51 protein-coding genes, 2 tRNA genes and 1 pseudogene (1 of these 54 cut by a window edge) are annotated in these 56,188 nt (G+C 62.7%); 30 read left to right on the forward strand and 24 right to left on the reverse strand.

All coding sequences use genetic code 11. The features are described 5' to 3' along the window. Window positions 1-330: 330 nt before the first annotated feature. From PGB28_RS14965 to PGB28_RS14975, 3 genes are all read right to left on the reverse strand, one after another. Window positions 331-669, reverse strand: a complete 339-nt coding sequence (locus PGB28_RS14965; protein WP_271422330.1) for a DUF736 domain-containing protein — start codon at window positions 667-669, stop codon at window positions 331-333. A gap of 405 nt (window positions 670-1,074) precedes the next feature. Continuing rightward, complete coding sequence (locus tag PGB28_RS14970; RefSeq protein WP_271422331.1) at window positions 1,075-1,335, reverse strand: hypothetical protein; 261 nt, start codon at window positions 1,333-1,335, stop codon at window positions 1,075-1,077. Between the two features lie 22 nt (window positions 1,336-1,357). Next, window positions 1,358-1,585 carry a hypothetical protein gene (locus PGB28_RS14975; RefSeq protein ID WP_271422332.1) on the reverse strand — a complete coding sequence of 76 codons (228 nt, stop codon included), beginning with the start codon at window positions 1,583-1,585 and terminating at the stop codon, window positions 1,358-1,360. A 452-nt stretch (window positions 1,586-2,037) separates the two neighbouring features. On the opposite strand from PGB28_RS14975, the gene dusA reads away from it, so the two are divergent. From dusA to PGB28_RS15000, 5 genes are all read left to right on the forward strand, one after another. Next, complete coding sequence (gene dusA / locus PGB28_RS14980; RefSeq protein ID WP_271422333.1) at window positions 2,038-3,033, forward strand: tRNA dihydrouridine(20/20a) synthase DusA; 996 nt, start codon at window positions 2,038-2,040, stop codon at window positions 3,031-3,033. Window positions 3,034-3,066: 33 nt separating this feature from the next. Further along, window positions 3,067-4,500, forward strand: a complete 1,434-nt coding sequence (locus PGB28_RS14985) for an amidase (RefSeq protein WP_271422334.1) — start codon at window positions 3,067-3,069, stop codon at window positions 4,498-4,500. A 142-nt stretch (window positions 4,501-4,642) separates the two neighbouring features. Next, window positions 4,643-5,065, forward strand: coding sequence for a nucleoside-diphosphate kinase (gene ndk / locus PGB28_RS14990; RefSeq protein WP_271422335.1), 423 nt, complete (start codon window positions 4,643-4,645; stop codon window positions 5,063-5,065). 77 nt (window positions 5,066-5,142) lie between these two features. Continuing rightward, entirely contained in the window at window positions 5,143-5,685 is a 543-nt protein-coding gene (locus PGB28_RS14995; protein ID WP_271422336.1) for an NUDIX hydrolase, read from the forward strand. A 106-nt stretch (window positions 5,686-5,791) separates the two neighbouring features. Then, a complete protein-coding gene (locus PGB28_RS15000) occupies window positions 5,792-6,601 on the forward strand; it encodes a DUF2189 domain-containing protein (RefSeq protein WP_271422337.1) in 810 nt (269 codons plus the stop codon). A gap of 36 nt (window positions 6,602-6,637) precedes the next feature. On the opposite strand, the gene PGB28_RS15005 is transcribed toward PGB28_RS15000, so the two are convergent. After that, window positions 6,638-7,450, reverse strand: coding sequence for an SDR family oxidoreductase (locus PGB28_RS15005; RefSeq protein WP_271422338.1), 813 nt, complete (start codon window positions 7,448-7,450; stop codon window positions 6,638-6,640). 164 nt (window positions 7,451-7,614) lie between these two features. On the opposite strand from PGB28_RS15005, the gene PGB28_RS15010 reads away from it, so the two are divergent. After that, on the forward strand, window positions 7,615-8,505 hold the full coding sequence (locus PGB28_RS15010) for an AraC family transcriptional regulator (RefSeq protein ID WP_271422339.1): 891 nt from the start codon (window positions 7,615-7,617) through the stop codon (window positions 8,503-8,505). Between the two features lie 104 nt (window positions 8,506-8,609). Here the strand turns inward: PGB28_RS15010 and trpE are convergent, their stop codons facing one another. From trpE to fabI, 6 genes are all read right to left on the reverse strand, one after another. Further along, on the reverse strand, window positions 8,610-10,121 hold the full coding sequence (gene trpE / locus PGB28_RS15015) for an anthranilate synthase component I (RefSeq protein WP_271422340.1): 1,512 nt from the start codon (window positions 10,119-10,121) through the stop codon (window positions 8,610-8,612). 12 nt (window positions 10,122-10,133) lie between these two features. Next, the gene (locus tag PGB28_RS15020; protein WP_271422341.1) at window positions 10,134-11,978 is read right to left on the reverse strand and encodes a peptidylprolyl isomerase; all 1,845 of its coding nucleotides are present in this window, start codon (window positions 11,976-11,978) and stop codon (window positions 10,134-10,136) included. Window positions 11,979-12,026: 48 nt separating this feature from the next. Continuing rightward, window positions 12,027-13,220 (reverse strand): aminotransferase, encoded by a 1,194-nt coding sequence (locus PGB28_RS15025; protein WP_271422342.1) that lies wholly within the window; start codon window positions 13,218-13,220, stop codon window positions 12,027-12,029. 91 nt (window positions 13,221-13,311) lie between these two features. Continuing rightward, window positions 13,312-13,836, reverse strand: a complete 525-nt coding sequence (gene gpt / locus PGB28_RS15030) for a xanthine phosphoribosyltransferase (protein ID WP_271422343.1) — start codon at window positions 13,834-13,836, stop codon at window positions 13,312-13,314. A gap of 28 nt (window positions 13,837-13,864) precedes the next feature. Continuing rightward, window positions 13,865-14,470, reverse strand: a complete 606-nt coding sequence (locus PGB28_RS15035; RefSeq protein WP_271422344.1) for a LysE family translocator — start codon at window positions 14,468-14,470, stop codon at window positions 13,865-13,867. 4 nt (window positions 14,471-14,474) lie between these two features. Then, the gene (fabI, locus tag PGB28_RS15040) at window positions 14,475-15,281 is read right to left on the reverse strand and encodes an enoyl-ACP reductase FabI (RefSeq protein ID WP_271422345.1); all 807 of its coding nucleotides are present in this window, start codon (window positions 15,279-15,281) and stop codon (window positions 14,475-14,477) included. A gap of 136 nt (window positions 15,282-15,417) precedes the next feature. Between fabI and pdxH the strand changes: the two genes are divergently transcribed. The 6 genes from pdxH (at window position 15,418) to arsB (ending at window position 22,857) form a co-directional block, all read left to right on the forward strand. After that, the gene (pdxH, locus tag PGB28_RS15045; protein WP_271422346.1) at window positions 15,418-16,023 is read left to right on the forward strand and encodes a pyridoxamine 5'-phosphate oxidase; all 606 of its coding nucleotides are present in this window, start codon (window positions 15,418-15,420) and stop codon (window positions 16,021-16,023) included. Between the two features lie 110 nt (window positions 16,024-16,133). After that, complete coding sequence (locus PGB28_RS15050; RefSeq protein WP_271422347.1) at window positions 16,134-16,664, forward strand: cold-shock protein; 531 nt, start codon at window positions 16,134-16,136, stop codon at window positions 16,662-16,664. Beyond that, window positions 16,637-17,131 (forward strand): DUF192 domain-containing protein, encoded by a 495-nt coding sequence (locus PGB28_RS15055; protein ID WP_271422348.1) that lies wholly within the window; start codon window positions 16,637-16,639, stop codon window positions 17,129-17,131. Before PGB28_RS15050 ends, PGB28_RS15055 begins: the two co-directional genes overlap by 28 nt. Window positions 17,132-17,224: 93 nt before the next feature. Further along, window positions 17,225-17,301, forward strand: a tRNA-Pro gene (locus PGB28_RS15060). Window positions 17,302-17,910: 609 nt separating this feature from the next. After that, the gene (locus tag PGB28_RS15065) at window positions 17,911-21,570 is read left to right on the forward strand and encodes a vitamin B12-dependent ribonucleotide reductase (protein ID WP_271422349.1); all 3,660 of its coding nucleotides are present in this window, start codon (window positions 17,911-17,913) and stop codon (window positions 21,568-21,570) included. A gap of 249 nt (window positions 21,571-21,819) precedes the next feature. Beyond that, complete coding sequence (gene arsB, locus PGB28_RS15070; protein ID WP_271422350.1) at window positions 21,820-22,857, forward strand: ACR3 family arsenite efflux transporter; 1,038 nt, start codon at window positions 21,820-21,822, stop codon at window positions 22,855-22,857. Here the strand turns inward: arsB and PGB28_RS15075 are convergent. The 4 genes and pseudogenes from PGB28_RS15075 to PGB28_RS15090 form a co-directional block, all read right to left on the reverse strand. After that, entirely contained in the window at window positions 22,854-24,296 is a 1,443-nt protein-coding gene (locus PGB28_RS15075) for a carnitine 3-dehydrogenase (RefSeq protein ID WP_271422351.1), read from the reverse strand. The two genes, arsB and PGB28_RS15075, sit on opposite strands and share 4 nt — an antisense overlap. A 184-nt stretch (window positions 24,297-24,480) precedes the next feature. After that, a pseudogene (locus tag PGB28_RS15080) lies at window positions 24,481-25,392 on the reverse strand (3-keto-5-aminohexanoate cleavage protein); the annotation flags it as partial. Between the two features lie 81 nt (window positions 25,393-25,473). After that, window positions 25,474-26,421: an HNH endonuclease family protein gene (locus PGB28_RS15085; protein WP_271422352.1), complete on the reverse strand. Its 948-nt coding sequence runs from the start codon at window positions 26,419-26,421 to the stop codon at window positions 25,474-25,476. Next, the gene (locus PGB28_RS15090; protein WP_271422353.1) at window positions 26,418-28,832 is read right to left on the reverse strand and encodes an AAA family ATPase; all 2,415 of its coding nucleotides are present in this window, start codon (window positions 28,830-28,832) and stop codon (window positions 26,418-26,420) included. The genes PGB28_RS15085 and PGB28_RS15090 overlap by 4 nt, the downstream gene beginning before the upstream one ends. Window positions 28,833-28,984: 152 nt before the next feature. On the opposite strand from PGB28_RS15090, the gene guaB reads away from it, so the two are divergent. The 3 genes from guaB to PGB28_RS15105 all read left to right on the forward strand — a co-directional run bounded on the left by guaB (window position 28,985) and on the right by PGB28_RS15105 (window position 34,025). After that, a complete protein-coding gene (gene guaB, locus PGB28_RS15095; protein WP_271422354.1) occupies window positions 28,985-30,433 on the forward strand; it encodes an IMP dehydrogenase in 1,449 nt (482 codons plus the stop codon). Window positions 30,434-30,436: 3 nt separating this feature from the next. Then, window positions 30,437-31,588 (forward strand): RsmB/NOP family class I SAM-dependent RNA methyltransferase, encoded by a 1,152-nt coding sequence (locus tag PGB28_RS15100; protein WP_271422355.1) that lies wholly within the window; start codon window positions 30,437-30,439, stop codon window positions 31,586-31,588. Window positions 31,589-31,826: 238 nt separating this feature from the next. Continuing rightward, a complete protein-coding gene (locus PGB28_RS15105; RefSeq protein ID WP_271422433.1) occupies window positions 31,827-34,025 on the forward strand; it encodes an ATP-binding protein in 2,199 nt (732 codons plus the stop codon). A gap of 57 nt (window positions 34,026-34,082) precedes the next feature. On the opposite strand, the gene PGB28_RS15110 is transcribed toward PGB28_RS15105, so the two are convergent. After that, complete coding sequence (locus PGB28_RS15110; protein ID WP_271422356.1) at window positions 34,083-34,685, reverse strand: gamma-glutamyl kinase; 603 nt, start codon at window positions 34,683-34,685, stop codon at window positions 34,083-34,085. A gap of 212 nt (window positions 34,686-34,897) precedes the next feature. Between PGB28_RS15110 and recA the strand changes: the two genes are divergently transcribed. The 3 genes from recA to PGB28_RS15125 all read left to right on the forward strand — a co-directional run bounded on the left by recA (window position 34,898) and on the right by PGB28_RS15125 (window position 39,116). After that, on the forward strand, window positions 34,898-35,977 hold the full coding sequence (recA, locus tag PGB28_RS15115; protein ID WP_271422357.1) for a recombinase RecA: 1,080 nt from the start codon (window positions 34,898-34,900) through the stop codon (window positions 35,975-35,977). A gap of 190 nt (window positions 35,978-36,167) precedes the next feature. Next, the gene (gene alaS, locus PGB28_RS15120; RefSeq protein WP_271422358.1) at window positions 36,168-38,828 is read left to right on the forward strand and encodes an alanine--tRNA ligase; all 2,661 of its coding nucleotides are present in this window, start codon (window positions 36,168-36,170) and stop codon (window positions 38,826-38,828) included. A 3-nt stretch (window positions 38,829-38,831) separates the two neighbouring features. After that, window positions 38,832-39,116, forward strand: a complete 285-nt coding sequence (locus PGB28_RS15125; protein WP_271422359.1) for a DUF1330 domain-containing protein — start codon at window positions 38,832-38,834, stop codon at window positions 39,114-39,116. Between the two features lie 94 nt (window positions 39,117-39,210). Here the strand turns inward: PGB28_RS15125 and PGB28_RS15130 are convergent, their stop codons facing one another. The 5 genes from PGB28_RS15130 to PGB28_RS15150 all read right to left on the reverse strand — a co-directional run bounded on the left by PGB28_RS15130 (window position 39,211) and on the right by PGB28_RS15150 (window position 44,008). Beyond that, window positions 39,211-39,483: a hypothetical protein gene (locus PGB28_RS15130; protein ID WP_271422360.1), complete on the reverse strand. Its 273-nt coding sequence runs from the start codon at window positions 39,481-39,483 to the stop codon at window positions 39,211-39,213. 301 nt (window positions 39,484-39,784) lie between these two features. After that, the gene (gene typA / locus PGB28_RS15135) at window positions 39,785-41,605 is read right to left on the reverse strand and encodes a translational GTPase TypA (RefSeq protein WP_271422361.1); all 1,821 of its coding nucleotides are present in this window, start codon (window positions 41,603-41,605) and stop codon (window positions 39,785-39,787) included. Window positions 41,606-41,670: 65 nt separating this feature from the next. After that, window positions 41,671-42,003, reverse strand: a complete 333-nt coding sequence (locus tag PGB28_RS15140; protein WP_271422362.1) for a DMT family transporter — start codon at window positions 42,001-42,003, stop codon at window positions 41,671-41,673. Window positions 42,004-42,106: 103 nt separating this feature from the next. Further along, complete coding sequence (locus PGB28_RS15145; RefSeq protein ID WP_271422363.1) at window positions 42,107-43,657, reverse strand: trimethylamine methyltransferase family protein; 1,551 nt, start codon at window positions 43,655-43,657, stop codon at window positions 42,107-42,109. Window positions 43,658-43,918: 261 nt separating this feature from the next. After that, a tRNA-Ser gene (locus PGB28_RS15150) sits at window positions 43,919-44,008 on the reverse strand. A 187-nt stretch (window positions 44,009-44,195) separates the two neighbouring features. On the opposite strand from PGB28_RS15150, the gene PGB28_RS15155 reads away from it, so the two are divergent. From PGB28_RS15155 to PGB28_RS15190, 8 genes are all read left to right on the forward strand, one after another. After that, window positions 44,196-45,035, forward strand: coding sequence for a DUF2059 domain-containing protein (locus PGB28_RS15155; RefSeq protein WP_271422364.1), 840 nt, complete (start codon window positions 44,196-44,198; stop codon window positions 45,033-45,035). Between the two features lie 552 nt (window positions 45,036-45,587). Beyond that, complete coding sequence (locus PGB28_RS15160) at window positions 45,588-46,199, forward strand: 50S ribosomal protein L21 (protein ID WP_271422365.1); 612 nt, start codon at window positions 45,588-45,590, stop codon at window positions 46,197-46,199. A gap of 12 nt (window positions 46,200-46,211) precedes the next feature. Further along, window positions 46,212-46,481 (forward strand): 50S ribosomal protein L27, encoded by a 270-nt coding sequence (gene rpmA, locus PGB28_RS15165; protein ID WP_271422366.1) that lies wholly within the window; start codon window positions 46,212-46,214, stop codon window positions 46,479-46,481. 83 nt (window positions 46,482-46,564) lie between these two features. Next, complete coding sequence (locus tag PGB28_RS15170) at window positions 46,565-47,170, forward strand: LysE family translocator (RefSeq protein ID WP_271422367.1); 606 nt, start codon at window positions 46,565-46,567, stop codon at window positions 47,168-47,170. Next, on the forward strand, window positions 47,167-47,709 hold the full coding sequence (locus PGB28_RS15175) for a GNAT family N-acetyltransferase (RefSeq protein ID WP_271422368.1): 543 nt from the start codon (window positions 47,167-47,169) through the stop codon (window positions 47,707-47,709). Before PGB28_RS15170 ends, PGB28_RS15175 begins: the two co-directional genes overlap by 4 nt. Window positions 47,710-47,844: 135 nt before the next feature. After that, complete coding sequence (gene obgE, locus PGB28_RS15180) at window positions 47,845-48,885, forward strand: GTPase ObgE (RefSeq protein ID WP_271422369.1); 1,041 nt, start codon at window positions 47,845-47,847, stop codon at window positions 48,883-48,885. Next, a complete protein-coding gene (gene proB / locus PGB28_RS15185; RefSeq protein WP_271422370.1) occupies window positions 48,873-49,976 on the forward strand; it encodes a glutamate 5-kinase in 1,104 nt (367 codons plus the stop codon). The genes obgE and proB overlap by 13 nt, the downstream gene beginning before the upstream one ends. Before the next feature lie 79 nt (window positions 49,977-50,055). Next, on the forward strand, window positions 50,056-51,321 hold the full coding sequence (locus tag PGB28_RS15190; protein ID WP_271422371.1) for a glutamate-5-semialdehyde dehydrogenase: 1,266 nt from the start codon (window positions 50,056-50,058) through the stop codon (window positions 51,319-51,321). A gap of 8 nt (window positions 51,322-51,329) precedes the next feature. On the opposite strand, the gene PGB28_RS15195 is transcribed toward PGB28_RS15190, so the two are convergent. Then, the gene (locus tag PGB28_RS15195) at window positions 51,330-51,956 is read right to left on the reverse strand and encodes a histidine phosphotransferase family protein (protein ID WP_271422372.1); all 627 of its coding nucleotides are present in this window, start codon (window positions 51,954-51,956) and stop codon (window positions 51,330-51,332) included. Window positions 51,957-51,980: 24 nt separating this feature from the next. Between PGB28_RS15195 and PGB28_RS15200 the strand changes: the two genes are divergently transcribed. From PGB28_RS15200 to PGB28_RS15210, 3 genes are all read left to right on the forward strand, one after another. Further along, window positions 51,981-52,163 (forward strand): DUF3553 domain-containing protein, encoded by a 183-nt coding sequence (locus PGB28_RS15200; protein ID WP_271422373.1) that lies wholly within the window; start codon window positions 51,981-51,983, stop codon window positions 52,161-52,163. A gap of 132 nt (window positions 52,164-52,295) precedes the next feature. Then, window positions 52,296-53,069 carry a GNAT family N-acetyltransferase gene (locus tag PGB28_RS15205; RefSeq protein WP_271422374.1) on the forward strand — a complete coding sequence of 258 codons (774 nt, stop codon included), beginning with the start codon at window positions 52,296-52,298 and terminating at the stop codon, window positions 53,067-53,069. Further along, entirely contained in the window at window positions 53,066-53,911 is an 846-nt protein-coding gene (locus PGB28_RS15210) for a lysophospholipid acyltransferase family protein (RefSeq protein WP_271422375.1), read from the forward strand. Before PGB28_RS15205 ends, PGB28_RS15210 begins: the two co-directional genes overlap by 4 nt. 108 nt (window positions 53,912-54,019) lie before the next feature. Here the strand turns inward: PGB28_RS15210 and PGB28_RS15215 are convergent, their stop codons facing one another. Next, window positions 54,020-54,646 carry a thiamine phosphate synthase gene (locus PGB28_RS15215; RefSeq protein ID WP_271422376.1) on the reverse strand — a complete coding sequence of 209 codons (627 nt, stop codon included), beginning with the start codon at window positions 54,644-54,646 and terminating at the stop codon, window positions 54,020-54,022. A 56-nt stretch (window positions 54,647-54,702) separates the two neighbouring features. Further along, window positions 54,703-55,047: a TfoX/Sxy family protein gene (locus PGB28_RS15220; RefSeq protein WP_271422377.1), complete on the reverse strand. Its 345-nt coding sequence runs from the start codon at window positions 55,045-55,047 to the stop codon at window positions 54,703-54,705. 71 nt (window positions 55,048-55,118) lie between these two features. Here PGB28_RS15220 and PGB28_RS15225 point away from each other — a divergent pair, with 71 nt between their 5' ends. Beyond that, on the forward strand, window positions 55,119-55,895 hold the full coding sequence (locus PGB28_RS15225; protein WP_271422378.1) for an RNA methyltransferase: 777 nt from the start codon (window positions 55,119-55,121) through the stop codon (window positions 55,893-55,895). A gap of 57 nt (window positions 55,896-55,952) precedes the next feature. On the opposite strand, the gene PGB28_RS15230 is transcribed toward PGB28_RS15225, so the two are convergent. Continuing rightward, a protein-coding gene (locus tag PGB28_RS15230; RefSeq protein WP_271422379.1) for an SH3 domain-containing protein crosses the window boundary here: on the reverse strand, window positions 55,953-56,188 show its 3' portion. Its footprint extends 73 nt past the window's final position; 236 of the gene's 309 nt are visible here — the last part of the coding sequence; the start codon falls outside the window, past its right edge; its stop codon occupies window positions 55,953-55,955.

The following is a 56,188-nucleotide window of genomic DNA, read 5'->3' on the forward strand; positions in this document are numbered from 1 at the left end:
GTATTGCAGCTCTGACGGCGTACGTGGTCGTGGCGCTCCCGTGACGAACTTGTCCCATAATGCTTCCTTCAATTCCTGAGAAAAAATCACACCATCAAACCGTGGGATCAAACACCTAGCTGCGCACTGCCGACCTCGGCCAGTCGATATTGCTGCAGACCTACTCGGACGTCCGGTTCGGCGAAGCTGCGGCGCAGCGATGCGCCACCCCTTGAATGGCAGGACAGGGCCGAACCCGTTGCGGTCAAGTATAACCGCGAGTCGCTCGCGGTCAGCACAAGCTGAGTAAAGGTAACCCGGCCCGGTGACCCCGGGCGGGATCGTCTGCTGTCAGTCGCCGTTGCGGCGGGTGTTGGGGCGCGACCAGATGAGGCTAAAGGTCTCTTCGCCGCCTTCGATCACCGTGTCGTCGAAGAGGTTGGCGTAGATTGGCTGGGTGAAGCTCGGGTCGTCGAGCTTGAGACTCAGGTAGTCGCGGCCCTCGGTCGAGCGCTTGGACCAGGCGGCGCCGATCTCGGCACGGCCGACGAAGACTCGGTGGGAGGGGGCGTTGTAGTTCGGGGTGCTGTCCTCGGGGACGATGCGGACGGCTTTCGCCTGAACGCTGAGGGTGACAATTTCTCCGACGTATTCGCTGCCGGTCTTCTTGAAGGTTCCGATGGTGGCCATGTCATATCTCCTTTTGGCTTGTCCGAGCCCGCGCCCTTCGCGGCCTCGATGGCGATCGTCAGGACCGGGGCGATCCGCCGACGCAGCCCCTGCGGCACGCAGCGCCAGCGGAGGGCGGCAAGGCCGGTCTTTCTTGCAGCGCGAGGAATGGCGGGCATCCGCCAGGGGAAGAAAGTCCGGACCGGCCGTTGCGGCCTAGGCGGTCGAGGCGTCAGCCGATCCCGGTCAGATCAGCCGCAGAGAGGCTCGCAAGGGACGCGTGGTGCCATGCCATGGAAGGGGAGATGACAGGCTACCTTTGGACCGCGCAACATCCCGGCTGCATGCGTCGTGCAAAGACAGGCTATGGCGTGCAGGCGGAAACGGCGCATGTCCTGGACGTGCCTCGCTACTCCGGAATTGCCCTCACTCAACGTGTCCGTGTTTGTTTGCCGTGATCTTCGGTATGCCGGTTTTCCAAGTGCGCGACCGGGGCCAGGCGTCGAAGCCGGTGGCAGCGAAAAGCGGCATCCGCTGGTCGTTGCCGGTCTTGTTGCGTGGGTCTTTTCGGTCGCGGATCATGAGCATCCGGCGATCGACGTCGAGATCGGTCCATTCGACGCGGCAGATTTCGTCGAGCCGCATGGCCGTGGCCGTGGCCACCGCGAACTTCACGATGCGTGTCATCGGCAGGGTCAGGCGTTCGTTGTCATCGAAGCAACGGAAATGGCGGTTCAGCTCGTCCGTGGTAGGGCGACAGATCCCGCTCTGTGCCCTTGCCGATCAGGCCGAGACGTTTGAGCGCCACGCGCGCCAGATCGACGGGTTCCGGAGAGATTTCGAGGCCGTGCACAGCCGCCGCATGTGTGATGATCATCTTGATCACGCCGATGTCGATCCCGAGAGTGACCGGGCCCGCACCTTGCTCCGCGCGCATTTTCCCGTAGTCGATAAGCTTCTGCCGATCGAGGTGCCCGATCTTCTCCTTGCCGAGATCGCGCTTGAGCGTCGTGAGCGTGGCGGCCTTGGCTCGCGACGCGGCGGTTTCCCTACCTCGTACATATCGGTTATATGAAGATCGATGAGGTCGCCAAAGGTCTGGAGGCGGGCAACGGACGACTTGTTCGGCGCCAGCCCCTGATCCACCCGGGTCTCCGCCTGGCGGGCCCAACGATGGGCGTCGTCGCGGCAGGGGAACGTCTCGCTCGCGTGAGCCACCCTTTCGTCTGATCTGGACCCGGTAGGCTCCGGAGGGGAGCTAGGTGATGGATACCATTTTCGTGTGCGCTGTGTGTGCAATGAGTCGTCGTAGAGGGGCAAATTCGGGGATATTGGGGCGTATTCCAGCGTAGCAGAGCCCAAAGCTAACAGTTTGAAGATACACAAAAAATGCAAATAAATCAACATGCTAGATTGTCTACAGCCCCAATGATGGACTGGACCGACCGGCATTGCCGGTATCTGCACCGGCTCATCAGTCGTGAGACATTGCTTTATACCGAGATGGTGACCGCGCCCGCGCTGGTGCGAGGCGGGGCGCTGCATTTGCTGGATTACTCGCCCGAGGAACATCCCGTTGCCTTGCAGCTTGGTGGCTCGGACCCGGCAGAGCTGGCCGAGGCGGCGCGGATCGGGGCGGAGGCGGGCTATGACGAGATCAACCTCAATGTCGGCTGTCCCAGCGACCGGGTGCAATCGGGCACCTTTGGCGCGGTGCTGATGAAGGACCCGGGTCTTGTGGCGCGCTGCTGCCGGGCGATGCAGGATGCGGTCAAGACCGAGGTGACCGTGAAGTGCCGCATCGGCGTGGACGATCAGGACCCGGCAGAGGTGCTGCCCGATTTCATTGCGCAGATGCGCGATGCGGGGGTCACACGGATTGCGATCCATGCGCGAAAGGCGTGGCTTCAGGGGCTGTCGCCCAAGGAAAACCGCGATATCCCGCCGCTGGATTATCCGCTGGTGTTGGAGATGAAGGCGCGCTTTCCCGATCTGCATCTGTCGGTCAATGGCGGCATCACCTCGCTGGATCAGGCGCGGGCCTTCCTTGAGGGCGGGCTGGACGGGGTGATGATCGGGCGGGCGGCCTATCACCAGCCCTGGGATATTCTGGGCGCGGCGGATGCGCGGATTTTCGGCAGCGACAACCCGGCGGAACATCCCGGCGACGTGGTGCGCGCCATGCGGCCCTATATCGAGACGCATCTGGACGCGGGCGGCAAGCTGCACCAGATCACGCGGCACATGCTGGGTCTCTTTGCCGGGCGTCCCGGCGCGCGGCACTGGCGGCGTATCCTGTCCGAGGGGGCCACGCGCGCCGGCGCCGATTGGGCGCTGGTGGAAGAGGCGCTTGACGCGGTGACGGCGCTGGCCGAGGCTTCCTGACAGGTCGGGCCTGAAACATGTGGGAGGGCCGGTTTGGACATCCTGAACACCAATGCGCTGGACCTGAGCCGTGCCATTGCAACGCGTGAGTTGAGCGCAGAAGAGCTGATGCGCGCCACGCTGGCCCGGATCGGGTCGGTTAACCCTTCCGTCAATGCCATCGTGTCGCTGCGGGACGAAGAGACACTTCTGGCCGAGGCACGTGCCGCCGATGCCGCGGAACCGCGCGGCTGGATGCACGGGCTGCCGCTGGCGGTCAAGGATCTGGCCAATGCCGCCGGATTGCCCACGTCGATGGGATCGCCCGCGCTGGCGGGGACCGTGGCCAAACGCGATGACATCATGGTGGCCCGGATGCGCGCGGCAGGTGCGATTGTCATCGGCAAGACCAACACGCCGGAATTCGGCCTTGGCTCGCACAGCTATAACCCGGTCTTTGGCGTGACCCGCAACCCCTGGGACCTGACGCGCTCTGCGGGGGGATCGTCGGGCGGGGCAGGGGCGGCGCTGGCGGCGCGCATGGTCTCCATCGCCGACGGGTCCGACATGATGGGTTCGCTGCGCAACCCGGCGGCGTGGAACAATGTCTATGGGTTCCGCCCCACATGGGGCCGCATCCCGTCCGAGCCGGAGGGCGATGCCTTTCTGCACAGCCTGTCCACACTGGGCCCGATGGCGCGCTGTCCGCGCGATCTGGCGGCATTGCTGGATACGCAGTCGGGCCCGGATCCGAACCAGCCCTTTGCGTGCAGCGCGCCGCCAACCTTGCCGGGGCTGGAGGACGCACCAGGTCCCATGCGTATCGGTTGGCTGGGCGATTGGGGCGGGGCCTATGCCATGGAGCCGTGTTTGCGCACCGCAAGCGCGACGGCGGTGCACCATTTCGAAGCGCTGGGATGCGATGCCGAGACTTTGGACCCGCCGTTTTCCGCCGCCGCCCTCTGGAACAGCTGGATCACCCTGCGGTCCTGGGCCGTGGCGGCCAAGCTCGAGCCGCTCTATCGCACCCGGCCCGAGATGCTCAAACCCGAGGCGATCTGGGAAATCGAACGTGGGCTGGGCCTCAGCGCCATGGAGGTCCATCGGGCAAGCGCGATCCGCTCGGACTGGTTCCGCAAGACCGTGGCGCTGTTTGAGCGGTTCGACGCGTTGGTTCTGCCCGCGACCCAGCTCTGGCCGTTCCCGGCCGAGTGGGACTGGCCGAAAGAGATCGACGGGACCACGATGGACAGCTATCACCGCTGGATGGAGGTGGTGATCCCGGTGAGCCTGATCGGGTTGCCCTGTCTCGCGCTGCCCGCCGGGTTTGGTGATGCGGGCCTGCCGCACGGGTTGCAGGTTTTCGGGCCAAAGGGCAGCGACGGGCGGCTGTTGCAGATCGGGCAGCTCTGGCACGGCGCGCAGGACTGGACGGCGCGGGTTCCGGCTGTGCCAAGAGAGGGGCCGGGCAAGGGGCCACAGGGCTGAACAGGCCCGGATGCATGCCCCGCCACACAAGGTCCACAGCACGGCACAGAGCCTCTTTCCAAGGGGGATGGCCCGTGTTATCGGGGCGCGGATCAAACATGCAGACCGGGGCGGCCCCGGTTCTTTTAAAGGAGTGACGGCAATGGCCACCGAACGCACGCTTTCCATCATCAAACCCGACGCAACCAACCGCAACCTGACCGGCAAGATCAACGCCAAGTTCGAAGATGCGGGCCTGCGCATCGTCGCACAAAAGCGCATCCAACTGACCAAGGCGCAAGCGGGCAAGTTCTACGAAGTGCATGCCGGTCGTCCGTTCTATGACGAGCTGTGTGAATTCATGGCCTCCGCCCCGGTTGTGGTGCAGGTGCTTGAAGGTGAAGGCGCAATTGCAAAGAACCGCGAAGTGATGGGTGCCACCAACCCCGCCGATGCGGCCCCCGGCACGATCCGCGCCGAGTTCGCTGAATCCGTTGGCGAAAACTCGGTCCACGGCTCCGACGCACCGGACACCGCGGCGGTCGAGATCGCCTATTTCTTCTCCGGTCTGGAACTGGTCGGCTAAACACCGCCGGACGGGACGAAAACATCAAAGCCGCTCCGCGATCCGGGGCGGCTTTTTGTCAGCAGATGCGAGGCCCCATGACACGCCGCCACTGGAAAACGATTGAGGAAACCACTGTTTTCGAGGCCGCGCCTTATCTGCGGATCGCGCGCGAAGTGGTGGAACTGCCCGGTGGCCAGGTGGTGGATGATTTCTATCAGGTGCATTTGCGTCCCTTCGTGGCCGTGGTGCCGATGACGCCCGACGGGCGTGTGCTGATCCTTGAGCAGTACAAGCACGGCCCGCGCAAGGTCTCCATCACCTTTCCCGGTGGCTTTGTCGATCCCGACGAAGAGGCCGAGACCGCCGGTCGGCGCGAGTTGATGGAAGAAACGGGCTACCGCGCGGGGGCCATGATCCCGCTGGGGTCCTATGTCGACAACGGCAATCAGCGCGGCTGCTCGGGCAGCTATTTCCTTGCGCTGGAGTGCGAGAAAGTGGCCGAGGCCGATCCCGGCGATCTTGAAGACATGGAAGTGAGCTTTGCCAGCCCCGAGACGCTGGATGGTGCGCTGGGAACCGAGCGCTTTGCCATCACCCATATGGCGGCGGCCTGGGCCTTTGCCCGCATGAAGTTGTAACGCGCGTTGCGCGGGCGCGAAGATCTAAACATACCTCTTTGATACGCTTTTTATTCTCCTTGATTTGTGCCGCTGCGGTCGGTTCCATACATGCAAGGAGATCAATATGAATACCCCATCCGAGATCGGCGCACCGCCGCTGGTGCCTGCGCGCTTTGACATGCTGACAACAGCGCTGGCCCGTGGCTGGGCCGATTTTCGCAAGGCCATGGCGCTGGATCTGGTCTTTGCCGGGTTTTACGTGGCGCTGGGCTGGATCATGGCATGGATCACCGTCGCCACGGGCCAGACCTATTGGCTGGTCTTCGCGGCGGTGGGCTTTCCGCTGCTCGGGCCGTTTGCGGCGGTGGGGTTCTACGACATTTCCCGGCGGCTGCAGCAAGGGCGACCTGTTGATGCCGGTGCGGTGATGAATGTGATCTTCAACCAGCGTTCGCGGCAATTGCCGTCGATCTGCGCGGTGATCGTGATCATCTTTCTGTTCTGGTTCTTCATCGCGCATATGATCTTTGCGCTGTTTCTGGGCCATGCCACGATGACCAATATCTCAAGCTCGTTCGACGTCTACCTGACCGCGAATGGCCTGACGATGCTGGCGGTGGGCACGGCAATCGGCGCGGGTTTCGCGCTGCTCATTTTCAACATCACGGTGATCGGCCTGCCGATGCTGCTGGACCGCGAGGTGGATTTCGTCACCTCGATGATCGTGAGCTTTCAGGCGGTGACAGGATCACCTGTGCCAATGCTGGCCTGGGCGGTGCTGGTGGCTGGGTTGACATTTGTGGCAATGGTGCCCGCGTTTCTGGGGCTGTTCATTGTACTGCCCTGGCTGGGGCATGCGACCTGGCATCTTTATGATCAGATGAAGGAGGGCGGTATGAAGGGCGATCCGGTCGCGGTTGCACAGCAGCTGTGACGGCCCGTCGACCGGTTTCCCGACGCCAAGTCAGCCTCAGCCACGCATCAGGTCCTTGATCCCGTTGATAAAGGTTGCATCATCCTGACGTTTCCGGTCGTCCAGAAGGCGCACCGCGTCCGCTCCGGCCCGAAATCGCAGGCGATCACCGGTTTCATGTGCGGCCTCCCAGATGACTTCGGCCACCGCTTCAGGCGCCGAAGGGTCTGATGCCAGCTTGCCAAACACACGGCCCATGCCGTCTGCGGTGGGCGCATAATCTGCAAGGCTTTCGTCCATCGCGAAATCAAACGAGCTTCCACCAAAATTGGTTTTGATCATGCCGGGTTGGACGATCCGGACCCGGATGCCAAGCGGCTCAAGCTCGTAATGCAACGCCTCTGACAGCCCTTCGACGGCGAACTTCGTGCCGTGATACAGCGTACCGAGGGGAAAGGTGATCTGGCCGCCGATGGACGAGATGTTGATGATCGTGCCAGAACGGGCCGCGCGCATATGCGGCAGTACCGCCTTGGTCACCTCCAGAAGTCCGATGACATTTGTGTCGAACTGGCGCCGGATGCGCTCCATGGAAAATGCTTCGAGCGCCCCATATGCACCGTAACCCGCGTTGTTCATCAGCACATCGATCTGTCCGAACCGTTCCATGCCATTTTCAACGGCTGCCGGAATTGTCGCGGGATCGGTCACATCAAGCGCAACAACCGCCAGATTATCCAGCGCGGCAAGCGCGTTGCCCTTGGAAGGGTCGCGCATCGTGGCTATCACGTTCCAACCGTTTTCCTGAAAATGCCGTGCTGTTGCTGCGCCGATGCCGGAAGACGCCCCCGTGATCATTATGGTCTTCATAGGTTGCTCCCTGATCTCAGTTTCTGGCACAATATTCCGGATAATCTTGGAAATCTTATCGAATTGTCCAGTTTACTTGTATATTCCTCCTGAATTTGCGTATTTTGATAAATTTTGGCTCACCGGAGTGGTAGAGCTGCCTGCGATGCGCAAGGGAACAGGGCATGACAACACAAACACTGCGGGACCGGGTGTCGTCGATCCTTGATCATTCGGGGGTGCGGGAGGGCGCGCTGCATCATGAGACAAGCGGAGTTCATCTTCTGCGCCACATGTCCCCGACGGGACAGGGCGCAACCGTCTATCGCCCGTTGCTGTGTCTCATACTGCAAGGGGCCAAAGAGGTCGGGACGAGCGCCAAGACCTTGCCCGTGCGGGCAGGGCAATCGCTGATTGTCAGCCACACCTTGCCGGTGCTCTCACGGATTACCGAAGCGGCCCCTGAGGCTCCATATGTCGCTCTGGTTTTCCCGCTCGATCTGGATCTGGTTCGCTCGCTGGCACCCAAAGCGGTGCCGCCAACGGATACCCGGGCGTCGGATGCCTTCTCGATTCATTGTGCAGAGACGGATGACGGGATCACCGATGCTTTGGACCGCTATTTAGAGCAATGCGAAACAGACGCGGCGCTTCGTCTGCTGGCTCCGATCACCGCCAGAGAAATCCACGCCCGGTTGCTGTTGGGTCCCCATGGCGACACGCTTTGCAGACTGCTGTGGCATGAAAGCACCGCAAGCCGCATTTCACAGGCCACGCAAGACATCAAAGCCCATCTTTCGAGAACGATCATTGTCAAGGAGCTTGCGCGCAGCGTCGGCATGAGCAGTTCAGCCTTTTTCGAGCAATTCAAAGCGGTGACCGGGACATCGCCGCTGCAATACCAGAAAGACCTGCGGCTCCTGCATGCGCGCGATGCGCTTCGGACGTCCGGTGCAAAAGTGTCCGAGATCGCCTTTGCCGTCGGCTACGAAAGCCCGGCCCAGTTTTCCCGGGAGTATTCCCGGAAATTCGGGCACTCGCCCCGACATGAGCGCAAGGCACTGGCGGTTGGGTAATCCGTTAGGGCGTCCCGACCGGGCAGAGCTTGCCGCCAACCGAGAGCCAAGCAGATCTGCGCCACGACCCTGTCACTGAGACTGACAGCAACAAGGTTCGGCAATCAGCCGTTCCGGCCCCCGGCAAAACGCCCTGCTTCCTCAGCCGCGGCGCGGATGGCGCGGGATTTGCTGACGGTTTCCTGATACTCGGATTCCGGGTCACTGTCATAGACGATGCCCGCGCCCGCCTGAATATAGAGCTTCTCGTCCTTGACCACCGCCGTGCGCAGCGCGATGCACATGTCCATATCGCCGCCGGCGCTGAAATAGCCGACGCCGCCCGCGTAAAGCCCGCGTTTCTCCGGTTCCAGCTCGTCGATGATCTCCATGGCACGCACCTTGGGCGCGCCGGACACGGTGCCCGCGGGCATCCCGGCAAGGAAGGCGGACAGCGCGTCGTGATCCTCGCTCAGCTCGCCCACCACGTTGGACACGATATGCATGACATGAGAATAGCGCTCGACAATGAATTCCTCGGTCGGGCGCACGGTGCCGATCTTGGACACGCGGCCCGTATCGTTGCGCCCCAGATCGAGCAGCATCAGATGTTCCGCCAGTTCCTTCTTATCGGCCAGCAGGTCTGCCTCATAGGCGTCATCCTGTTCCGGCGTGGCGCCGCGCGGGCGGGTACCCGCGACCGGGCGGATTGTCACCTCGCGGCCAAAGACGCGAACGAGGATCTCGGGCGAGGCGCCCACAACCTGAAAGCCGCCGAAATTGAAATAGAACATGAAAGGCGACGGGTTGGTGCGCCGCAGTGAGCGATAGAGCGCAAAGGGCGGCAGCGGGAAATCCTGTGTCCAGCGCTGCGAGGGCACCACCTGAAAGATGTCGCCCGCGCGGATGTAATCCTTGGCCTTTTCCACCGCGTCCATGAATCCGGTCTTGGTAAAGTTCGACACCGGCGCGCCGATCTGCGCCACATCGCCCAGATCGCGGCTTTCCGTGGGCAGCGCGCGTTCCAGATCGCGCACCGCGTCCATCACGCGCTCGGCGGCCTGGGCATAGGCGGCCTTGGCCGATTGCCCGTCGCTCACCCAGGCGGGGGAGACCACGGTCACCTCGCCCTTGACCCCGTCCAGAACCGCCACCACCGAAGGCCGCAACATCACCGCATCGGGCAGGCCCAGCGGATCGGGGTTCACATCGGGCAGATGCTCGACCAGCCGGATCATGTCATAGCCCAGATAGCCGAACAGCCCCGCCGCCGCCTGCGGCAGATCAGCGGGCAGGTCGATATGGCTTTCCTCGATCACCGCGCGGAGCGAGCTCAGCGGATCGGCGTCCTGCAGCTCAAACGCCTCGCCATCAAATCGCGCCTCGCGGTTCAGCCGCGCCTCGGTGCCGTGGCATTTCCAGATCAGATCGGGCTTCATGCCGACGATGGAGTAGCGCCCGCGCACCTCGCCGCCGGTGACCGATTCAAGCATGAAGGCATCGCGCGCCGCGCCGGTCAGCTTGAGCATGAGCGACACAGGCGTGTCCAGATCGGCGGCCAGCCGCATATACACGACCTGGTTCTTGCCTTCGGCATAGCCCTTGGCAAAATCCTCAAAACCGGGGGTCAGGGCCATCTTGCGCTGTCCTTACTGAAAATTCGCGTGCACGGCGTTGAGCGCCTGCTGGTCGATGCCGATGCCGACGCGGGACTGGATATCGCGCGCCAGCGCCTGGAACATGTCGGTGGACAAGCCGCCCGACACCTGTTGCTCCACGGCGGTCAGGACCGCCTTGCTTTCCTCGCTGTCGAAATCGGGCTCTTCGATCTGCTCCAGCCGGATCACCACCGCCGCGCCGTCATGGGGCAGGGTGATGACGCCGGGGGCGTCCATCGCAAAGATGCGTCGCAGCGCATCGGCGGGCAGGCCGGGCAGAAAGCCGTTGCGGGTCTGGCCGCGCTGCACGTTCGGGCGCAGGCCCAGACCCTCGAAGGTCTTGCCTTCGCCCAGCTCTGCGGCGATCTCTTCAGCCTTGGCGACCAGCCGGGTTTCGGTCTTGGCCCGAAGCCAGTCGGCCTCGACCTGCACGCGTACCTCGTCCAGTGTTTGAGGGCGCGGGGCGTTCACTCCGTTCAGGCGGATGGCAAAGATGCCGCCATCGCCCAGTTCCTCGACCTCGGGGTAGTCGTCTTCGCTGACCGCTGCCGCCGCATCGCGGAACGCGTCATAGCCCGCGATGCCATCGTCATTGTCACGGGACCAGTTGATCTGACCAAGTTCCATTTCCGTTTCGGCGGCCAGTTCCTCCAGCGTCGCGCCCCCGGCCAGAAGGTCATCCACATCGCCCAGCATCGCGTCGATCACGCGGCGCGCACGGTCCTGTGCCAGTTGCTCGCGCAGCACCGGCTCGGCCTCTTCAAAGGGTGTTTCCAACGCGGGCAGGATGCCGTTCACACGGAACAGCGCCGGGCCCAGATCGGTGGGGAAGGGGCCAACTACCTGGTTGACCTCTGCGGCAAAGACCGCATCGGCGGCTTCACCCAAATCGGCGCGGGACACATCGCCCATGTCGATGTCGGCCAGCTCCAGCCCACGCTCGGCGACCACCTCCTCAAAGCTGCGGGTGCCGGTTTCGATATCGGCTTTCGCGGCCTCGGCGGCGGCACTGTCGGGCATCACCAGACGCTCGACAAGACGGCGCTCGGGCTGGTTGAAACGGTCGGATTGTTCTTCATAAGCTTCGCGCATCGCCGCCTCGTCCACCTCGACCGTGTCGATCAGCATTTCGGGCGTGACCCAGGCATAGGTGATGTCGCGCTGCTCGGGCAGGGTGTAGTCGGCGATATTGGCCTCGTGGAATTCAGCAAGCTGTGCCTCGGTGGCGGCGGGGATCTGGTCCTCCAGCATATCCGCGCCCAGCTGCGCCCAGGTGAAATCACGGGTTTCGCCAATGTAGTTCAGCAGCGTTTCGCCGTAGACATCCGGCATGGGGTTGCCCGAAACGATCGCCGCCTGCAACAGCGTGCGGGCGCTTTCCTGGCGCAGGTCTTCTTCGAACTCCGCCTCGCTCAGACCTGCATTCTGGAGAGCAAAACGGTACGCCTCGCGGTCGAAATCGCCGTTGATGCCCTGAAAGGCGGAGATCTCGCGCAGTTGTTCCGCCACGGTGGCGTCGCCCACGGAAATGCCCAGGTTGGCGGCCTCGCCATTCAGCGCGGCGGTGGTGATCAAGCGGCTGATCACCTGCTGCGGAATACCAAGGGTCTGTGCCTGCTGAAAGGTCAGCGGCTGGCCGGACTGCGCCTCGAACGCGCGGATTTCCTGCTGCAACTCGCGGGCATAGTCATCCACGCTGATCTGTTCATCGCCGACATTGCCCACGACACGCACCGTGCCAGAGAGGTTCGTCGCCCCGAACCCGGCAAGCCCGATGAACAAAAGCCCCATGAGAATCCAGACCAGCGTCTTGGAAATTTTGTTGGATTTGGCCATGCCTGCCTCTCGCGGTCCACCCTTTACGTCGGCACGTGTCTACGCGGCTCAGCGGGCAGGGGCAAGGGGCAGGGAGAGCGCGGCAAGCCGTTTGTAAAGCGCCCCGATTCCAGCGCGGTCGACATTGGCAAAAGCGATGCGCAAACCGCGGGCTCCGGCGGCGTCGCCCTCGGGGGTGAACATGGTGCCGGGCAGGGCCAGAACGCCCGCCTCGCGCACCAGAAGCGGCGCGAGATCGGCCGAGGACATGTCAAACGGATGCTCCATCCAGGCGAAATAGGCCCCGGCCCCCAACAGCCGCCAGCCCTTTTCCGCCAGAGCCGGGACACCCTCTTCGATGGCGGCGCGGCGGTCGAGGATTTCGTCGCGTTCGCCGGCCAGCCATTGGCCCAGGTGGCGCATGCCCCAAAGCGCCGCGCGCTGGCCCAGCTGCGGCGGACAGATCGCCACGGTATCAAGGAATTTCTCCGCCTCGGCCAGCCGCGCCGCAGACGCCACCATGGCCCCCACGCGGTGCCCGGTCAGCCGGTATGCCTTGGAAAAGCTGTAGAGATGGATCAGCGTGTCGGACCAGTCCGGATCGGTGAAGAGATCATGCGGCGCGCCGCTCTGGCTGTGAAAATCGCGATAGGTTTCATCGACGATCAGCGCCAGATCGTTGTCGCGCGCCAGATCGAACATCGCACGCACCAGCTCCGCGGGGTATTCCACGCCGCCGGGGTTGTTGGGCGTGACCAAAACGATGGCGCGGGTCCGCTCAGAGATCAGCGCGCGCGCCGCATCCGGGTGGGGCATCAGGCCCTCGCCCGTGGGCAGGGGAACGGTGGTCACGCCGGACATGTCCAGCCACATCTTGTGGTTGAAATACCACGGCACCGGCAAGATGACCTCGTCGCCCTCGCTGCAAAGCGCGGCAATGGTGGCTGCAAAGGCCTGATTACAGCCCGAGGTGATCGCCACATGTGACGGTGAAATCGCCCCCCCATAAGCGCCGCGCCACTGCGCGGCCACTTCCTCGCGCAGATCGGGCAGGCCCAGCACCGGGCCGTAAAGATGCGTCTCGGGACGTTCCAACGCCTCGGCCATGGCCGCGCGCATGCCTTCGGTCGGCGGATCGACGGGCGCAGCCTGGGACACGTTGATCAGCGGGCTGTCCGAGGGGAATTCCACCCCCTCCAGCCAGCGCCGCGCTTCCATCACTGGAGGGGCAAATGTTCCAGCAGTGCGGCTAAGGTGATCCATGTCCCAATCCAGTTCTTCTTCTGTTTGAAAATACCTCGGGGAGTGTGAGGGGCTGGCCCCTCACTCCCTCACTCAAAACCCGCGCCGCCGGTCAATCTTCCCCGCGATAGGGTTTCACATATTGCAGCGCCATATCCCACGGGAAGAAAATCCAGGTGTCCTGGCTCACTTCGGTAATAAACGTCTCGACCTGCGGACGTCCCTGCGGCTTGGCATAGACCGTGGCCACATGCGCCTTGGGATAGAGCGAACGCACCAGTTCCAGCGTTTTGCCGCTGTCCACCAGATCGTCGATGATCAGGATACCCTCGCCATCTGCGCCCATCAGCCCGGCATCGGGGGATTTCAGCACTTCCGCCTCGCGGCGCTGATCAGCCTTGCCGCCGCCGGAATGGTAGGATTTGACGCTGATCGTGTCGACGGTGCGGATATCCAGTTCGCGCGCGACGATCATCGCGGGGGCCATACCGCCGCGGGTGATCGCCACAACCGCGCGCCATGCGCCGCCATCCGGCCCTTGCCCCTGCAGCCGCCAGGCCAGCGCCCGCGCATCGCGGTGCAACTGGTCCCAGCTTACGTGAAAGCCCTTTTCATGCGGCAGTCGATTATCAACCATGGCGTTTCATCCCCTTGTTATTCTTGTCTTATCGGCTGACCAGGAGCCGCAAACCCAAAAGCCCCAGCACCCCGGCGGCCACCCGGTCCAGGACCGGTTTGAGCCGCAGATAGCTGTCGCGCGCCGGGCGCGTGGCCAGAGCGACGGCGAACAGCGTATAGGCGATCCATTCCACGATCAGGTGATTGCCGACGATCAGCGCCTTTTCGGCAAGGCTCAGGTCGGGCGGGAAGATCACCAGCAGCACCGCCGAGGCAAAGAGCACCGATTTCGGATTGCCCAGATTGACCAGAAACCCGGTGCGAAAGGCTTTCCCGCGCGGCACCTGCGTGCTTTCCGTCAGCGGGCGATGGGCGTCGCGCCACATGCCCCATGCAATCCAGAGCAGGTACAGCGCCCCTGCGATCTTGATCACCATATAGGCCCAGGGCACCAGCGCGAACACCGCGTCCAGCCCCAAAAGCGCCAGCGCGGTCCAGATCGCCGCCATGAGACCCAGCCCAAGCCCGGTGGCAATCCCCGCCGCCGAACCCGCCACGAGCGAGGTGCGCAAGGCAAGAAGCAGCGCAGGCCCCGGAGAGGCCAACGCCGCCAGAAGCGTCAGGTTAAAGGCAAGGATATGCTCCCAGCCCATGTGATCAGCCTTTGGTGATGTCGGGCGCGTCCACCGCCTTCATGCCCACCACGTGATAGCCCGCATCCACATGCAGGTTCTCGCCGGTGACGCCGGAGCCGAGGTCAGACAGCAGGTACAGCGCCGATTTGCCCACATCGTCGATGGTCACGTTGCGGCGGAGCGGCGAGTTGTATTCGTTCCACTTCATGATGTAGCGGAAATCGCCGATGCCCGACGCGGCCAGTGTCTTGATGGGGCCTGCGGAAATCGCGTTGACGCGAATGCCGTCCTTGCCTAGATCTTCAGCAAGATACTTCACACTTGCCTCCAGCGCCGCCTTGGCCACGCCCATGACGTTGTAATGCGGCATGACCTGTTCGGCACCGTAATAGGTCAGCGTCAGGGCGGACCCGCCGTCTTTCATCAGCTTTTCCGCGCGTTGCATGACAGCGGTGAAGGAATAGACCGAGATGTCCATGGTCATCGCGAAATTGCCGCGCGTGGTGTCCACGTAGCGACCGCGCAGCTCGTTTTTATCCGAAAAACCAATCGCATGCACGACAAAGTCAATCTCGCCCCAGCGCTCCGTGATCGCGGCGAAGAGCGCGTCGATGCTGGATTCGTCATTCACATCACAGGGCAGGACGAAATCACTGCCCAGCCGTTCGGCCAGCGGACCCACCCGCTTCATCAGCGCTTCACCCTGATAAGAGAACGCCAGTTCAGCGCCAGCATCGGCACAGGCCCTGGCAATGCCCCAGGCGATGCTCTTGTCATTGGCAAGGCCCATGATAAGGCCCCGTTTTCCGGCCATAAGTGTATTTGACATCCAGCAACCTCTGCCCATCTGTAAGTTAACATGGCTTTATGGCATCCGTTCCCCCGCATCAAGGGCGCGGTCACCTGAGGTCAGTGTTGCGCCACGCGCGGCAATTCGGCAAATTTGATCAAAAAAGGAAGCCACCATGTCGGACCGCACAGGAATTTTTGCCGGGGACGATCCCTTTGCCATCGCGCGTGCCTGGCTGAAAGAGGCGGAAGCCAGTGAAATCAACGATCCCAACGCGATTGCGCTCTCGACGGTGGATGCCGATGGTATGCCCAATACCCGCATGGTGCTGCTCAAGGAGATCGAGGACAATGCCTTTGTCTTCTACACCAATTACGACAGTGCCAAGAGCCAGGAAATCGAAGCCACAGGCAAGGCGTCCTTTGTTATGCATTGGAAAAGCCTGCGCCGCCAGATCCGGGTGCGGGGCCATGTGACCCGCGAAGACGGGCCTCTGGCCGATGCCTATTACAAGTCCCGCTCGCTCAAGAGCAGGCTGGGGGCATGGGCGTCAAAGCAGTCACAGCCACTGTCGTCGCGTGCGGCGCTGATGGCCGAGGTGGCCAAGGTCACCGCGCTCAAAGGGACCGAGCCCGAGCGCCCGCCTTTCTGGGGCGGGTGGCGCATTACACCTATCGAGATTGAGTTCTGGGCCGATGGCGCGTTTCGGTTGCATGACCGGTTTGTCTGGCGGCGGTCAAGTTCTGACGCGGGTTGGAGTCAAACACGGTTGAACCCCTGAATTTCCCGTAACGTGAAATGCAAAAAGGCATAAAAACTGGGTTTGCCGGGTTGCGTTCCCCCCCGTCTTGATTGCAAGTGAAAGCGGGATGAGAAAGAGCAGAGTTTGCTTTGGAACAACAGACAGACAATCAAAGACGCATCCGCGGGCGGGTGAAATGGTTTGATCCGCTCAAGGGCTTTGGCTTTGTGATCGCGGATGAGGGCGGGCCGGATATTCTTTTGCATTCGAACGTGCTGCGCAACTTCGGGCAAAGCTCGATTGCCGATGGCGCGCAGGTTGTGATCGATGTGCAGGAAACCGCGCGTGGCATTCAGGCGGTGGCCGTCGTGGAGGTGGTGCCGCCCGAGGGCGATGGCAGCCCGCCGCTGGCCGATTTCGAGGAAGTGGCCCCTGAGGTCATTGCCGCCGCGCCGCTGGAACCGGCACGGGTAAAATGGTTCGACAAGGCAAAAGGTTTTGGTTTCGCCAATGTCTTTGGTAAGCCGGAAGACGTGTTCCTGCATGTCGAGGTGCTGCGCCGTTCCGGCCTGGCCGATGTGCAATCCGGTGAAGCGCTGGCCCTGCGCTCGATCGAGGGCAAGCGCGGCCGGATGGCGGTAGAGGTGGCTCCATGGGAAAGCGCGCTGCGCTCCAGTTGATTCTGTGCCTGACGCTTGCCGTGTCTGCGGCGGGCGTGTGGGGGTCTGCGGCGCGGGCGTCCGACTGCAGGGCAGACCGGATTGACCTGCGTGCTCCGTTTGGCACTGTCAGCTTCACAGTCGAGATTGCCGACACCATGCAGAGCCGGGCGCGTGGGCTCATGCACCGGACGGAGCTGGCCGAGGATGCGGGCATGCTCTTCATCTATGCCGTCACGCGCGAGGCGGGGTTCTGGATGAAGAACACCCTCATCCCGCTCGACATGATTTTCATCAATGCGCGCGGCATCGTTCACAAGGTCCATTCCAACGCCCAGCCCCATGATCTGACCGGGATCAACAGCGACGGGCCGATCCGCGCGGTGCTGGAGATCAACGGCGGTCTGGCGCGGAAACTGGGCATTCGTCCCGGCACCGTGGTGCGCCATCCCGGTCTGCCGCAAGCGCGCGCGGCCTGGCCCTGCTAGGCCGGGGCGGGGCGGCGGACAGGGAAATTTATCCCGAGCATAAATTTGGGCTTTCACACCGGCGCGGAGATCAGTATGACCTGCGCTCACGGTCGGGGCGTAGCGCAGTCTGGTAGCGCACCTGTTTTGGGTACAGGGGGTCGTGAGTTCGAATCTCGCCGCCCCGACCACTTTCCTCACATACCTATATCTGGCCTATATCTGGTGGCGCGCAGGTGGTCCCGCGCGTGCTTTCCCCTACGTCGCAGAATCGCTTTGCGTGGGGCACAGGTCGATAGCCGTGGGGAAATGGCCACAACATGTAGTTTGGCGCATGCTGCGCTGCACGATTTATGCTGCAAATGCAGCATGTGGATAAGTTCACGCAAATCTTCAAATCCCGGGGCTAAACTGGCCGGAATACATCGAAAATTCGCGATATCGCCATGTGAGCAAAATCGGGGATATTAACGAATGAATCACCGTCTCCTTACCGGGACCCCGGTCAAGTCCTTGGTGTTCAAATAATCCTAAAAAAAGCCGTTGACCCTGTAGGTGTGTATACGCCAGATTGTGGGGGCGCTGTAGAACGCACACAAGATGTAGTGGAAAGCAGCGCAAGGGGACGGACAAGAACCTAATTCAACAGATGGGCTATCTGCGGCCCGAAAACGCAACCGGAACCTGTCCGGTGCTGCCCTGTCTTTGGCGGTGTCCAAGGGCGGCTGGGGATAGGTTCGTGTTGAACATTTTTATGGCGCAGGACGCGCCGCGGCATATCGGTCAAAGAGGCTAGGCACATGAAAATCGAAAGACGCTTCACGAAGACAGGGCAGGACGCATACGCAGAGATCGACTTCGTGACCACTGCATCGGAGATCCGCAATCCCGATGGCACCATCGTGTTCCGTCTTGACGACGTCGAGGTTCCGGCCTCGTGGAGCCAGGTCGCCAGCGACGTGATCGCGCAGAAATATTTCCGCAAGGCGGGTGTGCCGGTGGAAATGAAAAAGGTCCGCGAAAAGGACGTGCCGGAATTCCTGTGGCGCTCGGTCCCTGCCAACGACAATACCGAAAAGACCGGTGAAACCTCGTCCAAGCAGGTGTTTGACCGTCTTGCCGGGGCCTGGACCTATTGGGGCTGGAAAGGCGGCTACTTCTCGACCGAGGAAGATGCCCGTGCCTATTTCGACGAAATGCGCTACATGCTGGCCACGCAGAAGGCCGCGCCGAATTCTCCGCAATGGTTCAACACCGGTCTGCACTGGGCCTATGGCATCGATGGGCCGTCTCAGGGCCACTATTACGTGGACTACAAGACCGGCAAGCTGACCCGCTCCAAATCCGCCTATGAGCACCCCCAGCCGCATGCCTGCTTCATCCAGTCCGTGGCGGACGATCTGGTCGGCGATGGCGGCATCATGGATCTCTGGGTGCGCGAGGCGCGCCTGTTCAAATACGGCTCCGGCACCGGCACCAACTTCTCCTCGCTGCGGGCCGAGGGCGAAGCGCTGTCGGGCGGCGGCAAATCCTCGGGCCTGATGGGCTTCCTCAAGATCGGCGACCGCGCGGCAGGTGCGATCAAATCGGGCGGCACTACGCGCCGCGCGGCCAAGATGGTGATCTGTGACGCGGACCACCCGGATATCGAAGAATTCATCAACTGGAAGGTCAAGGAAGAGCAGAAGGTTGCCTCCATCGTGGCCGGGTCCAAGATGCATGAGAAGATGCTCAACGGCATTTTCGCGGCGATTGCCAAATGGGACGGGGCAGCGGAAGACGCCTATGACCCCAAGACCAACGAGGCGCTCAAGGGCGCGATCCGCACCGCCAAGACCGCGATGATCCCCGAGACCTATATCAAGCGCGTGCTGGACTATGCGCGTCAGGGCTATGACAGCATCGAATTCCCGACTTATGACACCGACTGGGACAGCGAGGCCTATGCTTCGGTCTCCGGTCAGAACTCCAACAACTCGATCCGCGTCACCAACGCCTTCCTGCAGGCAGTCAAGGATGATGCGGACTGGGCACTGCTGAACCGCACCGACGGCAAGGTGGCCAAGACCATCAAGGCACGCGATCTCTGGGAACAGGTGGGCCACGCGGCCTGGGCCTGTGCCGATCCGGGCATCCAGTACCATGATACCGTCAATGAATGGCATACCTGCCCCGAAGATGGTGCGATCCGTGGCTCGAACCCGTGCTCGGAATACATGTTCCTCGACGACACGGCCTGTAACCTGGCCTCGATGAACCTCCTGACCTTCTACAAGGACGGGCAGTTCCAGGCCGAGGATTACATGCATGCGACGCGGCTCTGGACGCTGACGCTGGAAATCTCGGTCACCATGGCGCAATTCCCCTCCAAGGAAATCGCGCAGCTCAGCTATGACTTCCGCACGCTGGGTCTGGGTTACGCCAATATCGGTGGCCTGCTGATGAATATGGGCTACGGCTATGACAGTGCCGAAGGTCGCGCGATGTGCGGTGCGCTGACCGCCGTCATGACCGGCGTGGCTTATGCCACATCGGCCGAGATTGCCGGTGAGTTGGGCGCATTTGACGGCTACAAGCGCAACGCCGAGCACATGCTGCGCGTCATCCGCAACCACCGCAACGCGGCCTATGGCAAGACCAACGGCTATGAGAAGCTCTCGGTGACGCCGGTGCCGCTTGATCACGGCAACTGCCCTGATCAAGCCCTTGTTACCCTTGCGAAATCCGCCTGGGACGAGGCGTTGGAACTGGGCGAGAAACACGGCTACCGCAACGCGCAGACATCGGTGATTGCGCCCACCGGCACCATCGGTCTGGTGATGGATTGCGACACAACCGGGATCGAGCCGGACTTTGCTCTGGTCAAGTTCAAGAAGCTTGCGGGCGGCGGGTATTTCAAGATCATCAACCGCTCGGTGCCTGCGGCTCTGGAAAACCTTGGCTACTCTTCTTCGCAGATCGAAGAGATCGTCTCTTATGCGGTCGGGCACGGCACGCTGGGCAATGCGCCGGGCATCAACCACACCTCGCTGATCGGTCATGGCTTTGGCACGAACGAGATCGAAAAGGTCGAAAGCGCGCTTGGCGCGGCGTTCGACATCCGCTTTGTCTTTAACCAGTGGACGCTGGGCGAAGAGTTCTGCCAGAACGTGCTGGGCATCCCGGCGGAGAAGCTGAACGATCCCACCTTCGACCTGCTGCGGCATCTGGGCTATGCCCGCGCCGATATCGACGCGGCCAATGACCATGTTTGCGGGACCATGACGCTGGAAGGTGCGCCGCACCTGAAAGAGGCGCATTACCACATCTTCGATTGCGCCAATCCCTGCGGGAAAAAGGGCAAGCGCTTCCTGTCGGTGAACAGCCATATCGACATGATGGCGGCGGCACAGAGCTTCATCTCGGGCGCGATCTCCAAGACGATCAACATGCCCAATGATGCGACGATCGAGGATTGTCAGGCCGCTTACGAGCGCTCTTGGGAAATGGGGGTCAAGGCCAACGCGCTTTACCGTGACGGCTCGAAACTCTCGCAGCCCCTGGCCGCCGCGCTGGTCGAGGATGATGACGAGGCCGCAGAGGTGCTCGAATCCGGTTCGACCCACGAAAAAGCCGCCGTGCTGGCCGAGAAAATCGTCGAAAAGATCGTGGTCAAGGAGATCGTCAAATCCCACCGCGAAAAGATGCCGGAGCGCCGCAAGGGCTATACGCAAAAGGCCATCGTTGGCGGGCACAAGGTGTACCTGCGCACCGGTGAATATGCCGACGGCTCGCTGGGCGAGATCTTTATCGACATGCACAAGGAAGGCGCTGGCTTCCGCGCGATGATGAACAACTTCGCCATCGCCGTCTCGGTGGGCCTGCAATACGGCGTGCCGCTGGAGGAATTCGTCGATGCCTTCACCTTCACCAAGTTCGAGCCTGCGGGCATGGTGCAGGGCAACGACTCGATCAAGAATGCCACCTCGATCCTCGACTATATCTTCCGGGAACTGGCGGTGTCCTATCTGGACCGCACCGACCTTGCCCATGTGAAGCCCGAAGGCGCCAGCTTTGATGATCTGGGCCGCGGTGTCGAAGAGGGGCTCTCGAACGTCACCGAGGTGAGCGAATCCGCCGCCACGAAATCGCTGGCAGTGCTGAAACAGATCAGCTCGACCGGTTATCTCCGTAAACGTCTGCCGCAGGAGCTTGTTGTGCTGCGCGGCGGTCAGGGCTCGGATCCGGTCAGCGCGCTCCAGACGCTGGTCCCGGAAACGGCCACCGGCGGAGCGGCCGCCGCCACGGTGACGACGACCACAGCCGTGGCCAGCGGGACGGTGTCCATGGACGCCCGCACCAAGGCCAAGATGCAGGGCTACGAGGGCGATCCCTGTGGCGATTGCGGTAACTACACGCTGGTGCGCAACGGCACCTGCATGAAGTGCAACACCTGTGGGGCGACCAGCGGGTGTAGCTAAGCGCAACAAATTCCTTCCAAGGAATTTGCAAATCTCTTCGAAGAGATTTGGCGCTGAACAGACCGAGCTCCGGGGCGGGTGCGCTCGCCCCTGACATAAATCAGGCCGCAGGCAGAAAATATTCCGAGCGGTGTAACGATGAGCCTGATTTGTGAGACCTGGGGCGCCTCTGCGGCGCCCCTTTTTCTTTGACCTTGCGCGATGGCTCTGGCAAGCCTCGCCGCGATTGAAAGCCAAGGGTAGCCAAAAATGACTGACGCCAGCCAAGCCGCCGCGCCGATGGGCCTGTTTGCCCGCTATCTCACGCTCTGGGTGGCGTTGGCGATGATCGCCGGGATTGTCATTGGGCAATTCGCGCCGGGGCTGGTGCAGGCGATTGCCGGGGCCGAGGTGGCGTCGATCAACCTTGTGGTGGCGGTGCTGATCTGGGCCATGGTCTATCCGATGATGGTCAATGTGGATTTCAAGGCGGTCGCGGGTGTGGCGCGCCAGCCCAAGGGGCTGTTGATCACGCTGGCGGTCAACTGGTTGATCAAGCCCTTCACCATGGCCTTTCTGGCGGTGCTGTTCTTTGATGTGATCTTTGCGCCCTGGATCATGCCGCAGGATGCGGGGCAATATATTGCCGGGCTGATACTGCTCGGGGCCGCGCCCTGCACGGCGATGGTCTTTGTCTGGTCACAGCTCACGCGTGGGGACGCGACCTATACGCTGGTGCAGGTCTCGGTGAATGACCTGATCATGGTGGTGGCTTTCGCGCCCATCGTGGCGTTGCTTCTGGGCGTGACGAATATTTCCGTGCCGTGGGAGACGCTGGTGCTGGCCACGGTGCTTTACGTGGTTTTGCCGCTTATTGCGGGGTTGATCACGCGGCGGGTGCTGGGGTCAGAGGACGCGATCAAGGCGTTCTCGGACCGGATCAACCCGCTTTCCATGGGCGGTCTGATCGTGACGGTGATGATCCTCTTTGGTCTGCAAGGCTCTGTGATCCTTGAAAAACCCATGGTGATCGCGCTGATCGCCGTGCCGATCCTGATCCAGAGCTATGGCATCTTCGCCCTGGCCTATGGCGCGGCCTATCTGGCCCGCGTGCCGCATCGCGTCGCCGCGCCGTGCGCCATGATCGGCACGTCGAATTTCTTTGAACTGGCCGTCGCCGTGGCGATCAGCTTGTTCGGTTTGAATTCCGGCGCGGCGCTGGCCACCGTGGTGGGCGTGCTGGTCGAGGTGCCGGTGATGCTGTCGCTCGTGGCTTTTGCCAACCGCACACGGGCGCGGTTCTCCTAACCTCTCTGGCCAATGGCCCGGCCCAGACCTTCCGGCGTAGGCAGGGCGGCATGGGCCTCGGCAAACCTCACCAGTTTTGCCTCTACCTCCGCCGTGGGCGGTGCGCTGGCGCGGGTGGTCAGGTCCACATGCAGGAGGAATGTTTCCACCGTCGCCGCCAGACGCCCATCCGCGCCACCGTAGAGCAAGTGGAAAAGATGCAGCTTTTTTCCCTTCCCAGCAATAACTTGCGTCTCGACCTTCATGCGTTCCCCAGCTTTGACCTCGTCCAGATGCCGGATATGGGTTTCCACCGTGAAATAGCTCAGCCCGCCCGCGATATAGTCCGCATCCGCGCCGATCAGTTCCATGAACCGGTCCGTGGCCTGTGCGCCAACCTCAAGGTAATGGGTCTCGTTCATATGGCCGTTATAGTCGGTCCATGTGGGCGGCACGACCCGGTCCACGGTCACGGGCAGGTCCGCAACCTCTTCTTTCACAAGCGTTTTTTCATGCGCGGTCACGGTGCCCCCGGCGGCCGATCCGGTCTTTTTCAGCGCGCGGATCATGCCGACAAGGTTCTGATCGCGCAGCCGCTCCAACTCGCGGATCGACATATGCCCAGATTGCGCGTCGGATTGCCCGGCGATCAGGTCCACGAGTTCGTCATTATATTCCGGCACATCCATCAGCTTGGTCCAAGGCCATTCCAGACAGGGGCCGAATTGGGCCAAGAAATGCTTCATGCCCGCTTCACCGCCCGCGATGCGGTAGGTCTCGAACAGCCCCATCTGTCCCCAACGCAGGCCAAAGCCATAGCGGATCGCGTCATCGATCTCTTCGGTTGTGGCGATCCCGTCCTTGACCAGCCACAGCGCCTCGCGCCAGACGGCTTCAAGGAACCGGTCGGCGACATGGGCGTCGATTTCCTTACGGATAATCAAAGGCTTCATGCCAATCCCGGTGAGCGTGTCACGGGCCCTTTCGATGACGCCGGGGGCGGTCTCTGGCGAAGGGACCAACTCGATCAGCGGCAGGAGGTAAACCGGGTTGAACGGATGCGCGACAAAGATCTGTTCTGGCCGCGCGGCACCTTGTTGCAACTCGGAGGGTTTGAAGCCTGACGTAGAGGAGCCCACAAGGGCATCCACATCTGCATGGGTCTGTATCTCTTTGTAAACGCTGTGTTTCGCGTCCAGACGTTCCGGAACGCTTTCCTGTATCCACAGCGCATCTTTGACCGCCTCTGCAATCGTCGGGACAAAGCGCAATGTCCCCTCGGCGGGCAGCGCCACATCATAAAGCGCGGGCAGCGAGGCGCGCGCATTGTCCAGCACCGCGCCGATCTTGCGCTCGGCCTCGGGGTCGGGGTCGAACACGTCCACATCCCAGCCATTGAGCAGGAACCGCGCGGCCCAGCCGCCGCCGATCACGCCACCGCCGATAATTGCTGCTTTCATGTCAACTAGGCTTTCCTGGATACTGGTTGTTCTTTAGGAGAGGCCAAGCCTCTTCGTAGGGCATGATTTCTTCATGCTTGGAGCGCCAATGTGCGTCGATCCCATCCCACCCATTGCCTTGGAACTCGTGACCGCACACCGGGCAAACCTTCTTCGAATTGGATGAGGAGAATTGCATAGTTCCGGCACCCGGCGCGCGTTTGGTTAGGCCCAGTTTCTCGCGTACGGCCTCGGGTCCGATCACACGCGCGCCCATGCCCTCAACTACGCCCACGGCGCGCTCCACCAATTGCGCATTGGTGGCCAGCACGCCCTTGTCGAGCCACAGGTTGTCCTCAAGCCCGACGCGCACATTGCCGCCCGCCAGCACCGCGGCGGCGGCATAGGCCATCTGGTTGCGGCCCAGCGAAAAGGCCGAAAAGGTCCACGACTCTGGCACGTTATTGACCATCGCCATGAAGGTGTTGAGATCATCTGGCGCGCCCCAGGGCACGCCCATGCAGAGCTGCACCAGCGCCGGATCGTCCAGCACGCCCTCCGCCACCAGTTGCTTGGCAAACCACAGATGGCCGGTGTCAAAGGCCTCGATCTCGGCCTTGACGCCCAATTCGGTCATCATCGTGCCCATTGCGCGCAACATGCCGGGCGTGTTGGTCATCACGTAATCGGCCTCGGCAAAATTCATCGTACCGCAATCCAGCGTGCAGATCTCCGGCAGGCAGTCTGCCACATGCGCCACGCGCTCCGCCGCGCCGATCATGTCGGTTCCGGCGGCGTTGACGGGCAGGGGGGCCTCGGTCGAGCCAAAGGTGATGTCGCCGCCCATCCCGGCGGTGAGGTTCAGCACCACGTCCACTTCTGCGTCGCGGATGCGGTCGGTCACCTCGCGGTAATAATCCAGCCTGCGCGAGGGCGCGCCGGTCTCGGGATCGCGCACATGGCAATGCACGATGGCGGCCCCGGCCTTGGCCGCGTCAATGGCGCTGTCGGCGATCTCCTTGGGAGAGCGCGGCACATGCGGGCTTCGGTCCTGCGTGCCGCCAGATCCGGTCACGGCACAGGTGATGAAAACCTCGCGGTTCATGGCAAGTGGCATGGTTGTCTCCCTCGTATCTGCCGGGAGAGTGACCAAAGCCGGGGCGCATGGCTATGCAGAATGCGACGGGTATGTGCGGTTTTAGCCGCCGGGTGCAGGCTGGCCCATGGCGCGGACCTCGGCCTGCACCGATGCGAAATAGGCGCGGGCGAGACCGGCAAAGGGCTGGTTGTCGGCGCACCAGCGTTCCAGCCGCGCCATGGCATCCAGCGCGCGTTGCCGGTGCGCCTGCGCGGCGGCGTCATTCGGGGCCTGAACCCAGTCGTTCATCGCTTCGATGATGGTATTGCGCTCAATCTTCATCTCGCTCAGGCGGATGCGCCGATCTTCTGCCAGCCAGCGGCGGTTCAGCCCCAGAATGCGGATCGTTGCCTCGCCCTCCGGGCTTCCGGCACGCGGGCGCAGGGTCGAGGCATCGCCGTCGATGACCCAGTCGAGGTGATCGCGCGGGTCGACGCGCGTGGGATCGAGCAGCAGCGGCTTTTCCCCGGCGATCCCGCGATTGTCGTCGGGTGAGGTGATCCATGTGTTATCAGCGGTCGGGAAGAAATTATGCTTGCCTGTCCGGGTCTTGTTCCTGGACCGCTCGGCTTTGACCTTGTCGACGAATGCCTGGATGTCGTCGATATTCTCAAGATCCTCGGGCAGCACGATAAGCTTGGTGCGCGGCTGGTTGCAGTGCTGGCAGGACAGAAGCAGATTGGTCCAGTCCACGCCCAGCCACCAGTAGCCGGGGTGGTCAATATTGGCCTCGCGGGCCTCGGTCACGCCCAGCTTGGGGCGGTAATGTTCCACATCGCTGTCTTGTGTGGCGCGGATATGGGCCTCGCAATAGGCGCATTTGCCGTGATGCATCTCTTCCAGAAGATCGCGCACGGGCTGTTTCTTGTAGACCTTGAAATCGCCCCCGGACAGTTTCTCGCCACGGTCGTTCTTGCGGCGCAGGTCCTTCAGTTCCTGCGATGCGTCGCTGTCCGGGTCGGTCAGGTCCAGTTCGGGGGGCGGAGCGGGACGGGTGATGGGGATCATGCGTCGAAATCCTTCGACAGAAAGGCGGAAAACGCCTGTTCCACATCCTGACGGCGGGGCGAGGGGGCCTTGGTCGGGGTAACCTCGCGCGCGGCTTCGCGTTTCAGCGCTTTGGCATAGGCCTGTTCCGCCAGGGTCGAGCCGATCACCATATTGTCGCCCAGCCAGTCGCGCAGCTCCCTGAGCTTGGCTTCCTCTTCCGGGCTGAGGTTTTCGACACGCGAGGCCAGCGCATTGTAAAGCTCCAGCCGGATATCGGTGTCGGGATCGGTAGAGCCGAGGCCGAAGAATTCCGAGGTCAGGATCTGGTCCGCGCGCATGCCCCGGATCGACGGCAGGTCTGGCACTTTTTCCACCTGCGCATCAGGGCCCGCGCGTTGCAGCACGAACACCTCGCCATCATGCATGCCGCGCAGACAGAGCGGGTCATGGGTGGTCACGATGAACTGCACATTCGGGAAGGCTTCGCGCAAAAGCTGCATGATCCGCATCTTCCAGCGCGGGTGCAGATGGGTTTCGATCTCATCCACAAAGACGATGGCGTGGGCCTTTTCGATATTGTCGAAATGGTAGCTCAGTTCGCGGATGATGTCACAGGCCATGGCGATGACGGATTTGTAGCCCACCGACAGGTCCTTGAGCGCGGTGCGCTGGCCGTTCTGGCGGACAAAGATCGCGCCGGGCGTTTTGGGGTCGTCATCGCGTTCGAAATCATCCTCGTTGTCGAGCATCAGGATCACGCGCAGCACGCGGGCGGCGGCAAAGAACGCCTTGCCCTCCAGCCCGCTCAGCCAGTGGATCGGATTGGCGATCATGTCCATCGGGTCAAACAGCGACCGGATGCGATGGGCGGGGGCACGGAACCGCGTGGTGCGGCGGTTGGTGAAATAGCGCCGTGGGCCATAGCCCAGCACAACCTTGGCGCAGCTGTCATGGCCGCGAAACCGCGTGTCCCCGGGGCGCGCGTCCAGCCCGATGGGCGCGCTGTGATCGCGGAATGTCAGCCGCACCGCCATGCCCGGCGCGGGCTGGTCCCATTTCGACGGGTCCGGGCGGTGGATCAGGTCGCGGGGCGCAAGCGCTTCATCCTTGAGCAGCCCGTCCAGCGCCTTTGCCTCGTTTGCCCCCGCGATGGCCAGCGCCATGGCTTCCAGTACCGAGGATTTGCCAGTGGCGTTTTCCCCCAGAAGGATCATGCAGGGGCTTTGCCCGGACTCTGTGCCGGATGTTGACGGGACGGTTTCAGGAAGATCAAAGGAGATATCGCGCAACGCTTTGAAATTGCTTATTTCCACGCGGGTTACCGGGGTCCGCGCGGTGGACAGGCGGTGAATGTCGGGGATGCGGTTTGGTGTCTTCTTGCGCGGTGCGGCTGGCGGCGGCGACAGCTCCACCTCGAAATGGCGCGCGCTGCGCTCGGTTTCGGCCTTTTGCTTGTCCTCGGCATCGGTGATGGCGCGCGTGGTGGTATCGAGCGCATCCTCCAGAAACCCGTCGCGGCTGTCGGGCGCGAGATCGAGGATCAGGTCGCGCAACTCAAGCGCATCGCGCACCGCCATGCCACGCATGCGCGCAAAGCCGAGAAGCGCCATGGTGCTGGCGCCGGCATGGCGGTATTGGGGCCACGAGGGATTGCGGCTGCTGCTCTTATCCGGGGCCAGCGATTTCAGGTTGCTGTCTTTGTCATCCGGAACAACCGCGCGAAGCACATAGCGGCTGTCGTCCGAGCCTGCGCCGGTCAAATGGGCTTCGACATTCAGTGGGTTTTCGCGCATGGCCCGCAGCACAGCGCGCAACGCCTTGGCCCGCGCGGCGACAAGCTCGGGGCGGTTCAGCTCCAGGACAAAGACCGTGGCATCGCCCGGGGCCGTCTTCCAGGTCACCGATCCATCCATCTGGAAGGCCAGATGCTCCGCCGGGTCGTGGAAGCTGGGGTCGAGCATCAGCTCCGCCTCGGACGCGCGTAGCTCAGAGATCGACATGAAGGGGGTGCCGCGCGTGTTCTCGATGAAAAAGCGGTTGTCCTTGCGCCGTGCACAATCGGTGCAAATCCAAAGCAGGTTGTCCCAGTCATAGATGAGCCAGGAATAGGCTAGAAAATCGGTCTCGCCCTTGTCATCCTCGGCCAGCCCCTCGGGACGGTGATGCCCGATCAGCCCCTGCGCCTGGCGCTTATCGCCCAGATAGGTGGTGGGCGTTTCGCAATAGGCGCAGGTGCCGCCGAATTGCGCATGCATATGGGCGCGGGCCTCGGGCGCATCGGTCAGCCACGCATGGGATGGGACACGCCGGGTTGCGCCTTTTTCGCTCGAGCGGGCAATAAAGGCTTCAAGCTCGGCGCGGGCTGCTTCGGCGCGCACCGAAGACAGCAAACTTGGCGGGCGCATCTTAGCCCGGTTCAGGAAACGCATGGCAGTCTCACCTCATGATTGCAGAGCCTACCGCGCCTCTCCCTGCACACAAAGCCCGGATTTCCTGACCCTGTCGTGCCATGGCCTCTTTCCTTTCCGACCGACCCGTGAAATAGGGAAGCGTCAAATGCTGCCACTCAGGAGGTCTCACCATGGAGATTCGCGAGGCGCTGACATTTGACGATGTGCTGCTGGTTCCTGCCGCGTCCAATGTCCTGCCCACCACTGCCAATACCGCCACGCATGTGACGAAATCCATCGCGCTGAACATCCCGCTGCTCAGCTCTGCCATGGATACGGTCACCGAAAGCCATATGGCCATCACCATGGCGCAGGCCGGCGGCATGGGGGTGATCCACAAGAACCTCAATGTCGAAGAGCAATCGCGCGAGGTGCGCCGGGTCAAACGCTTTGAAAGCGGCATTGTCTATAACCCGGTGACGCTCAGGGTCGATCAGACGCTGGCCGATGCCAAGGCGCTGGTGGAGCGTTACAATTTCACCGGCTTTCCGGTGGTCGATGCCGAAGGCCGCGTGGTGGGTATCCTGACCAACCGCGACATGCGCTTTGCGTCGTCCGACGACACGCCGGTGCATGTGATGATGACCTCGGACAATCTGGCCATGCTGGCGGAACCCGCCGAGCTGGAAGAAGCCAAGTCGATGATGAAGGCGCGGCGGATCGAAAAGCTTCTGGTGCATGACGGGCAGGGCAAGCTGACGGGTCTTCTGACGCTCAAGGACACGGAACAGGCGGTGCTGAACCCCACGGCCTGCAAGGATCATTTGGGACGTCTGCGCGTGGCGGCGGCCACCAGCGTGGGCGACAGCGGTTTTGAGCGTACCGAGGCGCTGGTGGATGCGGGTGTCGATATCGTAGTGGTTGACACCGCGCATGGCCATTCGGCGGGCGTGATCGAGGCGGTGAAACGCGCCAAGATGCTGTCCAACGAGGTACAGGTGATTGCCGGCAACGTGGCGACAGGCGAGGCGACGCGCGCATTGATTGATGCCGGGGCCGATGCGGTCAAGGTTGGGATCGGGCCGGGCTCGATCTGTACGACGCGGATGGTGGCGGGCGTTGGCGTGCCGCAGCTCACAGCGGTCATGGACTGCGCCGCGGCGGCAGGGGACACGCCGGTGATTGCCGATGGCGGCATCAAGTTCTCGGGCGATTTCGCCAAGGCGATTGCGGCGGGTGCGTCCTGTGCCATGGTAGGCAGCATGATTGCCGGGACGGACGAGTCCCCCGGCGAGGTGATCCTCTATCAGGGCCGCTCGTTCAAATCCTATCGCGGTATGGGCTCTCTGGGGGCGATGGCGCGCGGCTCGGCCGACCGGTATTTCCAGAAGGACGCCGCCAGCGACAAGCTGGTGCCCGAAGGCATCGAAGGTCAGGTGCCTTACAAGGGATCTGCCGGGGCGGTCATTCACCAGTTGGTCGGCGGCCTGCGCGCGGCGATGGGCTATACCGGCTGTGCCACGGTAGAAGAGATGCGCCGCAATTGCCGCTTCGTAAAGATCACCGGCGCGGGGCTGCGCGAAAGCCATGTGCATGACGTGCAGATCACCCGCGAAAGCCCGAATTACCGGGTTGGCTAGTCTTTGACCCCCGCCGCCCGCATCCAAAGCGCCGCCGAGCTGCTTGATGAGATCCTCGCAGGCCGCCCGGCGGAACAGGCGCTGACCCGTTGGGCGCGGGGCAATCGCTATGCCGGGTCCAAGGACCGTGCGGCGGTGCGCGATCATGTCTTTGACGCGCTGCGCTGCAAACGGTCCTATGCGGCCTATGGTGGCGCGATGACGGGCCGCGGGCTGATGATCGGGGCGTTGCGCGCGGGCGGGCAGGACCCCGATACGCTGTTCACCGGCGCGCGTCATGCGCCCGCGCCGGTCAACGATGCGGAACGCGCAGGGTTTGGCACGCCGGATGCGGCCGAGGCGCGCGATCTGCCGGACTGGCTCTGGCCGCATTTCGAGACCTCCCTGCGTCATCATGCGGAAGAGGAGGCCGGGCTGCTGCGCCAGCGCGCGGATGTGTTTCTGCGCGTCAACCTTTTGAAATCAAATGTCGAGGCCGCCATCTCTGCGCTCGCGCATGACGGGGTTGTGGCCGAGCCGCATCCGCTGTCGCCCACCGCGCTCCGCGTGACCGAAGGCGCGCGGCGCATACACCTCTGCGACGCGTTTACCAATGGGCTGGTGGAATTGCAGGACGCCGCGTCGCAGGCCGTGGTCGACATGCTGCCGCTGGAGCCGGGGATGCGGGTGCTGGAATATTGCGCGGGCGGCGGTGGCAAATCGCTGGCCATGGCTGCCCGCACCAGCGGCGAGATCGTCGCGCATGACATTTCCCCGGAGCGGATGAAGGACATCCCGCAACGCGCCGCGCGGGCGGGCGCGCGCGTGACCTGCACGGATCACCCCGAAGGCGTCTTTGATCTGGTGCTCTGTGACGCGCCCTGTTCCGGCTCGGGGAGCTGGCGGCGCGCGCCCGAGGCCAAATGGCGGTTGACGCCTGAGCGGCTGGAGGAATTGACGGCGATTCAGGACGGCATTCTGGACCGTGCACAGGCGCTGGTCGCGCCCGGCGGGACATTGGCCTATGCCACATGTTCGGTGCTGCAACAGGAGAACGAGGCACGGTCCGCCGCCTTCCTCAACCGGACATTGGGGTGGCATGCAACCACCGTCCGGCGTTTCCGGTTGTCCGAGGGGGGCGATGGCTTCTTTTGTGCTGTATTTCAGCGCGATTGACGGGCAAGGATTTGCAATCCTAGGGTGTATTTCCATAGCCGTTAACCGGGCGTTAAGCCCCGGCAGGTGAAATGCAGCGAACCGATCGGGCGGAGGCCAATTCGTGTCTGACATCACCCATGGCGATGAACCTGCGTCGCACGCGCAAAGCATTTCCGGTTTGCCCCGGGGGCGCATGCTCCTTGTGCTGGCTTTGGGGCTGGTCTGTGTGGTTGGGTCCGGCTTCGTCCCGCTGCGCATGGCCGGGCTTGGGCTTCTGGCGCTTGGCATCGGCGTGTCGGCGGCGGCGATTGTGTTGATCGTGATGGGGTTTGTCCGGACCCGGGGGCTGCGCGCGCGGGTGGGGCAACTTAATCAACTGGTGGCCCATGATCCGGCCGCAACGGTCGTTGCCGATGCGGAGGGGCTGGCCTTTACGCTGAACACTGCCGCGCGGGCACGGTTTCTGGCGGAAGACACGGACACGCCGGGTGAGCCTCCTTCGGTTCTGGGGATCACTGATCTCTTGACCTCCTGTTTCGCCAATCCGGGCAGCATCACCTATCGTCTTCAGAAAAAAGCCGAAAAAGACGGGAATGCAAGCGACTTGGTGGCGACGCGCAACGGACATGTGAATGTGTCGGTTCACCGGGTGGGCACCGGTTTGTACCTCTGGCGGGTCGAGGACCTGCGTCAACCGTCTGCGGAGCATGGAGAATCGACGCTCTTGCCGCGGCTCTCGGTCGGGCGTGGCGGGACGATCCTGTTCATGAACGCGGCCGCGCGCAAGTTGTTCGGCAAACGCGTCACATCGCTGGAGCGGCTGACCTCGACGCCGCTCAGCCACGGGCAGGTTACCGTGCTGGACGGGGCGAATGGCAAGGTCACCTGCATGATCTGTGAAATCGCGGCCAGCGGCGGGCGGCGCGAGATTTTCTTTCTGCCCCCGCCGGGAGACACCGCGCCGGCTGCACCGACCTCCGGGTTCGACGGGCTGCCCGTGCCCTTGCTGAAAGTGTCTCAGGATGGCGTGATCAGCCGCGCCAATACCGAGGCGCTCAAACTGCTGGGGCGCGACGATGCGCATGGCGTGCGGCTCTCCGATCTCATGGAAGGGCTGGGGCGCCCGGTTGGGGACTGGCTGGCGGATGCGGTGGCCGGGCGCGAACAGAACAGTTCCGAGTTCCTGCGCATTTCGCGGCGGGACAAGGAGGTTTTTGTTCAGGTCGTGCTCAAGCGCGTGTTTGAGGATGGCGCGCCCGCGTTGGTCGCGGTTCTGAATGATGCGACCGAGCTGAAGACGCTTGAGGCGCAATTCGTGCAAAGCCAGAAAATGCAGGCGATCGGGCAGCTTGCGGGCGGGGTGGCGCATGATTTCAACAACCTGCTGACGGCGATTTCCGGCCATTGCGATCTTTTGCTGTTGCGCCATGATCAGGGGGATCCCGATTACAGTGATCTGGTCCAGATCAACCAGAACACCAACCGCGCCGCGGCATTGGTGAGCCAGCTCCTGGCGTTTTCGCGCAAGCAAACCCTGCGTCCCGAGGTGCTGGACCTGCGCGAAACGCTGTCTGACCTGACCCATCTGCTCAACCGGCTGGTGGGGGAAAAGGTCAAGCTGACGTTGGAACATGACCCGGTCTTGCGCACCGTGCGCGCCGACAAGCGACAGCTTGAGCAGGTGATGATGAACCTTGTGGTGAACGCGCGGGATGCCATGCCGGAGGGCGGCGAGATTCGGGTGAAAACCGAAGGCCTGACGCTCAAATCCCCGCTCAAACGCGACCGGGCCGTTGTGGCACCGGGGGACTATGTTTTGATCAAGGTGCAGGATCAGGGTTGTGGCATCGCGCCGGACAAGCTGCAAAAGGTGTTCGAGCCGTTCTATACCACCAAGCGCACCGGTGAGGGCACGGGGCTGGGCCTGTCAACGGTCTATGGCATCATCAAACAGACGGGCGGGTTCATCTTCGTGGATTCGGTGGTCGGGCAGGGCGCGTGTTTCTCGGTCCTGCTGCCTGTGCACATGCCCGAGGTCGAAGCCGCACCCGAGCCGCAACCGGTTGCGGCGGACCCGGTCAGCGTCCGGCCCGATGCGGTGATCCTTCTGGTCGAGGACGAGGCGCCGGTCCGGGCTTTTGCCTCGCGCGCGCTTCGGTTGCGCGGGTTTACTGTGCTGGAGGCCGACAGCGCCGAAGCGGCATTGCAATTGCTGGAAGATCCGGAAGTCGAGGTGAATGTCTTTGTCACGGACGTGGTCATGCCCGGTATGGACGGGCCAAGCTGGGTCCGGCAGGCGTTGACGGATCGCCCGGATGTGAAGGTTGTCTTTGTTTCGGGCTATGCCGAGGAAAGCTTTCACGATGACCAGTCGGATATTCCGAACTCAACCTTCCTGCCGAAACCGTTTTCGCTTACCGAACTCACCGAAACCGTCTCGCGCCAACTGCATTGAAAGCGCGCACCGGACAGGCGGACATGCTCAGCCGTCCACTCGCATTTGTCGCGTCCGTCAGGTCCGTGGGGCTATGGACTCGTAGAGTTCGAATTCCCCGGCGCATTTACGCCTGAGCTTGGCTTCGACCCTGGGGGACAGGTCCAACGCTGCACTGGGTGAGACATTCACGCGATCAAGGGACAGGGACACCTCCAGCCGCTCTTCCAGAAAGGCAATCAGGGCGGGTTGATCCTCGTAGCGGAACATGTGCGTCACCCGGGTACCATTGGGCCGCGGTTCCAGGAACTTGGCCTGCGAGCCCACATTGGCAAAGCCGGGCCGGTTGCCCCGGCAATAGGCTTCGACGAAATCGTCAAAGCTGATTCCCTCGGTCGAGTTGGGCTTGCCCGCCATGAAGGGGCGTTGCCGATAGCGATACCAGCTGCCCAGCCAGCTTATCGGTTCGCGCATCACCGCCGCCGTCTCCATGTCTTCGGCCCCCATCTTGTCAAACATCGGGCGAAAGAAGCGATTGTAGCGATAGACCGGCGCGTGTTTCAGCTCGGGCGGGTCACGCACGACCATGTCGGCGCGTGGCGCCAGGGCTTCTTCAAAGGCGGAGGTTCCGGTTTTCGGCACCGCAAGAAAGGTCAGCCGCTCTTTCCAGAAAACCAGCATTTTCAATCCCTTCGCGCACAAATCCAGCTGCTGATCGATACAGTAGGATGTCGCCGTGCAACCGTAAACCACTCTTTAAGACTTCTGCGGAAAACTCGGTGCATGGAGAATTCTCTTGAAATGTTCTCGTTTTGATCGCACAAGGAACAAGGCAAGAACATTTCAGCAGCGATTGTCGCCCCGGCGGCAGTGTGAAATAAGGGCGCAAACAAATGGCAACGGCAGATCTTCTTTCCATGAGCAACAAACGCACGGCGGATAAACAAAAGGCGCTCGACAGCGCATTGGCCCAGATCGAACGCCAGTTCGGCAAGGGTTCGATCATGAAACTGGGCGATGAAAACGCGGTGCAGGAGATCGAGGCGACCTCGACCGGCTCACTCGGGCTCGACATCGCGCTGGGTATCGGGGGCCTGCCCAAGGGCCGGATCGTGGAAATCTATGGCCCCGAATCTTCGGGCAAGACCACGCTCACGCTGCATTGTGTGGCCGAAGAGCAGAAAAAGGGCGGGGTCTGTGCCTTTGTCGATGCAGAACACGCGCTGGATCCGCAATATGCCCGCAAGCTGGGGGTGGATATTGACGAGCTTCTGATCTCGCAGCCGGACACTGGTGAACAGGCGCTGGAAATCACCGATACGCTGGTGCGCTCGGGCGCGGTCAGCATGGTGATCGTCGACTCGGTCGCGGCGCTGACCCCGAAATCCGAGCTCGAAGGCGACATGGGCGACAGTTCCGTGGGTGTGCATGCACGGCTGATGAGCCAGGCGATGCGCAAGCTGACCGGCTCTATCTCGCGGTCGAACTGCATGGTGATCTTCATCAACCAGATCCGCATGAAGATCGGCGTGATGTTCGGCTCACCAGAGACCACGACGGGCGGCAATGCGCTGAAATTCTATTCCTCCGTCCGGCTCGATATCCGCCGCATCGGATCAATCAAGGATCGTGACGAGGTGGTCGGCAATGCCACCCGTGTCAAAGTGGTCAAGAACAAGGTCGCGCCGCCCTTCAAGCAGGTGGAGTTTGACATCATGTATGGCGAAGGCATCTCGAAAATGGGCGAATTGATCGATCTGGGGGTCAAGGCCGGCGTGGTCGAGAAATCCGGGTCATGGTATTCCTATGGTGATGAACGCATTGGCCAGGGACGTGAAAACGCAAAGAATTTCCTGCGGGAGAATACGCGTGTCGCGCTGGAGATCGAGGACAAGATCCGCGCTGCTCACGGGCTCGATTTTCATATGCCGGAAACGGATGAAAGCGATGATGGCGACGTGATGGAAGCCTGACACCGAGCGCAGATGGGGACTGCAGAAACCCCCCGGTCGCGGACGCGCGGCTGAGAATACTCGGGAACGGGGGGCGGCGACGGCGGCCCCCTGTTTCCGTTTGGCTATTCGCCCTGTGGACAGCGACGGAGCACGGGTTTAAACCTGCCTCGATTGCGGCCCGGCCGCCCGAGATAAGAAGACCGCCACCATGCCCACGCTGAACGATATCCGCTCGACTTTCCTCGATTATTTTGCGCGCAACGGCCACGAGGTCGTGGCCTCCAGTCCGCTGGTGCCCCGCAATGACCCGACGCTGATGTTCGCCAATTCCGGCATGGTGCAGTTCAAGAACCTGTTCACCGGGGTTGAGACCCGCGACTACAAGCGCGCCACGACCTCGCAAAAATGCGTGCGCGCTGGCGGCAAGCACAACGATCTGGACAATGTGGGCTATACCGCGCGGCACCATACCTTCTTTGAAATGCTGGGGAATTTCAGCTTTGGCGACTATTTCAAGGAAGAGGCAATCCCCTTTGCCTATGAGCTGATCACCCGCGATTTCGACATTGATCGCAACCGGCTTTATGCCACGGTCTACCACACCGATGACGAGGCGTTCGAGATCTGGAAAAAGGTCGGCATTCCCGAGGACCGGATCATCCGCATCGCCACATCCGACAATTTCTGGCAGATGGGACCGACCGGCCCCTGCGGCCCCTGCACCGAGATTTTCTATGATCATGGTGATCACATCTGGGGTGGCCCTCCGGGCAGCCCGGAGGAGGATGGCGACCGGTTCATCGAGATCTGGAACATCGTTTTCATGCAGAACGAGCAGTTCGAAGACGGGTCGATGAAGGCGCTGGACATGCAGAGCATCGACACCGGCATGGGGCTGGAACGGATCGGCGCGCTGTTGCAGGGCAAGCATGACAACTACGATACCGACCTGATGCGCTCGTTGATCGAGGCCAGTGCCGATGTGACATCGAGCGACCCGGACGGGCCGGGCAATGTGCATCACCGGGTGATCGCGGACCATTTGCGCTCGACCTCGTTCCTCTTGGCTGATGGGGTGATGCCGTCAAATGAGGGGCGCGGTTACGTGCTGCGCCGCATCATGCGCCGGGCCATGCGTCATGCGCATCTTCTGGGGGCGAAGGACCCGGTCATGCACCGTCTGGTCCCGGCGCTGGTGCGCCAGATGGGGGCAGCCTATCCGGAACTGGGCCGCGCGCAGGCGCTCATTGAAGAGACGCTGAACCTTGAGGAAACGCGTTTCAAGACAACGCTGGATCGTGGTCTGAAGCTGCTGGATGATGAGCTGTCCGGGCTGGACGAGGGCGCGCCGCTTTCGGGTGAGGCGGCATTCAAGCTCTATGATACCTATGGCTTCCCGCTGGACCTGACGCAGGATGCGCTGCGCGAGAAGGGCCGTTCCGTGGACACGGACGGGTTCGACGCCGCGATGGCCGAGCAAAAGGCCAAGGCGCGCGCGGCATGGGCCGGGACGGGCGAGACCAAGGATGCGGAGATCTGGTTCGATCTGGCCGATACCCATGGTGCGACCGATTTCCTGGGCTACGACACCGAGGTGGCCGAAGGGCAGGTGCTGGCACTGGTCAAGGACGGCGCGGCGGTGGATGCGCTGCAGCCCGGCGAAGAGGGCTGGATGATCGTCAACCAGACGCCGTTTTATGCCGAAAGCGGCGGGCAGGTGGGTGACAGCGGGACCTATCTCAAGCCCGAGGGCAATGGGGTTATCGCCGATACGCAGAAGATGGCGGGCGGGCTTTTTGCCCACAAGGTCACGCCGGAAAAGACGGCGCTGGCCAAGGGCGATCCGCTGGAACTGCGCGTCGACCATGCGCGCCGCACCAATATCCGCGCCAACCATTCCGCGACGCACCTGCTGCACGAGGCGCTGCGCGAGGCGCTTGGCGATCACGTGGCGCAGCGCGGCTCGCTCAACGCGGCGGACCGGCTGCGGTTCGACTTCAGCCATGCCAAGGCGCTGACGCTGGAAGAGTTGAAACAGGTCGAGCGGGATGTAAACGCCTTTATCCGCCAGAACGCGCCGGTCACGACACGGATCATGACGCCCGATGATGCACGCGAAATGGGGGCGCAGGCGCTTTTCGGTGAGAAATACGGCGACGAGGTGCGCGTGGTCTCCATGGGCCGCAAATCCGGCTCCGGCAAGGGCAGTGATGGCGAGACCTATTCGATTGAGCTTTGCGGCGGCACCCATGTGCGCCAGACCGGGGATATCGGCGTTTTCGTAACGCTGGGCGACAGCGCATCCTCGGCCGGTGTGCGCCGGATCGAGGCGCTGACCGGGCAGGCGGCGTTTGATTATCTCAGCGGTCAGGACCATCGCCTTGCACAGGTGGCGACAGAGCTCAAGTCGCAGCCTGCCGATGTGCCCGAGCGCGTCAAGGCCCTGCTGGACGAGCGCAAGGCGCTTCAGAACGAAGTGGCTGAACTGCGCCGCGAACTGGCCATGTCGGGCGGCTCTGCCGGTCCCGGAGCCGAGGCCGAGGTCGTGGCGGGTGTGCCCTTTGTGGCGCAGGTGCTCAGCGGTGTGACGGGCAAGGATCTTCCGCCGCTCATTGACGCGCAAAAGGACAAGCTGGGCACCGCCGTGATCCTGTTGATCGCTGATACGGGCGGCAAGGCGGCGGTGGCCGCCGGCGTCACCCCGGACATGACCGACAAGGTGTCCGCCGTCGATCTGGTCCGGGCCGCGGTGGCCGAACTGGGCGGCAAGGGCGGCGGTGGCCGTCCCGACATGGCGCAAGGCGGCGGCGCGGATGCCTCCAATGCCGAGGCCGCAATTGCCGCCGCGCGCAGAATTCTGGAGGGATAAGAGATGGCCGCCTATTGGATTGCCCATGTAACAGTAACGGACGAAGAGTCCTATGGCCGCTATGCCAAGCTTGCCGGGCCGGCCATTGCCGCCCATGGCGGTGAATTCCTGGCCCGCGGCGGGGCCTATATCCAGCTGGAAGGGCCGGAGCGCGCGCGCCATGTGGTGACACGTTTCCCGTCGCTTGAAGCGGCCAAGGCCTGCTACGATTCAGACGCCTATCAGGAAGCGCTGAGCCATGCGCGCGACGCATCTGTGCGCGAAGTGGTCATTGTCGAAGGCGTGTGACGTCCACGCCGATCGCGGCATCACAGCCCGCGTTTCTACAAAGACAAAAGCACATCGCCCCGGAAATTCGGGGCGATGGCGCGTTTGGGCGTGATTACCAGCGGTGGTGGCCGCACATCACGAAAACCGTGGCGTTGGCTTCCTGTGCGCCGGTCGGACGACCGCTGGTGTTGGTGAATTCAACCGCCCAGGTCTTGGTGCTTTTCGGATAGCTTGCGGTCACTTCAAGCGGGCCAAGCGCGCCGCGCAGCTGGTCGTTATTCGCGTAGCCGCCGGAAATGGCGTAGTGATGACCGTGGCAGGAAACGGTCACTTCCGCCGATCCGCCAGCGGGGATCACGGGCAGTGTGGAGGTTTCGCTTTTCACGTTGTGAGCGCCAGCTTGGGTGGCAAAAGACGTGGCAGCAGCAATAATCGACATTTTGAAGGTTTTGCTAAGATTGAGCATGGTAATATAGAACCCCTTGTTAATTCATTGGTTTCTGGCGGTGCGATCCGTCTTCAAATGTTTTGGCAGTCTTAAAACCGCGACCGCTGGAAGTAGTGTAGGCGGGGTATCACTTTTTGTAAATAATGAGTGCCAACCGGGCATTGGGCAGCAAAAAGGGCACCGTGCGAAAAATCACGCACGGTGCCTTTCAACTCTGGCTGGTATTCGCGTGTTCGGCTCAGCCCGACGCCTTGGCCATCCGCTTGCGTTCATGCGGATCGAGATAGCGCTTGCGCAGACGGATCGTGTTGGGCGTCACCTCGACCAGCTCGTCATCGTTGATATAGGCAATCGCCTCTTCCAGGCTCAGCTTCATGGGCGTGGTCAGACGCACGGCTTCGTCCGTTCCCGACGCGCGCACGTTGGTCAGCTTCTTGCCCTTGAGCGGGTTCACTTCCAGATCGTTCTCGCGGCTATGCTCGCCAATGATCATGCCGGTATAGACCTGCTCCTGCGCGCCGATCATCATCTTGCCACGCTCTTCGAGGTTCCACAGCGCATAGGCCACGGAGACGCCGTTCTCCATCGAGATCAGAACGCCCGCGCGACGGCCCGGAATGGACCCTTTATGCGGGGTCCAGCCGTGGAACACGCGGTTCAGAACGCCGGTGCCGCGCGTGTCGGTGAGAAACTCGCCGTGATAGCCAATAAGGCCCCGCGACGGCACATGGGCGATGATCCGGGTCTTGCCCGCGCCTGCGGGGCGCATCTCGACCAGCTCGCCCTTGCGCGTGCCGGTCAGTTTCTCGATCACCGCGCCGGAATAGTCGTCATCCACGTCAATCGTGGCTTCTTCGACCGGCTCCATGGTGACGCCGTCCACCTCTTTCATGATCACCTGCGGACGCGAAATCGACAGCTCGAAGCCTTCGCGGCGCATGTTCTCGATCAGCACGCCCATCTGCAATTCGCCCCGGCCCGAGACTTCGAACGCCTCGCCACCCGGCGTGTCGGCGATCTTGATCGCCACATTGCTTTCCGCCTCTTTATAGAGCCGGTCGCGGATCACGCGGGACTGCACCTTCTTGCCGTCCCGGCCCGCCAGCGGGCTGTCGTTGATGCCAAAGGTCACGGTGATGGTGGGCGGGTCGATGGGCTGGGCATCGAGCGGTTCATCCACCGCAAGGGCACAGATCGTGTCGGCCACGGTCGCCTTGGACATGCCGGCGATGGAGACGATGTCACCGGCCTGCGCCTCTTCGATGTCCTGTTGCGACAGACCCCGGAAGGCCTGAATCTTTGTCACACGGAATTGCTCGATCTTCTGACCGATGCGGCTGAGCGCCTGCACCGTCGCGCCGACCTTGAGCTTGCCCGATTCCACGCGGCCCGTGAGGATACGGCCCACGAACGGGTCCGCGCCCAGCGTCGTGGCCAGCATGCGGAAATCCTCGTCCTGACGCTTGATCTGGCGCGGGGCAGGCACGTGGTTGATGATCAGGTCAAACAGCGCCGTCAGGTCCTTGCGCGGCCCGTCCAGTTCGTGATCGGCCCAGCCGGACCGACCGCTCGCGTACATATGCGGGAAATCGAGCTGATCGTCATCGGCATCGAGCGAGGCAAAGAGATCAAAGCATTCGTCCAGCGCGCGGTCGGGTTCCGCGTCGGGCTTGTCCACCTTGTTCAGCACCACGATGGGGCGCAGGCCCAGCGCCAGCGCCTTGGAGGTCACGAACTTGGTCTGGGGCATTGGGCCTTCGGCCGCGTCCACCAGCAGCACAACGCCATCCACCATCGACAGGATGCGCTCCACCTCGCCGCCGAAATCGGCGTGGCCGGGCGTGTCGACGATATTGATGCGGTGGCCTTTCCACTCAACGCTGGTGGGCTTGGCAAAGATGGTGATGCCGCGTTCACGCTCCAGATCGTTGCTGTCCATGGCGCGCTCTTCCACGGCCTGGTTGGCGCGGAAAGCGCCGGATTGCTTGAGAAGCTCATCCACCAGCGTGGTCTTGCCATGGTCAACGTGAGCGATAATCGCGATATTGCGAAGGTCCATTACGGGCGCACCTTTTGTCTGAAGTTGCGCGCCACCTATCCCCACTGGGCGGGAATGGCCAGACCCTAATGTGTCACGGTCTGCGAGAAGAGCTGCATCACCGCTATTCCGGCCACAATCATGCCCATACCAAGGATCGCGGGCCAGTCGAGCCTTTGGTCAAAGACCACGAATCCGATCACCGCAATGAAGAGAATACCCAGCCCCGACCAAAGCGCATAGGCCACGCCCACCGGGATGACGCGCAGCGACAGTGCCAGCAGGTAGAACGCCACCCCGTAGGCCAGCACGACGATGATCGACGGCACCAGTTTTGAAAACTGCTGGCTGGCCTGCAAAGCGGTGGTGCCGATGGTTTCGGCCGCCACCGCAAGGATCAGGGCAAGATAGGCTGGCATGCTGTACTCCACCGTCAGAAACTATGCCCGGTCCAGAGCTTCTTTGGCTCGAAAATATCCCGGGGTCCGGGGCAGAGCCCCGGTCCGACATCTCACAGAAGCGTCACGCTGGCAAATGAATGGTGAACCGTTTGCGGATCGCGGCATCCGTCACCGGATCAAACCGCGCCGCCGCGCGCTCGGACAGGATCTCTTGCTTGCGCGCGGTGGCGCGTTCAATGAGATCCGGCTTGCCCTTTTCCGCCCATTCCTTGGGCGAGGTGCGGTCGCCCAACGTGGGATAGACGTGATCGCTCTGCATCCGGCCCAGCGTCTGTTCGGTACCAAGGTAATGGCCCGGGCCGCCGATGCAGACCTCGCGGATCTGCTCGACCGCGACGGTCTCGTCATCCACCTCGATGCCGCGCACACAGCGCTGCGCCTGTCCGATGATGTCATCGCCCAGGATCAGGCTTTCATGACAGAACCCCAGAAGCGAGGCATGCATCCCCGCCGCCTCATAGACCATGTTCAGCCCCGACAGCCCGGCCATGACGTTCGAACACATCTGCTCCCATCCCGCCTGCATGTCGGGCAGTTTGCTGTCACAGGCCCCGCCCGCCGCGCCGCCGGGCAGGTCGTAGAAGCGGTGCATCTGCGCGCAGCCCGCGCTGAGCAGCGCCTGTTCCCCCGAGCCCACGGTCATCGCCCCGGTGCGCAGATCCAGCCCAAAGGGCCATGTCCCCACTACCGCCGGATGGCCCGGAGACACGGCGTTGACATAGACCAGCCCGGCCAGGCATTCCGCCAGCCCCTGCACGATGGCGCCCGCCACGGTCGAGGGCGCGGTGGCCCCCGCCATGCCCGCGCTGAGCAAGAGGATCGGCATGCCGCCCTTGATACAGGCCTCCATCACCTGACAGCTTTCCGTGGCGAATTTCATCGGCGGCACGACGAAGCAGTTGGAATTGCTGACAAAAGGCCGCGCGCGCCAGGCCTCTTCGCTGCCCGCCACCATGTGCAGCATCTCCAGCGCGTCGGCCACATAGGACGGATCGGTAAAGGAGGTGCCGACATGTTTCTTGGTGCCCGCGACACAGGCATAAACCGTGTTCAGGTCCATCTCGCGGTTGTCGGTGATGTCCCGCGCCACCATGGGGCGCTGCACGAAGTGGATGTTGTCCAGTTGGTCGGCGATCCGGGCCGCGTCATGCAGGTCTTGCACGGTGCTGTCGCGATATTCGCGCCCATGTACATCGACCAGATGCACCGCCGCGCCCGCGGTGCCGTAATGCACATTGGTGCCCGAGAGCTGCATGTCATGGGCCGGGTCGCGCCCATGCAAAGTGATCGCGCGGTTGGCCTTGGCAATCGTGTCCTCGACCAGCGCGCGGGGAAAGCGCAGCCGGCCATCCTCGCCCAGCACCGCGCCCGCGCCGGTCATATAGGCGATGCCGCTTTCGGGTGCGTCGGCCAGCCCGATTTCCTCAAGCGCCTGCAGCACGGCCTCGTGAATGCGCGCCATGCCCGCCTGTGTCAGCGGTGACAGGGTGCCGCCCGCCATACCGGGGCGGATGGGGCGCAGATGGACGGCCAGTTTCGAGGACCGCGCGGCACGGCGCGCGGAGCGGCCACCGCTGCGGGCGGGTTTGGGGGTGTTTGACAGGTCGGTCATGGGAACGCTCGGATCAGGGGGAAGGGGATGGGCAAAAGCGGAATTTACATTTGCCCCGGCCGCCCCCGCGCGGCGCGTCCGCGGCTCGCCCCGATGGTGCGCTCCACGATCAGATATCTGCACAGATGCTGCGCCATGCGCGTCTCCCCTCGCAACATGTGCCCAGATTGAACGGTTAAAGGGGGTGGTCTGTCCCAATTGCGACAGGATGTCGCTTTCGGACCGGGTGCTTCGTTTTGTTGAGAACACACAAGGGGAAAGTGGCGGAGAGACAGGGATTCGAACCCTGGGTCCCCGTGAAGGGACAACGGTTTTCGAGACCGCCCCGTTCGACCACTCCGGCACCTCTCCGCGGGGGTCTGGGTAGGGGGCGTTTAAAACCCTTTGGGCCGGGGTGCAAGCGCCTTTCGCAACTTTTCTCTGGCTTGCTTTCATCGCGCGTATTTGTGCGTGGCTCTCTTGGAAATGCCCGCCCGGGTCGCTAGGTTCGATCCAAGCCATCTAGGGGACCCGGAGCGGGTCAAGCACGGGGTCAGCCATGTTCCAACGTCATTTCTTTGCCAGCTGTGTTGCCCTGGGCATCAGTGCCACCGGGCTTTGGGCCGAGGACCGGCCCACCGATGCGATCCTTGATCTGCTGTCCTTGCCCCAGACCATCGAGGTGATGCGCAAGGAAGGGTTGTCCTATGGCGCGGAACTGGGCGCGGACATGCTGATGAGCGGTCCCAACAGCGGCTGGTCGGCGACGGTCGAGCGGATCTATGACACCGAACGTATGGAAGAGACCGTGCGCGCAGGCGTTGCCGCCGCATGGGAGGAGGGCCAGGGCGATCTTGAGACGCTGACGGCGTTTTTCGCGGATGACGCGGGCCAGCGTGTCGTGCAGCTAGAGATTTCGGCGCGCGACGCGATGTCGGAAACCGGCATCGAGGAGGCCGCGCGGCTGGCCTGGCGGGTGGAGGCGGACAAACCCGAGGATGAACAGGATCCACGGCTTGAGCTGATCGCGGAATTCGTTGAGAGCAATGACCTGATCGAGGCCAATGTGGTGGGGGCGATGAATTCGTCCTACGCGTTTTATCTGGGCCTTGTCGAAGGCGGGGCCTTTGAGATGACCGAAGAGGACATCCTGCGCGAGGTCTGGTCCACCGAGGCCGAAAACCGTGAGGATACGCGCGAATGGCTCTTTGGCTACATGATGATGTCCTACCGGCCGCTGGAGGTCGAGGCGCTTGCGGCCTATGTGGACATGGCCAAGAGCGAGGACGGACGCGCGCTGAACCGGGCGCTTTTTGCCGGGTTTGACCGGATGTATTCGGATATCTCCTATGCGCTGGGTCTTGCGCTGGCGCAGCAGATGACGGCGCAGGATCTTTGACGCAAGGGCCTGTGGTTATCGGGCTAAGGTGAGGCGATTGGAGCGGAAGGGCGGGAAAGAGCCCGGAGCGGACATTGCCCCGCGCGGAATCAAGGCCGAAGGCCGCCGCGCATCGCGTCGCCATTGTCGCTCGGACCAATGGCGCTCCAATGGCGACCGCCCCCCGGCACGGCGATTTGGCTGCTGCAAGCGCATTTATCTGACCTTTTTCGGATCTTGCAGGCATAAAGCTCTGCCCCACAAACGCTTGATCGCCGCACCGCGGCCCGTCAATGAGCGGCTCACGCACTGGCGATTCCGTCCGCGTTGCCCCCATTCGCCTAACACCATCTGATCCACAGATGTGTCTGCACATCGTTGCGTCCGGTGTCCCAATAAGGGGTTGACTCCGTCGCCCAGTCGCTGAATAAGGCGCGCACCCCGCCGTGGCATCCGCCCCAGCGGGATTTGGTTTTTAATGACGCCCCTGACCGGGCGCGCAGTTCGAGGCGGCAAAAGCCGGAAACGCCGGGGAACCGGGGCCACAGGACGCGGTAGACAAGGAAGAACGAGATGTTCGCAGTCCTCAAGACGGGCGGCAAGCAATACAAGGTTTCGTCGGGCGATACGCTCCGGGTCGAGAAACTGGCTGCCGACGCAGGTGAAAAAGTTCAATTCAACGACGTGCTGATGCTGGGCGGTGACACAACCGTCGTGGGCAGCCCGCTGGTTGATGGCGCCGCCGTTCAGGCCGAAGTGATCGACCAGATCAAGGGTGACAAGGTCATCCACTTCGTCAAGCGCCGCCGTAAGCATTCGTCCAAGCGCACCAAGGGCCATCGTCAGCAACTGACCCTGATCCGCGTGACCGACATCCTCGCCGAAGGCGCGGACAAGTCCGGCGTGAAAGCCGCAATTGGCGCAGGTTCCGTGGCCGGTGTTGCCGCAGCGCCGAAGCCTGCCAAAGCCGCCGAGAAAAAAGCCGACGCGCCCAAAGCCGCTGCTCCGGCAGCGAGCGCAGACGATCTCACAGCCATCACCGGCATTGGTCCGGCGGCTGCCAAGAAACTGGCAGACGCAGGCATCACCAGCTACGCGCAGCTTGCCGGCATCGATGCCGACAGCTTTGACGCGGTCAAGGTGAAGCCGGAATGGATCGAGCAAGCCAAAGAACTCGCGAAATAAGGAGACCCACCCATGGCACATAAAAAAGCAGGCGGTTCCTCCCGCAACGGTCGCGACTCAGCCGGTCGCCGTCTTGGCGTCAAACTCTACGGCGGTCAGCACGCGATCCCCGGCAACATCATCGTGCGTCAGCGCGGCAACAAGTGGTGGCCGGGTGAAGGCGTAGGCGAAGGCAAGGATCACACCATCTTTGCAACCGCCGAAGGCAAAGTGACCTTCCGCAAAGGCTTCAAGGGCCGCACCTTTATTTCCGTGCTTCCAGTGGCGGAGGCCGCCGAGTAAGCCGACCTTAAAGGTTTTGAGAAAAACAGGGGGATCGGCAAACGCCGGTCCCCTTTCTCGTTCCAGTTGTGAAAGGCCCAGATATGTCCGTGGCCGTTGCATCCTACCTGACCTTTGCCGCCAGCCAGATCGGAACCCCCGGTCCGGCCAATATGGCGTTGATGGCGACGGGTGCGCGCTATGGGCTGCGCGCGGCGCTGCCCTTTGTGGCGGGCGTGGCATTGGGCAAGCAACTGGTGATCTGGCCGGTGGGCTTTGGCCTGATGGGGCTGGCGACAGAGGTCCCTTGGCTCTTTGAGGCGCTGAAATGGGCCTGTATCGCCTATATCTGCTGGCTGGCGTGGAAGATCGCGAATCTGCGGCTGCAACCGGGGGAGGAGGCCGCTGCGGCACCCGGATTTGCGGCGGGTTTGCTGGTCCATCCGCTCAATCCCAAGGCCTGGGCGATGATCGTCACGGGGTTTACAACTTTCGTCGAGCCCGGCACGCCCACCTTGCAAGCCACGGCGACAATCGCCATCTGTCTGTTATCCTTGCAGATTATTCTGCACCCGATGTGGACATTTGCCGGTGACCGGATCGCGCGCCTTGTGGCCGGAAAAAGACAAGAAAAATACCTGATGTGGACACTTGCGGCGCTTACCGTCGCCTCCGTCTTCATCGTGCTGTTCAGAGGAGGAACCGCATGACCGCCCAGGAGCATGTCGTTGTGCAACCATTGATCGAAACCCCGCGTGTTGACCTGCGCCCGCTGCGCCGGTCCGATATGGGGCTGATCGAGATGTATGCCTCGGACGAGCGGGTGGCGCGCATGACCACGTCGATCCCGCATCCGGTGCCGCCGGGTCTGACCGAAGCTTTTGTGAACCGCGCCATGTCAGAGGACCGTAACGAAGATGTCTGGGCCATGGACGGCACCAAGCAGGGCGCGTCCGAGGTCATGGGGTTGATCGCGCTGGAGCGCATGGACCGCAATCAAAGCGAAGTCGGGTTCTGGGTGGCGCCGCCATATTGGAATACCGGGCTTGCCTCGGACGCGGTGCGCGCATTGATCGAAGCCAACCCGATGGACAATGACACGATCTTTGCCTCCGTGTTTCAGGATAACCCGGCCTCGGCGCGGGTGCTGACCAATTGTGGGTTTTCCTATGTGGGCGATGCCGAAAGCTATTCGGTGGCGCGCGCGGCGCAGGTGCCGACCTGGACCTATATCTGCAAGATGCGCTAGGGCCTTCGGGCCGGGGCGCTTTTGCGTATTTTCAAAGAGAAGAAGAGCAGGGTGCGTCCCGCCCGACCCCATGGGGGGCTTGAGAGCCGGGCGCGCTTTGTCTATCGCTGACGCGAACAACCCGAGAGGCCCCTCATGAAATTTCTTGATCTCGCCAAGGTCTATATCCGGTCCGGTGCGGGCGGCGGCGGGGCCGTGTCCTTCCGGCGCGAGAAATATATCGAATATGGCGGCCCCGATGGCGGCGATGGCGGCAAGGGCGGCTCGGTCATCATCGAGGCGGTCGAGGGGCTGAACACGCTGATCGACTTCCGCTACCAGCAGCACTTCTTTGCCAAGAACGGCCAGCCCGGCATGGGCAAGCAACGCACCGGCAAGGATGGCGATGATATCGTGCTGCGCGTGCCCGTCGGCACCGAGGTGCTGGACGAGGACGAAGAGACGCTGATCGCCGAGTTGATGGAAGTGGGCGAACGCATCGTTTTGGCCCGGGGCGGCAATGGCGGCTTTGGCAACCTGCATTTCAAGACCGCGACCAATCAGGCCCCGCGCCGCGCCAATCCCGGCCAGCCGGGGGTGGAGCGGACGATCTGGCTTCGGCTCAAGCTGATTGCCGATGCGGGGCTTCTGGGCTTGCCCAATGCGGGCAAATCGACTTTCCTGTCGGCCACGTCCAATGCGCGGCCCAAGATCGCCGATTACCCGTTTACCACGCTGCACCCCAATCTGGGGGTTGTCGGCGTGGATGGCGCGGAATTCGTGGTGGCCGATATTCCCGGTCTGATCGCGGGCGCGCATGAGGGGCGGGGCATTGGCGACAGGTTCCTGGGCCATGTGGAGCGCTGTTCGGTGCTCTTGCATCTGGTGGATGGCACCTCCGAGACGATTGCCGAGGATTACCGGGTGATCATCGGCGAGCTGGAAGCCTATGGCGGGCATCTGGCGGACAAGCCGCGCATCACCGCGCTGAACAAGATCGACGCTTTGGATGATGAGGAACGTGCCGAGGCAAAAGCGACGCTTGAGGCCGAGACAGGCGGGGCTGTCTTCATGATGTCGGGCGTGTCGCGCGAAGGGCTGACCGAAGTGCTGCGTGCGCTGCGCGCCGAGATTTCCGAGGACAAGCTGCGCCAGAAAAAGGCCGATGACGAGGATGAAGGCGCATGGCATCCCTGACAAAAGCCCGGCGTATCGTCATCAAGATCGGTTCTGCGCTTCTGGTGGACAAGGCCAGCGGCGCGCTGAAATCCGATTGGCTCAAGGGGCTGGCCGAGGATGTGGCCTGGCTCAAGCAGACCGCGGATGTGATCCTTGTCTCCTCTGGCTCGATCGCCTTGGGCCGTGGCGCATTGGGCCTGCCCGCGACGGAACTGGCGCTGGAACAATCACAGGCGGCGGCGGCGGTGGGGCAGATCCGGCTGGCGCGCGCCTATGAAGAGGCGCTGGCTCCGCATGGGCTTACGGCGGCGCAGGTGCTGGTGACGCTGGAGGACTCCACCGACCGCCGGCGCTATCTCAATTCGCGGGCGACGCTGGAGACGCTGATCTCATTGGGCGCGGTGCCGATTGTGAATGAAAACGACACGGTCGCCACGGATGAGATCCGCTATGGCGACAATGACCGTATGGCGGCGCAGGTGGCGGCGACGGTGGGGGCCGATGTGCTGGTGCTGCTCTCGGACGTGGACGGGTTCTACAATGGCAACCCGCATCAGGACCCCTCGGCCACGCGGTATGAGGTGATCGAAGAGATCACGCCCGAGATCGAGGCCATGGCGGGCGATGCCGGTTCGGGGCTCAGCAAGGGCGGCATGAAAACCAAGCTGATGGCGGCCAAGACGGCGACAGCGGCGGGATGTGACATGGCGATCACCCATGGGGATGCTCTGCGCCCGCTGAAAGCGCTGGAAGAGGGCGCCAACGCCACATGGTTCACCGCGCATATTGATCCGCACGCGGCGCGCAAACGCTGGATCGCGGCGATGAAACCGCGTGGCGAGGTCACGCTGGACGCCGGTGCCGCGCGCGCCATGCAGGCGGGCAAGAGCCTTTTGCCAGCGGGTGTCAGCGCGGTCTCCGGCACTTTCGGGCGCGGTGATCCAGTGGCGATCCTGGGACCGGACGGGCACAAGCTGGGGCAGGGGCTTACGCGCTATACCGCCGCCGAGACGCGCAGCATCAAAGGGCACCGCTCGGACGAGATCGAGGCGCTTCTGGGCTATCCGGGCCGGGCCGTATTGATCCACCGGGACGACATGGCGCTCTGATCCGCATCTTCTTCTGTTTGAAAATACCTCCGCCGGAGGCATAAAACCTCTGGCACAACGCAAACCAAAGGCCAAAGCGATGAAAGATATCACCGACATCCCCGCTCTCATGACCGATATCGGCGCGCGCGCCAAAGCGGCAGCAAGCGAGTTGGCCTTTGCTCCAGCGGCGCAGAAGCAACAGGCGCTTGAGGCGGCGGCAGACGCGGTCTGGGCCGCGCGCGCGGCGATCATCGAGGCCAATGCCAAGGATATGGCGTTCGGGCGTGGCAAGGGGCTGTCGGATGCGATGATGGACCGGCTGATGCTGGACGAGGCGCGCATTCAGGGCATCGTCGAGGGCTTGCGCGCTGTGGCGGCACAGGATGATCCTGTTGGCGAAGTGATGGCCGAATGGGACCGGCCCACGGGGCTGCATATCAAACGCGTGCGCACGCCGCTGGGCGTTGTGGGCGTGATTTACGAGTCCCGCCCCAATGTGACGGCGGATGCGGGCGCGCTGTGCCTCAAGGCGGGCAATGCGGTGATCCTGCGCGGCGGGTCGGAGAGCTTTCATTCCTCGGGCGCGATTCATGCCGCGCTGGTCGAAGGGCTGAAAGCCGCCGGGCTGCCCGAGGATGCCATTCAACTGGTGCCCACGCGCGATCGGGCGGCGGTGAGCGAAATGCTGACCATGACAGACTATATCGACGTGATCGTGCCGCGCGGTGGCAAGGGGCTTGTGGGGCTGGTGCAGCGCGAGGCGCGGGTGCCGGTCTTTGCCCATCTCGAAGGCATCGTTCATATCTATCTCGATGCGGCGGCCGATCCGGTCAAGGCGCTGGACGTGGTGATGAACGCCAAGACCCGGCGGACGGGGATTTGCGGCGCGGCGGAATGCTTGCTGATCCATCGTGATATCGTCGACACGGTCGGTCAGGGGGTGATCCGGGCGCTGATTGATGCGGGGGTCGAGGTGCGCGCCGACGCGGCGTTGCAAAAGATCCCTGGCACCGTTCCGGCGGGGGACGAGGACTGGGGCTGCGAATATCTCGACAGCATCATTGCCGCCAAGGTGGTGGAGGACGTGGACGGGGCGATTGCCCATATCCGCGATTACAGCTCCAACCACACCGACTGTATCATCACCGAGGATGACGCCGCCGCGGACCGCTTTTTCCAGCGCATCGACAGCGCCATCCTGATGCGCAATGCCTCGACCCAGTTCGCCGATGGCGGTGAGTTCGGTATGGGCGCGGAGATCGGCATTGCCACGGGCAAGATGCATGCGCGCGGGCCGGTCGGCGCGGCGCAGCTGACCAGCTTCAAATACCTCGTGACCGGGGATGGCACGACGCGGGGCTAAAGCGGCGATCAGACCGTCAGGACGATCTCCTCTGCGCTCAGGTGGACAGCCGGGGCGCGGTTCATCGGACTGGCCAGAAGTGGCAACATCGCGAATTGTACTTCGGCGGGGCTGAAATTCAGCTCCGTCGCATCGTTTGGCAGGGCGCGGGTCAGAGCGGCCATTTCATTCCAGACCGCATTAAGGGAATTGGTCATGCGATGACCGGTGGCCGTCAGTCGCCATCTGTCCTCGTCACGGGCGCAGGTGATCTGACCGCCATGGGGGATCGTCGTTTCAAGGCATTGCAAGGCAAGGAAGGCAAGCTGCACCTCCTGCCGGGGCTGGTCACCCGAGACTTTCCAATGCACGTTGATCCGGCCGCCGATATAGGTGCCGTCAAGGATCGTGCGGCATTCGGTTTCCGACACGCGGGATGCGTTATTGGCAAAGCCAAAGGCGATACGGAACAGGCGGATACGGGCATTGGCGTTGCTGCAGCTTTCCGAGATCAGCGACAGTTCAGGACTCGTATCGCTGGCCCCGCCAAGGCTCATCAGTTCCAACCCGTTCGAAATGGCGCCCACGGGGCTGATCAGGTCGTGGCAGATGCGCGAGGCTATCAGCGCGGCCAGTTTTGGCGTATGCAGGGTCATGACAAGCTCCCGGAGGCGTGACGGATGAATGATTTCAATGCTTTGCTGGAGCCCGGCAACCTCGTGCGGCATCCCGGCCAGCCGGATTGGGGGGTGGGGCAGGTCCAGTCGAATATCGGTGGCAAGATCACTGTCAATTTCCGCGAAGCTGGCAAAGTTGTGGTTGATGGCAGCCAGATCGCGCTGGAACTGGTCTATGACGACTAGGCTAGCCGCAAAGTGGTTAACACAACTTTAAGTCGTGCCTTGGGGTAGCATGGGACCGAGGCGCAAATTGTCCGGCTTGTTGTCAAGCGCGGCTTCAACGCCTAAGACACGCGCAGCTTGGAAAGGCGCGCGATGATCCGCAATACACCAGACTTTTCGGTCCGCCTGGCACAGGATGACGCCGACCTGCGCGCGGCGCAGGCGCTGCGGTATCGCGTCTTTGTGCAGGAGCTGGGTGGCGGCGGCGCGATGGTGGATCACGAGGCCGGGCTGGAGCGCGACCGGTTCGATCCGTTTTTCGATCACCTGCTGCTGTTTGATCATGCCCGCGACACGGACCCGGTGGTGGGCGTTTACCGCGTATTGCGCGATGATCAGGCGGAGCGGGCCGGGCAATTCTATTCCGACGATGAATATGACCTGAGCGCGCTGCGGGCCACTGGCCGGAGGTTGATGGAACTGGGGCGGTCCTGCCTGCATGAAGACTATCGCGGCGGCACGGCGATGATGCATCTGTGGCAGGGGCTGGTCGAGTATGTGCAGGCGCACGGGATCGAGGTTCTGTTTGGCGTGGCCAGCTTTCACGGTACCGACGCAACGGCCTTGGCGCAGCCGCTGTCGCTGCTCTATCACAAGCATCTGGCGCCCGATGAGCTGCGCGTGCGGGCGCGCGACGCGCATCGGCAGGAAATGAACCTGTTGCCGCCCGATCAGATCGACCGCAAGGCGGCGATGTTGCAGACCCCGGCGCTGATCAAGGCCTATCTGCGGTTGGGGGGCTGTGTCGGCGATGGGGCGTGGATTGATCACGCGTTCAACACCACCGATGTCTGTCTGGTGATGGATACCGACCGCATGAACGCGCGGCAGCGGCAGATTTATACCGGCGAAAGGGCGGCGACATGAGCCCGACGTGGAGAGGGGATGACCCGCCGCCGCTACCCCTGCCGAAAGCTGTGGGCGACTGGCTTCGGGTGCTGCGGCGGGGTGTGCCGATGATCCTGCTTATCATGCTGGGACTGCTGGTGAAATTCCTGCTGCGGATCGTGGAATACCCGCTTTTTGGCCTGCGCCGCCCGGTGACGCCGGTGATTACCACATGGGTCTGCCGCGGGGCGCTGCGGCTCATGGGAGTGCGGTTGGTTGTGCGTGGGCGGCCGATGACGCATCGCGGCGCGACGGTGGCCAATCATGCGTCGTGGCTGGATATTTTCGTATTGAACGCGACGCGGCAACTGTATTTCGTGTCCAAGTCCGAGGTGGCGCAATGGCCCGGCATTGGCTGGCTGGCGCGGGCGACCGGGACGCTGTTTATTTCGCGCGATCCAAGGCAGGCCAAGGCGCAGGCCGAACAGTTCCGCGAACGGCTGTTGGCGGGGCATCAGCTGTTGTTTTTCCCCGAAGGCACGTCGACCGATACGCTGCGCGTGCTGCCGTTCAAGCCGACGCTGTTCGCGGCGTTCTTTGATGAGGAACTGCGCCATGCGATGCATATTCAGCCGGTGAGCGTGGCCTATCACCCGCCCGAGGGGGAGAGCGCGCGCTATTACGGCTGGTGGGGGGATATGGATTTCGGGCCGCATCTTCTGGCGATGCTGGCCACGCCGCGGCACGGGTCCGTGGAGGTGGTGTTCCATCCGCCGGTGCGGGTGGATGACAGCCCGAACCGCAAGACATTGGCGCGCGAGGTGGAAGAGACCGTGCGCGCCGGGTTGCAGGCGGCGCGCCATGGGGTCGTGGCGGAGTAGTGGCTTAGAGCGTGCCGCGTTCATTCGCATTCACGCGCCCCGCTCCAAGCTGTTGATAACGCATGTCCGAGGAGCGCAAAACCGGTGCCCACTTTTGCGCGACATGCTCTAGCCGCCGGTCATGGCGGCGTGAAATGCCTTGAGCGTCGCGGCGGGGTCTTCGCTGTCCCAGATCTCGTCACCGATGCCGAAGAAATCACTCACCGGGGCCAGTGCGCGGATGGTGTCGGCGTCCAGCGCGCCTTCGGCCACCACGGGGACCTCGATCATCTCGGACCACCACTGGAACAACTCGGCTTCGGCGCGGCTGCCATCGCCAAGGGCATTGTCGCCCACGGGGCCGAAACAGACGTAGTCCGCCCCCGCTTCGCCCGCGTTCATGCCGTCATGGCGCGAGGTGCCGGAGAACACGCCGACAATCGCATCTTCGCCAAGTGTCTTGCGCGCAGCGCGCACGCCGTGGGACCCGCCGGGCAGGTGCACCCCGTCCAGACCCAGCCGTTCGGCCAGCACCACATGGGTGTCGATCACCAGCGCGATGTCGCGGGCATGGGTGATCTCGCGCATCATGTCGGCGGCGCGGGAAATCGTGTCCTCGTCATGGCTGGCCAGAGCAAGCCGGACACAGGCCACCGGCGCCGCATCAAGAACGGCGGACAAGCTTTTGCCAAAGCTCGACAATTCAAAGGCGGGCGGTGTGATCAGGTAAATCTGGGGATGCTCGATCTCGGCCATGTCGCGCTCCGCTTGAGGGGTGTTTGCCGTGCTATAGCCGGGAATGACCGGCTTGGCTACTTCGGGGCAAGCGTATCCACGAATTCCACCGCCAAGGCAAGCAGGCCCTTGCGGGTGTCATCGCGGCCCAGATCGTCTTCGTACAGCTCGATCATGCCGCCCATGGGCCGCCCGGTAAAGGCCATGGGCTGGGCACCGGGGATGGCCAGCGCGGCCTCGGCCCGGTCCTTGCCCACGCGGTACATCAGCCCGCGTTTGTGCACACCGCAGAGCATGTTGCCCGCCATCATGAAACACAGCCCGCCGAACATGCGGCGTTCGTCCAACTCGTCGGCGCGGGGGCCAAGGGCGGCACCGAGGTCTTCGCGCAACAGCGTTTCATGTCCGGGATCATAGGCCATGGCGAGAGTTTAGCCGTTGCGGCGGTCCGAGGGAATTGTCTTGTGCCTCCGCGCATCGTAAAGGGCGGGCCATGAGCAAAACGCAGACATACCGCCCGCAACCCGCCATGATCCTCGTCCGCCCGCAGATGGGCGAGAATATCGGGGGGGCGGCGCGTGCCATGTGGAATTTCGGTTTGGACCGGATGCGGGTGGTGGCCCCGCGCGATGGTTGGCCGAATGAAAAAGCCGTGGCCATGGCGTCGGGAGCGGGGCGGCTCCTGGATGAGGCGGGGCATTTTGCCAGCACGGCCGAGGCGGTGGGCGATTGCCACTATGTCTTTGCCACCACGGCGCGGCAGCGCGGGCTGACCAAACCGGTGGTGAGCCCGGAACGCGCCATGCAGATGGCGGCGGAAAAGATCGCTGCGGGCGAAAAGGTGGCGGTGCTTTTCGGGCCGGAACGCGCGGGGTTGGAAAATGACGATATTGCACTGGCCAATGCGATCATCTCGGTGCCGGTGAACCCGGATTTCCCATCGCTCAACCTGGCGCAGTGCGTGCTGCTGACGAGCTATGAATGGCGGCGGGCCAGCGAAGAGATCACCCATGAAGTGGTGGAAATGGCCCGCCGGGTTGATTGGGCCAATGGGGTTGAGATGGAAAAGCTGGCTGCGCATTACGAGGAGCGGCTGGATGAGGCAGGGTTTTTCTTTCCTCCGGCCAAGGCCGAGGGCATGAAGATCAACCTGCGCAACCTTTGGAGCCGGATGCAGCTCACCCGGGCGGATGTGCAGATGCTGCACGGGATCATGCGGCAGATGGTGCGCTGGAAGGAAAAAGCGGCCCCCAAAGATAAGGCGGACTGACCTTTCGGTCAGCCCGCCCGGGTGATCCGGTCCGACGGGGAGGGTGCGGGACCCGGATCAGTAGCTGTAATGCTTCTTTTTGTACTTCTTCTTGGGCTGGTAGTGGCATTCGTGGTTCTGCAGGTACTTGGCAGAGACCCAGTAGTAATGGCCCTTGTACTTGATTTTCGCCCAGCCGTGCTTGTAGCCGACCACGTGCACTTTGGTGCAGGAGCGCAGCACGCCATAGACATCGTAATGGGTGCCGGGGCCGGAGCGGGCATTGAGCGTGATGCCATATTCGACCCAATAGG

This window comes from Primorskyibacter aestuariivivens (genome assembly GCF_028023675.1).
Lineage (GTDB): Bacteria > Pseudomonadota > Alphaproteobacteria > Rhodobacterales > Rhodobacteraceae > Marinovum > Marinovum aestuariivivens.

What these genes read in the sequence shown, in the direction of transcription:
- PGB28_RS15205 (WP_271422374.1), top strand. Translation starts at nt 52,296, where the DNA reads ATGATCCGCAATACACCAGACTTTTCGGTCCGCCTGGCACAGGATGAC.
- PGB28_RS15035 (WP_271422344.1), bottom strand. Translation starts at nt 14,470, where the DNA reads ATGGGCTGGGAGCATATCCTTGCCTTTAACCTGACGCTTCTGGCGGCG.
- PGB28_RS14975 (WP_271422332.1), bottom strand. Translation starts at nt 1,585, where the DNA reads ATGCGCGCGGAGCAAGGTGCGGGCCCGGTCACTCTCGGGATCGACATC.
- PGB28_RS15010 (WP_271422339.1), top strand. Translation starts at nt 7,615, where the DNA reads ATGACAACACAAACACTGCGGGACCGGGTGTCGTCGATCCTTGATCAT.
- PGB28_RS15125 (WP_271422359.1), top strand. Translation starts at nt 38,832, where the DNA reads ATGGCCGCCTATTGGATTGCCCATGTAACAGTAACGGACGAAGAGTCC.
- PGB28_RS15160 (WP_271422365.1), top strand. Translation starts at nt 45,588, where the DNA reads ATGTTCGCAGTCCTCAAGACGGGCGGCAAGCAATACAAGGTTTCGTCG.
- obgE (WP_271422369.1), top strand. Translation starts at nt 47,845, where the DNA reads ATGAAATTTCTTGATCTCGCCAAGGTCTATATCCGGTCCGGTGCGGGC.
- PGB28_RS15170 (WP_271422367.1), top strand. Translation starts at nt 46,565, where the DNA reads ATGTCCGTGGCCGTTGCATCCTACCTGACCTTTGCCGCCAGCCAGATC.
- PGB28_RS15110 (WP_271422356.1), bottom strand. Translation starts at nt 34,685, where the DNA reads ATGCTGGTTTTCTGGAAAGAGCGGCTGACCTTTCTTGCGGTGCCGAAA.
- PGB28_RS15105 (WP_271422433.1), top strand. Translation starts at nt 31,827, where the DNA reads ATGGCCGGGCTTGGGCTTCTGGCGCTTGGCATCGGCGTGTCGGCGGCG.
- PGB28_RS15190 (WP_271422371.1), top strand. Translation starts at nt 50,056, where the DNA reads ATGAAAGATATCACCGACATCCCCGCTCTCATGACCGATATCGGCGCG.
- PGB28_RS15200 (WP_271422373.1), top strand. Translation starts at nt 51,981, where the DNA reads ATGAATGATTTCAATGCTTTGCTGGAGCCCGGCAACCTCGTGCGGCAT.
- PGB28_RS15065 (WP_271422349.1), top strand. Translation starts at nt 17,911, where the DNA reads ATGAAAATCGAAAGACGCTTCACGAAGACAGGGCAGGACGCATACGCA.
- recA (WP_271422357.1), top strand. Translation starts at nt 34,898, where the DNA reads ATGGCAACGGCAGATCTTCTTTCCATGAGCAACAAACGCACGGCGGAT.
- PGB28_RS15055 (WP_271422348.1), top strand. Translation starts at nt 16,637, where the DNA reads ATGGGAAAGCGCGCTGCGCTCCAGTTGATTCTGTGCCTGACGCTTGCC.
- PGB28_RS14995 (WP_271422336.1), top strand. Translation starts at nt 5,143, where the DNA reads ATGACACGCCGCCACTGGAAAACGATTGAGGAAACCACTGTTTTCGAG.
- PGB28_RS15140 (WP_271422362.1), bottom strand. Translation starts at nt 42,003, where the DNA reads ATGCCAGCCTATCTTGCCCTGATCCTTGCGGTGGCGGCCGAAACCATC.
- PGB28_RS15155 (WP_271422364.1), top strand. Translation starts at nt 44,196, where the DNA reads ATGTTCCAACGTCATTTCTTTGCCAGCTGTGTTGCCCTGGGCATCAGT.
- arsB (WP_271422350.1), top strand. Translation starts at nt 21,820, where the DNA reads ATGACTGACGCCAGCCAAGCCGCCGCGCCGATGGGCCTGTTTGCCCGC.
- rpmA (WP_271422366.1), top strand. Translation starts at nt 46,212, where the DNA reads ATGGCACATAAAAAAGCAGGCGGTTCCTCCCGCAACGGTCGCGACTCA.
- proB (WP_271422370.1), top strand. Translation starts at nt 48,873, where the DNA reads ATGGCATCCCTGACAAAAGCCCGGCGTATCGTCATCAAGATCGGTTCT.
- fabI (WP_271422345.1), bottom strand. Translation starts at nt 15,281, where the DNA reads ATGTCAAATACACTTATGGCCGGAAAACGGGGCCTTATCATGGGCCTT.
- PGB28_RS15145 (WP_271422363.1), bottom strand. Translation starts at nt 43,657, where the DNA reads ATGACCGACCTGTCAAACACCCCCAAACCCGCCCGCAGCGGTGGCCGC.
- PGB28_RS15075 (WP_271422351.1), bottom strand. Translation starts at nt 24,296, where the DNA reads ATGAAAGCAGCAATTATCGGCGGTGGCGTGATCGGCGGCGGCTGGGCC.
- dusA (WP_271422333.1), top strand. Translation starts at nt 2,038, where the DNA reads ATGCAAATAAATCAACATGCTAGATTGTCTACAGCCCCAATGATGGAC.
- gpt (WP_271422343.1), bottom strand. Translation starts at nt 13,836, where the DNA reads ATGGTTGATAATCGACTGCCGCATGAAAAGGGCTTTCACGTAAGCTGG.
- PGB28_RS15020 (WP_271422341.1), bottom strand. Translation starts at nt 11,978, where the DNA reads ATGGCCAAATCCAACAAAATTTCCAAGACGCTGGTCTGGATTCTCATG.
- PGB28_RS15210 (WP_271422375.1), top strand. Translation starts at nt 53,066, where the DNA reads ATGAGCCCGACGTGGAGAGGGGATGACCCGCCGCCGCTACCCCTGCCG.
- PGB28_RS14970 (WP_271422331.1), bottom strand. Translation starts at nt 1,335, where the DNA reads ATGACACGCATCGTGAAGTTCGCGGTGGCCACGGCCACGGCCATGCGG.
- PGB28_RS15000 (WP_271422337.1), top strand. Translation starts at nt 5,792, where the DNA reads ATGAATACCCCATCCGAGATCGGCGCACCGCCGCTGGTGCCTGCGCGC.
- PGB28_RS15220 (WP_271422377.1), bottom strand. Translation starts at nt 55,047, where the DNA reads ATGGCCTATGATCCCGGACATGAAACGCTGTTGCGCGAAGACCTCGGT.
- PGB28_RS15025 (WP_271422342.1), bottom strand. Translation starts at nt 13,220, where the DNA reads ATGGATCACCTTAGCCGCACTGCTGGAACATTTGCCCCTCCAGTGATG.
- alaS (WP_271422358.1), top strand. Translation starts at nt 36,168, where the DNA reads ATGCCCACGCTGAACGATATCCGCTCGACTTTCCTCGATTATTTTGCG.
- PGB28_RS15175 (WP_271422368.1), top strand. Translation starts at nt 47,167, where the DNA reads ATGACCGCCCAGGAGCATGTCGTTGTGCAACCATTGATCGAAACCCCG.
- pdxH (WP_271422346.1), top strand. Translation starts at nt 15,418, where the DNA reads ATGTCGGACCGCACAGGAATTTTTGCCGGGGACGATCCCTTTGCCATC.
- PGB28_RS15195 (WP_271422372.1), bottom strand. Translation starts at nt 51,956, where the DNA reads ATGACCCTGCATACGCCAAAACTGGCCGCGCTGATAGCCTCGCGCATC.
- PGB28_RS15215 (WP_271422376.1), bottom strand. Translation starts at nt 54,646, where the DNA reads ATGGCCGAGATCGAGCATCCCCAGATTTACCTGATCACACCGCCCGCC.
- PGB28_RS15085 (WP_271422352.1), bottom strand. Translation starts at nt 26,421, where the DNA reads ATGATCCCCATCACCCGTCCCGCTCCGCCCCCCGAACTGGACCTGACC.
- PGB28_RS14965 (WP_271422330.1), bottom strand. Translation starts at nt 669, where the DNA reads ATGGCCACCATCGGAACCTTCAAGAAGACCGGCAGCGAATACGTCGGA.
- PGB28_RS15005 (WP_271422338.1), bottom strand. Translation starts at nt 7,450, where the DNA reads ATGAAGACCATAATGATCACGGGGGCGTCTTCCGGCATCGGCGCAGCA.
- trpE (WP_271422340.1), bottom strand. Translation starts at nt 10,121, where the DNA reads ATGGCCCTGACCCCCGGTTTTGAGGATTTTGCCAAGGGCTATGCCGAA.
- PGB28_RS15090 (WP_271422353.1), bottom strand. Translation starts at nt 28,832, where the DNA reads ATGCGTTTCCTGAACCGGGCTAAGATGCGCCCGCCAAGTTTGCTGTCT.
- ndk (WP_271422335.1), top strand. Translation starts at nt 4,643, where the DNA reads ATGGCCACCGAACGCACGCTTTCCATCATCAAACCCGACGCAACCAAC.
- guaB (WP_271422354.1), top strand. Translation starts at nt 28,985, where the DNA reads ATGGAGATTCGCGAGGCGCTGACATTTGACGATGTGCTGCTGGTTCCT.
- PGB28_RS15225 (WP_271422378.1), top strand. Translation starts at nt 55,119, where the DNA reads ATGAGCAAAACGCAGACATACCGCCCGCAACCCGCCATGATCCTCGTC.
- typA (WP_271422361.1), bottom strand. Translation starts at nt 41,605, where the DNA reads ATGGACCTTCGCAATATCGCGATTATCGCTCACGTTGACCATGGCAAG.